This window comes from Prosthecobacter gellanilyticus, assembly GCF_007992435.1.
GTDB classification, from domain to species: domain Bacteria; phylum Verrucomicrobiota; class Verrucomicrobiia; order Verrucomicrobiales; family Verrucomicrobiaceae; genus Prosthecobacter; species Prosthecobacter gellanilyticus.
Window position 1 is genome coordinate 1 of the sequence record NZ_BKAG01000034.1, and the last position, 55,767, is coordinate 55,767.

At 60.7% G+C, this 55,767-nt stretch carries 51 protein-coding genes (1 of these 51 only partly in view); 19 read left to right on the top strand and 32 right to left on the bottom strand.

Annotated features, from left to right (window positions below; translation table 11 throughout):
- Positions 1-95: 95 nt before the first annotated feature.
- Positions 96-1,064 carry a c-type cytochrome domain-containing protein gene (locus tag BGE01nite_RS19710; protein ID WP_146852843.1) on the bottom strand — a complete coding sequence of 323 codons (969 nt, stop codon included), beginning with the start codon at positions 1,062-1,064 and terminating at the stop codon, positions 96-98.
- A 123-nt stretch (positions 1,065-1,187) separates the two neighbouring features.
- On the opposite strand from BGE01nite_RS19710, the gene BGE01nite_RS19715 reads away from it, so the two are divergent.
- A complete protein-coding gene (locus BGE01nite_RS19715) occupies positions 1,188-2,486 on the top strand; it encodes a glucose-1-phosphate adenylyltransferase (protein ID WP_146852845.1) in 1,299 nt (432 codons plus the stop codon).
- Between the two features lie 67 nt (positions 2,487-2,553).
- Here BGE01nite_RS19715 and BGE01nite_RS19720 read toward each other — a convergent pair whose 3' ends face one another.
- The 3 genes from BGE01nite_RS19720 to rpsB form a co-directional block, all read right to left on the bottom strand.
- Complete coding sequence (locus tag BGE01nite_RS19720; protein ID WP_146852847.1) at positions 2,554-2,844, bottom strand: hypothetical protein; 291 nt, start codon at positions 2,842-2,844, stop codon at positions 2,554-2,556.
- A gap of 143 nt (positions 2,845-2,987) precedes the next feature.
- Positions 2,988-3,584: a translation elongation factor Ts gene (gene tsf / locus BGE01nite_RS19725; protein ID WP_146852849.1), complete on the bottom strand. Its 597-nt coding sequence runs from the start codon at positions 3,582-3,584 to the stop codon at positions 2,988-2,990.
- A gap of 26 nt (positions 3,585-3,610) precedes the next feature.
- Complete coding sequence (gene rpsB / locus BGE01nite_RS19730) at positions 3,611-4,297, bottom strand: 30S ribosomal protein S2 (protein WP_146852851.1); 687 nt, start codon at positions 4,295-4,297, stop codon at positions 3,611-3,613.
- Between the two features lie 391 nt (positions 4,298-4,688).
- Here rpsB and BGE01nite_RS19735 point away from each other — a divergent pair, with 391 nt between their 5' ends.
- From BGE01nite_RS19735 to BGE01nite_RS19745, 3 genes are read left to right on the top strand one after another with little or no spacing between them, the layout of a single operon-like run.
- A complete protein-coding gene (locus tag BGE01nite_RS19735) occupies positions 4,689-6,329 on the top strand; it encodes a formylglycine-generating enzyme family protein (RefSeq protein ID WP_170266907.1) in 1,641 nt (546 codons plus the stop codon).
- A gap of 21 nt (positions 6,330-6,350) precedes the next feature.
- Positions 6,351-8,075, top strand: coding sequence for a hypothetical protein (locus tag BGE01nite_RS19740; protein ID WP_146852855.1), 1,725 nt, complete (start codon positions 6,351-6,353; stop codon positions 8,073-8,075).
- 56 nt (positions 8,076-8,131) lie between these two features.
- Positions 8,132-9,613 (top strand): hypothetical protein, encoded by a 1,482-nt coding sequence (locus BGE01nite_RS19745; protein WP_146852857.1) that lies wholly within the window; start codon positions 8,132-8,134, stop codon positions 9,611-9,613.
- 13 nt (positions 9,614-9,626) lie between these two features.
- On the opposite strand, the gene BGE01nite_RS19750 is transcribed toward BGE01nite_RS19745, so the two are convergent.
- Complete coding sequence (locus tag BGE01nite_RS19750) at positions 9,627-12,530, bottom strand: hybrid sensor histidine kinase/response regulator (protein WP_146852859.1); 2,904 nt, start codon at positions 12,528-12,530, stop codon at positions 9,627-9,629.
- 273 nt (positions 12,531-12,803) lie between these two features.
- Here BGE01nite_RS19750 and BGE01nite_RS19755 point away from each other — a divergent pair, with 273 nt between their 5' ends.
- The 3 genes from BGE01nite_RS19755 to BGE01nite_RS19765 are packed head-to-tail and all read left to right on the top strand — an operon-like array spanning position 12,804 to position 17,352.
- A complete protein-coding gene (locus BGE01nite_RS19755; RefSeq protein WP_146852861.1) occupies positions 12,804-13,535 on the top strand; it encodes an RDD family protein in 732 nt (243 codons plus the stop codon).
- Between the two features lie 6 nt (positions 13,536-13,541).
- A complete protein-coding gene (locus BGE01nite_RS19760) occupies positions 13,542-14,516 on the top strand; it encodes a stage II sporulation protein M (protein WP_146852863.1) in 975 nt (324 codons plus the stop codon).
- Positions 14,506-17,352, top strand: coding sequence for a DUF4350 domain-containing protein (locus BGE01nite_RS19765; protein WP_146852865.1), 2,847 nt, complete (start codon positions 14,506-14,508; stop codon positions 17,350-17,352). The genes BGE01nite_RS19760 and BGE01nite_RS19765 overlap by 11 nt, the downstream gene beginning before the upstream one ends.
- Here BGE01nite_RS19765 and BGE01nite_RS19770 read toward each other — a convergent pair whose 3' ends face one another.
- Positions 17,353-18,072, bottom strand: a complete 720-nt coding sequence (locus tag BGE01nite_RS19770) for an ABC transporter ATP-binding protein (protein ID WP_146852867.1) — start codon at positions 18,070-18,072, stop codon at positions 17,353-17,355.
- Positions 18,073-18,165: 93 nt separating this feature from the next.
- Positions 18,166-19,173: a polyamine ABC transporter substrate-binding protein gene (locus tag BGE01nite_RS19775; protein WP_146852869.1), complete on the bottom strand. Its 1,008-nt coding sequence runs from the start codon at positions 19,171-19,173 to the stop codon at positions 18,166-18,168.
- A 297-nt stretch (positions 19,174-19,470) separates the two neighbouring features.
- Between BGE01nite_RS19775 and tnpA the strand changes: the two genes are divergently transcribed.
- On the top strand, positions 19,471-19,917 hold the full coding sequence (gene tnpA / locus BGE01nite_RS19780) for an IS200/IS605 family transposase (RefSeq protein ID WP_146852871.1): 447 nt from the start codon (positions 19,471-19,473) through the stop codon (positions 19,915-19,917).
- A 178-nt stretch (positions 19,918-20,095) separates the two neighbouring features.
- Here tnpA and proB read toward each other — a convergent pair whose 3' ends face one another.
- Both proB and ilvC read right to left on the bottom strand, forming a co-directional pair.
- Positions 20,096-20,878: a glutamate 5-kinase gene (gene proB, locus BGE01nite_RS19785; protein WP_146852873.1), complete on the bottom strand. Its 783-nt coding sequence runs from the start codon at positions 20,876-20,878 to the stop codon at positions 20,096-20,098.
- Positions 20,879-21,052: 174 nt separating this feature from the next.
- Positions 21,053-22,081, bottom strand: coding sequence for a ketol-acid reductoisomerase (ilvC, locus tag BGE01nite_RS19790; protein ID WP_146852875.1), 1,029 nt, complete (start codon positions 22,079-22,081; stop codon positions 21,053-21,055).
- Between the two features lie 121 nt (positions 22,082-22,202).
- Between ilvC and BGE01nite_RS19795 the strand changes: the two genes are divergently transcribed.
- Positions 22,203-24,419 (top strand): trypsin-like peptidase domain-containing protein, encoded by a 2,217-nt coding sequence (locus BGE01nite_RS19795; protein ID WP_170266908.1) that lies wholly within the window; start codon positions 22,203-22,205, stop codon positions 24,417-24,419.
- An 8-nt stretch (positions 24,420-24,427) separates the two neighbouring features.
- On the opposite strand, the gene BGE01nite_RS19800 is transcribed toward BGE01nite_RS19795, so the two are convergent.
- From BGE01nite_RS19800 to BGE01nite_RS19845, 10 genes are all read right to left on the bottom strand, one after another.
- A complete protein-coding gene (locus tag BGE01nite_RS19800) occupies positions 24,428-26,776 on the bottom strand; it encodes a spermine/spermidine synthase domain-containing protein (RefSeq protein ID WP_146852879.1) in 2,349 nt (782 codons plus the stop codon).
- Complete coding sequence (locus BGE01nite_RS19805) at positions 26,773-28,638, bottom strand: tetratricopeptide repeat protein (protein WP_146852881.1); 1,866 nt, start codon at positions 28,636-28,638, stop codon at positions 26,773-26,775. The genes BGE01nite_RS19800 and BGE01nite_RS19805 overlap by 4 nt, the downstream gene beginning before the upstream one ends.
- A 91-nt stretch (positions 28,639-28,729) precedes the next feature.
- Positions 28,730-29,401: a response regulator transcription factor gene (locus BGE01nite_RS19810; RefSeq protein ID WP_146852883.1), complete on the bottom strand. Its 672-nt coding sequence runs from the start codon at positions 29,399-29,401 to the stop codon at positions 28,730-28,732.
- Positions 29,394-30,494 (bottom strand): ATP-binding protein, encoded by a 1,101-nt coding sequence (locus BGE01nite_RS19815; RefSeq protein ID WP_146852885.1) that lies wholly within the window; start codon positions 30,492-30,494, stop codon positions 29,394-29,396. Before BGE01nite_RS19815 ends, BGE01nite_RS19810 begins: the two co-directional genes overlap by 8 nt.
- Entirely contained in the window at positions 30,491-30,961 is a 471-nt protein-coding gene (locus tag BGE01nite_RS19820; protein ID WP_170266909.1) for a sugar 3,4-ketoisomerase, read from the bottom strand. Before BGE01nite_RS19820 ends, BGE01nite_RS19815 begins: the two co-directional genes overlap by 4 nt.
- Positions 30,958-31,962, bottom strand: coding sequence for a glycosyltransferase family 2 protein (locus BGE01nite_RS19825; protein WP_146852889.1), 1,005 nt, complete (start codon positions 31,960-31,962; stop codon positions 30,958-30,960). The genes BGE01nite_RS19820 and BGE01nite_RS19825 overlap by 4 nt, the downstream gene beginning before the upstream one ends.
- A complete protein-coding gene (locus tag BGE01nite_RS19830; protein ID WP_170266910.1) occupies positions 31,959-32,687 on the bottom strand; it encodes a class I SAM-dependent methyltransferase in 729 nt (242 codons plus the stop codon). Before BGE01nite_RS19830 ends, BGE01nite_RS19825 begins: the two co-directional genes overlap by 4 nt.
- The gene (locus tag BGE01nite_RS19835; RefSeq protein WP_146852893.1) at positions 32,668-33,801 is read right to left on the bottom strand and encodes a DegT/DnrJ/EryC1/StrS family aminotransferase; all 1,134 of its coding nucleotides are present in this window, start codon (positions 33,799-33,801) and stop codon (positions 32,668-32,670) included. The genes BGE01nite_RS19830 and BGE01nite_RS19835 overlap by 20 nt, the downstream gene beginning before the upstream one ends.
- Before the next feature lie 609 nt (positions 33,802-34,410).
- Positions 34,411-35,370 carry a UbiA family prenyltransferase gene (locus tag BGE01nite_RS19840; protein ID WP_146852895.1) on the bottom strand — a complete coding sequence of 320 codons (960 nt, stop codon included), beginning with the start codon at positions 35,368-35,370 and terminating at the stop codon, positions 34,411-34,413.
- A 51-nt stretch (positions 35,371-35,421) separates the two neighbouring features.
- Positions 35,422-36,306 (bottom strand): hypothetical protein, encoded by an 885-nt coding sequence (locus tag BGE01nite_RS19845; RefSeq protein ID WP_146852897.1) that lies wholly within the window; start codon positions 36,304-36,306, stop codon positions 35,422-35,424.
- 209 nt (positions 36,307-36,515) lie between these two features.
- Between BGE01nite_RS19845 and BGE01nite_RS19850 the strand changes: the two genes are divergently transcribed.
- Positions 36,516-36,863, top strand: a complete 348-nt coding sequence (locus BGE01nite_RS19850; protein ID WP_146852899.1) for a P-II family nitrogen regulator — start codon at positions 36,516-36,518, stop codon at positions 36,861-36,863.
- An 86-nt stretch (positions 36,864-36,949) separates the two neighbouring features.
- Here BGE01nite_RS19850 and BGE01nite_RS19855 read toward each other — a convergent pair whose 3' ends face one another.
- Both BGE01nite_RS19855 and BGE01nite_RS19860 read right to left on the bottom strand, forming a co-directional pair.
- Positions 36,950-37,417, bottom strand: a complete 468-nt coding sequence (locus BGE01nite_RS19855; RefSeq protein WP_146852901.1) for a hypothetical protein — start codon at positions 37,415-37,417, stop codon at positions 36,950-36,952.
- Between the two features lie 15 nt (positions 37,418-37,432).
- On the bottom strand, positions 37,433-39,505 hold the full coding sequence (locus BGE01nite_RS19860; protein WP_170266912.1) for a prolyl oligopeptidase family serine peptidase: 2,073 nt from the start codon (positions 39,503-39,505) through the stop codon (positions 37,433-37,435).
- A gap of 140 nt (positions 39,506-39,645) precedes the next feature.
- Between BGE01nite_RS19860 and BGE01nite_RS19865 the strand changes: the two genes are divergently transcribed.
- A complete protein-coding gene (locus BGE01nite_RS19865) occupies positions 39,646-41,244 on the top strand; it encodes a hypothetical protein (RefSeq protein WP_146852905.1) in 1,599 nt (532 codons plus the stop codon).
- A 15-nt stretch (positions 41,245-41,259) separates the two neighbouring features.
- Here the strand turns inward: BGE01nite_RS19865 and BGE01nite_RS19870 are convergent, their stop codons facing one another.
- Complete coding sequence (locus BGE01nite_RS19870) at positions 41,260-41,700, bottom strand: GNAT family N-acetyltransferase (RefSeq protein ID WP_146852907.1); 441 nt, start codon at positions 41,698-41,700, stop codon at positions 41,260-41,262.
- Positions 41,701-41,930: 230 nt separating this feature from the next.
- Between BGE01nite_RS19870 and BGE01nite_RS19875 the strand changes: the two genes are divergently transcribed.
- A complete protein-coding gene (locus BGE01nite_RS19875; RefSeq protein ID WP_170266913.1) occupies positions 41,931-42,920 on the top strand; it encodes a DUF6807 domain-containing protein in 990 nt (329 codons plus the stop codon).
- Positions 42,921-43,486: 566 nt separating this feature from the next.
- Here BGE01nite_RS19875 and BGE01nite_RS19880 read toward each other — a convergent pair.
- Together BGE01nite_RS19880 and BGE01nite_RS19885 are read right to left on the bottom strand one after the other, a co-directional pair.
- The gene (locus BGE01nite_RS19880; RefSeq protein ID WP_146852911.1) at positions 43,487-43,690 is read right to left on the bottom strand and encodes a hypothetical protein; all 204 of its coding nucleotides are present in this window, start codon (positions 43,688-43,690) and stop codon (positions 43,487-43,489) included.
- 6 nt (positions 43,691-43,696) lie between these two features.
- A complete protein-coding gene (locus tag BGE01nite_RS19885) occupies positions 43,697-43,942 on the bottom strand; it encodes a hypothetical protein (RefSeq protein WP_146852913.1) in 246 nt (81 codons plus the stop codon).
- Between the two features lie 210 nt (positions 43,943-44,152).
- Between BGE01nite_RS19885 and BGE01nite_RS19890 the strand changes: the two genes are divergently transcribed.
- Positions 44,153-44,833, top strand: coding sequence for a 3-keto-disaccharide hydrolase (locus tag BGE01nite_RS19890; protein ID WP_146852915.1), 681 nt, complete (start codon positions 44,153-44,155; stop codon positions 44,831-44,833).
- Positions 44,834-45,011: 178 nt separating this feature from the next.
- On the opposite strand, the gene BGE01nite_RS19895 is transcribed toward BGE01nite_RS19890, so the two are convergent.
- The 5 genes from BGE01nite_RS19895 to recF are packed head-to-tail and all read right to left on the bottom strand — an operon-like array spanning position 45,012 to position 47,911.
- Complete coding sequence (locus tag BGE01nite_RS19895) at positions 45,012-45,446, bottom strand: hypothetical protein (RefSeq protein WP_146852917.1); 435 nt, start codon at positions 45,444-45,446, stop codon at positions 45,012-45,014.
- Positions 45,447-45,470: 24 nt separating this feature from the next.
- Entirely contained in the window at positions 45,471-46,025 is a 555-nt protein-coding gene (locus BGE01nite_RS19900) for a hypothetical protein (protein ID WP_146852919.1), read from the bottom strand.
- Positions 46,026-46,077: 52 nt separating this feature from the next.
- Positions 46,078-46,305, bottom strand: a complete 228-nt coding sequence (locus BGE01nite_RS19905) for a serine kinase (protein ID WP_218033044.1) — start codon at positions 46,303-46,305, stop codon at positions 46,078-46,080.
- Positions 46,306-46,352: 47 nt separating this feature from the next.
- Positions 46,353-46,835 carry a hypothetical protein gene (locus BGE01nite_RS19910; protein ID WP_146852923.1) on the bottom strand — a complete coding sequence of 161 codons (483 nt, stop codon included), beginning with the start codon at positions 46,833-46,835 and terminating at the stop codon, positions 46,353-46,355.
- Positions 46,832-47,911, bottom strand: a complete 1,080-nt coding sequence (gene recF, locus BGE01nite_RS19915; protein ID WP_170266915.1) for a DNA replication/repair protein RecF — start codon at positions 47,909-47,911, stop codon at positions 46,832-46,834. The genes BGE01nite_RS19910 and recF overlap by 4 nt, the downstream gene beginning before the upstream one ends.
- 107 nt (positions 47,912-48,018) lie before the next feature.
- On the opposite strand from recF, the gene hisS reads away from it, so the two are divergent.
- Positions 48,019-49,308 carry a histidine--tRNA ligase gene (hisS, locus tag BGE01nite_RS19920; protein ID WP_146852927.1) on the top strand — a complete coding sequence of 430 codons (1,290 nt, stop codon included), beginning with the start codon at positions 48,019-48,021 and terminating at the stop codon, positions 49,306-49,308.
- Between the two features lie 94 nt (positions 49,309-49,402).
- On the opposite strand, the gene BGE01nite_RS19925 is transcribed toward hisS, so the two are convergent.
- A complete protein-coding gene (locus BGE01nite_RS19925; protein WP_146852929.1) occupies positions 49,403-50,047 on the bottom strand; it encodes a hypothetical protein in 645 nt (214 codons plus the stop codon).
- A complete protein-coding gene (locus BGE01nite_RS19930) occupies positions 50,044-50,472 on the bottom strand; it encodes a hypothetical protein (RefSeq protein WP_146852931.1) in 429 nt (142 codons plus the stop codon). Before BGE01nite_RS19930 ends, BGE01nite_RS19925 begins: the two co-directional genes overlap by 4 nt.
- A gap of 98 nt (positions 50,473-50,570) precedes the next feature.
- On the opposite strand from BGE01nite_RS19930, the gene BGE01nite_RS19935 reads away from it, so the two are divergent.
- From BGE01nite_RS19935 to BGE01nite_RS19945, 3 genes are read left to right on the top strand one after another with little or no spacing between them, the layout of a single operon-like run.
- Positions 50,571-51,524 (top strand): 2-dehydropantoate 2-reductase, encoded by a 954-nt coding sequence (locus tag BGE01nite_RS19935; RefSeq protein ID WP_146852933.1) that lies wholly within the window; start codon positions 50,571-50,573, stop codon positions 51,522-51,524.
- 14 nt (positions 51,525-51,538) lie between these two features.
- Positions 51,539-53,017: an FAD-binding oxidoreductase gene (locus tag BGE01nite_RS19940; RefSeq protein WP_146852935.1), complete on the top strand. Its 1,479-nt coding sequence runs from the start codon at positions 51,539-51,541 to the stop codon at positions 53,015-53,017.
- Between the two features lie 34 nt (positions 53,018-53,051).
- Positions 53,052-53,810, top strand: a complete 759-nt coding sequence (locus BGE01nite_RS19945; protein WP_146852937.1) for a purine-nucleoside phosphorylase — start codon at positions 53,052-53,054, stop codon at positions 53,808-53,810.
- A 4-nt stretch (positions 53,811-53,814) separates the two neighbouring features.
- Here the strand turns inward: BGE01nite_RS19945 and BGE01nite_RS19950 are convergent, their stop codons facing one another.
- On the bottom strand, positions 53,815-54,813 hold the full coding sequence (locus tag BGE01nite_RS19950; protein WP_170266916.1) for a glycoside hydrolase family 26 protein: 999 nt from the start codon (positions 54,811-54,813) through the stop codon (positions 53,815-53,817).
- Between the two features lie 202 nt (positions 54,814-55,015).
- Between BGE01nite_RS19950 and BGE01nite_RS19955 the strand changes: the two genes are divergently transcribed.
- Entirely contained in the window at positions 55,016-55,405 is a 390-nt protein-coding gene (locus tag BGE01nite_RS19955) for a low affinity iron permease family protein (protein WP_146852941.1), read from the top strand.
- Between the two features lie 53 nt (positions 55,406-55,458).
- On the top strand, positions 55,459-55,767 hold the start of the coding sequence (locus tag BGE01nite_RS19960; protein WP_146852943.1) for an SDR family oxidoreductase. Its footprint extends 570 nt past the window's final position; only the first 309 of its 879 coding nucleotides appear in the window; it begins with the start codon at positions 55,459-55,461; its stop codon lies off the right edge, out of view.

Below are 55,767 nucleotides of genomic sequence, written 5' to 3' on the forward strand. Positions count from 1 at the left end.
AACCTGCTGCGGACTGAAGTCCGCGCCCCACAAACGAAAAGGCCTGCGCCCATGGTTTCATGAGAGCAGGCCGATTTCGGGTGAAGGATGTTTGATTACTTCAAGGTCACGACGGCGCCTGGAAGGGCCTTTTTCAGCTCTTCGACGCCGGCGGGTGTGGCCTTGGTCTGGAAGACGGTGACGCTCTTCAGGCTCTTGATGGAGGCGAGATGCTTCAGGCCTGCATCCGTGATCTCAGTGTTGAAGAGATTGATGCTCTGCAGGTTCTTCAGCGCGGTGAGGGACTCGAGGCCTGCATCGGTGATCTTGGTCTGGCGCAGGTCCAGAGCGGCCAGGCGCGTGAGTCCGGCCACTTTCTTCAAGCCTGCATCCGTGATGATGGTGCGGCCGAGATCGAGCTGGGCGAGGTGATCTTTGATGGGAGTGAGGGCATCGAGCTTCGCATCATCACACTTCGAGACACCGGTGAGGAAGTCAGCACGGAGCAGTGGGCTGTCGAGCTTGAGCTGGAAGACCTGGGCACCACCGGCCTTGGCTTTGGCAATGTCAGCTTCAGCGGCAGGCTTCAGGCCTTCACCGAGCTTGGCATAGAAGAGATCGTGCTCGCGTGGCTTCACTTCCTTGGCAGCCGCGGCGGCCACAGCCTCAGCGGGGGCGCCTTCCATGTTGCCTTTCCAGGTGCCGAAGTCCGCACCGGCTTGGATCCACTCTTTGAGCAGCTTGATCTCCGCCTCGGTCATGGGGTCACCCTTCGGTGGCATGAAGCTGTCATCGTCCTTCGGCAGGGTCACGACTTCAACCATGTAGCTCTTGGCCAGATCCTTGGGCACCACGGAGGGGCCGGTCTCGCCGCCTTTGAGCATGGCCCAGGCGGCATCGAGGCGGAGCTCACCCTTCGGGTCCTTCTTCTTGCCATCGACCACGGTGGGTGCGCTATGACAGTCGAGACACTTCTTCTGAAGCACAGGCAGAAGGTCTTTTTCAAAGTTCACCGCAGCTCCCACCTGGAACACAGGCAGTGAGATGGTGGCGAGAATGAGTGGCAGGGAACGATGGACAGTCATTGGCGTGGAGGGTGGTGATGGTGGATGAAGGGATCGGGGGAACCATGATTCATCTCGCCACCGGTGGAAACGCCTTGCCTCGGGGCGTTTTTTCCAGGAAAACAACTTCTAATCTCCGCAGCCATGCCACCGCCCGTCACCACTGATACCGCCCTGCGTCGTTCAACACTGGCCATCGTCATGGGAGGAGGGGCGGGAACCCGCCTCTTTCCACTGACTAAGGATCGTGCCAAACCTGCGGTGCCTCTTGCAGGCAAATACCGCCTGGTGGACATCCCGATCAGCAACTGCATCAACTCCGGTGTGAGGCAGGTCTTTGTGCTGACTCAGTATAACAGCATGTCGCTGAACCGGCACATCGCCCGCACCTACAAGTTTGACCAGTTCACGCGCGGCTTTGTGGAGGTGCTCGCGGCTCAGCAGACTCCGGATGGTGAGCGCTGGTATCAGGGCACGGCAGATGCGGTGCGCCAGAACCTGCGTTACTTCATCGAGAACGATTACGACTACTATCTCATCCTCAGCGGTGACCAGCTCTACCGCATGGACTTCCGGGATGTGATGCAGCAGCACATCAAGTCAGGCGCTGAGCTCACCATCGCCACGCTGCCGGTGAATGAGCGGGATGCGAAGAGCTTCGGCCTCATGCGCGCGGATGCCGACGGTCAAATCCGCGAGTTCGTGGAGAAGCCGAAGGATCCTGAAGTCTTGAAGGCCTTCCGCATGTCTCCAGAGACGCTCAAGGAACTGGAGCTGGATGTGGATGAGCCGCGCTATCAGGCGAGCATGGGCATCTATGTCTTCAACCGCCAGACGCTGATCGAGTGTCTGGACAACGATCACATGGACTTCGGGAAGCACATCATCCCGACGGCCATCCGTGACCGCAAAGTCTTCACCTACAACTTCCAGGGCTACTGGGAGGACATCGGGACCATCCGCAGCTTCTTTGAGGCGAACCTGGACCTGTGCAAGCTGGTGCCTCAATACGACTTCTTTGATTCCCTGGCTCCGATCTTCACGCATGCGCGCTTCCTGCCGGCCACGAAGATCAATGGCGCCACGATCCGCGAAGCCTTGCTCTCCGATGGCTGCATCATCACGGATGCGCATGTGGAGACCGCTGTGGTGGGCATTCGCTCCATCGTGGAAAGCGGCACGACGCTGCGCGAGGTGATCATCATGGGGGCCGACTACTATGCGGGCGCTGCGGGCACGGACCCTGGCAGGCCTGCACCAGGCATCGGTCATAACTGCCGCATCGAGCGCACGATCATCGACAAGAACGTGCACGTCGGTGACAACACGGTCATCACACCGCACGGCAAGCCGGAGAACATGGATCACGAGCTGTATTGCATCCGTGATGGCATCGTGGTGATTCCAAAGGATACCGTGATCCCTGCGGGGACGTGGATCTGATGAGATGATCCAGAGATGATGCTGTGTGCCGTGGTGATGAGCCACGGCACTTGCGTTTGAGCCTCTCTCAATAATAGCACGCAGGGCCGCGGCCGTAGCCATAACTGGCGGGGTAACCGTAGCCTGAGTAGCCGCCATATCCATACCCGGAATAGCGGGAGCTGTGATGATGGTGGCGGTTGTTATTGCTGCTTCCGAGGCCATAAGCCAGGAGGCCGACTGCGGCGGCACCGAGGACGGCGGTTCCTGGATCAACGACTGGTCGCGGATTGCCGTAAGCGTCATAGGCGGTGGTGCAGCTGGCACCCAGGATCACGGCGAGGCTGGCGAGGACGAGACGATGAAGTTTCTTTTGCATGGCACTTCATCAGACGAGGGGCCTCGCGGGCTATTCGAGAATCCTGCGAAATTTGTTAGACGTGTTTTCCACGCCAAAGAAAAACCGGCAGTGGAACGGGTCCGCTGCCGGTTTCGTTGATGGATTCTCTAGGGAGGATCGAATTACAGAGCCTCACCCACGGCGTAGCGCACGAAGCGGCGCACGACGAGGTTTTCACCCAGCTCGGAGATCTTGCTCTTCACGAAGTCACCGATGGTCTGGTCGGGGTTCTTGATGAAGGCCTGCTCCAGAAGGCACTGCTCAGCGAAGATCTTGTCGATCTTGCCCTGAACGATCTTCTCGACGATGGCCTCGGGCTTGCCCTTGACCTGATCGGCGGCGATTTCGCGCTCCTTGGCGATGAGGTCCGCGGGGACTTCTTCACGGGAGAGGAACTTTGGATTCGCAGCGGCGATGTGGAGGGAGATGTCCTTCACGAAGGCCTGGAAGTTTTCGTTACGGGCCACGAAGTCGGTCTCGCAGTTCACCTCGATGAGCACGCCGATGCGGCCTGCCAGGTGGATGTAGCTGGCGATGATGCCTTCTTTGGTCTGGCGGTCGCCTTTGGTTTCAGCCTTGATGGTGCCCTTCTTGCGGAGGATCGTCTCGGCCTTTTCCAGGTCGCCTTCAGCTTCTTTGAGGGCCTTCTTGCAGTCCATCATGCCCGCGTTGGTCTTTTCGCGGAGAGTCTGGACGAGTTGTGCGGTGATTTCAGCCATGTGTGAAAAAAGAGATGAGGGGTGAATTACTTCTTCTCACCGGCAGCAGCGATGACGGGGTCGATCAGCTTCTGCAGGATGATGCGGATGGAGCGGATGGCGTCGTCGTTGGCGGCGATCGGGTAATCGATGATGTCTGGATCGGCATTCGTGTCGACGAGGGCGACGATCGGGATGCGCAGACGGCGGGACTCGTTCACGGCGATGTGCTCGCGAGCGGAGTCGACGATGATGACGGCATCAGGATACTTCTCCATGCCACGGACGCCGCGGAGGTTGCGCTCCAGCTTGATGCGCTCACGGTTCAGGGAGGCCAGTTCCTTCTTGGACATGGCTTTGAACTCAGGCTTCTTCTCGATCTCCTCAAGGTAGCCGAGGCGGGCCACGCTCTTGCGGATGGTCTCGAGATTCGTGAGGGTGCCACCGAGCCAGCGATGGTTCACGTAGAACTGGCCGCAAGCTTCAGCAGCTTCACGGATGGCCTCCTGGGCCTGGCGCTTGCAGCCCACGAAGAGCATGCGCTTGCCTTTGCGGGCGAGTTCGGCAAGGAAGCCGGCGGCGACTTCGACCTGCTTGACGGTCTCCTCGATGTTGAGGATGTGGATCTGGTTGCGGGAGTCGAGGATGAACTGCTTCATCTTCGGGTTCCAGCGCTTGGTCTGGTGACCGAAATGGACACCAGCTTCGACGAGTTCGGCGAGGATTTGGGACATGTGATGTATCTAAGGTGCTTGTGTTCCGCACACACGCTCAGCGGGGCGTATGCTCAAGGCAGTGAGCCTTGATCCGGAAAACCTGCGGGTTAAGGTTTGCTGAAAGACCCCCATCCGGCAGTGGCCGGGCAGAGGGGCGCGCATGGTAGGGGTGAAGAGGCGGGCGGCAAGCGGTTTTTCCGGCACAAACGGGGTATTCTGGGCCGCAAACCGGGGGGGCGCCGAGGGAAGATGGGTGTTTTGAGTCGGAAGGTGGTTTCGGGTGTCTGGATGACTACTCTGTTAGCAATTTCTCACTTTTTCGGGTGCCAGGATGGTAACTCTGTTAGCATTTGAATACTCTGTGACTGCGTTGACCATTCCAGCCCCCGTTTTCCCCTGGCCCCTTCTCATGCGTTTTTTCCGTCTGCTGCCTGCCGCCCTCCTGCTGCTGCCTGTTTCCTGGTGTGGGGCCCAAAAACCTGAGGAACTCACGGAGCATACCAGCGCGACCATGGCGGAGAGGTTCGTGGCCGTGCCAGGATCGTCCGTGCTCTTTGCCCTGCATGAGACCACGGTGATGCAGTGGGAGGCTTTCCTGGAGAGCTCCAAGTATGCCTGGAACTACAAGCCCTACTTTGAGCAGGGGGCGGATCATCCCGTGGTGGGAGTGACCTTGCAGGACGCCAAGGCCTTCTGCGCCTGGCTGACGGACAAGGAGCGCGCAGACCAGAAGCTGAACATGGCCCAGAGCTACCGCCTGCCCACCCAGGCCGAGTGGGATGCTGCCGTGGCGCTGCTGAGAACCCGAAAGGTGGATCTCACCGTGGATGAGCGCGTGCAGGACGAGCGCATCTTCCCCTGGGGCATGCGGTGGCCGCCACCGCCGAAAGCGGGGAACTTTGCTGAAGGAGAGATCCCGGGATACGAGGACGGTTTTCCCTTCACCTCGCCCGTGGGCAGGTTCGCTCCCTCGAGCGAAGGGCTCTACGACCTGGCGGGAAATGTCTGGGAATGGTGCTGGGATGTGCAGATCCGCGCCGAACAAGAAGGTGTGCTGCGCGGCGGCTCCTGGGCCTATTTCCGCCCGGAGTGCCTGCGCTCGGACTACGTGTACCGCGTGCCGGCCACCATGCAGATGCCGACCATCGGCTTCCGCTGTGTGTTTGAGGACAAGCAGCGCAGCGCCGCTCTGCTGGCGGTGATGGAGCAGAGCCGCCAGAAGATCCGTGATGAGCGCCGTGAGCAGATGATGGGCGGTCCGGTGGACAAGGCGGAGGTCGAGGCCATGCGCAAGAAGATGGCGGGCGAGGAGGTCTCCGTGCTGCCTGATCCGGCGAAGCTGGCCCCCGCCGCCGCCGGGAAACCTTTCATGAACTCCCTCGGCATGGATTTCGTGCCCGTGGGTGGAAAGCTGCTCGCAGGCAGCCAGGAGGTGCGCATGCAGGACTTCGAGGCCTGGCTGAAGGCCGCGGGCAGGACCTGGGAGGGGAAACCATCTTTCTTGTTAGGTGGCACGCATCCCGCCGCAGGGCTGAGCTGGCAGGACGCGCATGATTTTTGTGAATGGCTGACGAAGCGTGACATCGGCTTCAAGCTCATCCCTGAAAAGGCCGCCTACCGCCTGCCCTCGGATGTGGAGTGGAGCCAGATGGCCGGGCTCAAGGACGAGGCAGGCGCTGATCCCGCGGCGCGCGCCGGCGCTGTGAAAGACCACTTCCCCTGGTCTGCGAAGGGGGATTTCCCGCCGCCGCCCATGAGCACGAACCTGGATGCGCTGAAGGTGCCTGAATACTCGGACAGCTACTCCTACACCGCTCCCGTGAGCACGGAAGCGTCTAACGAAATGGGTGTTTCAGGCCTCGGTGGCAATGTGTCGGAGTGGTGTGGAGACTCCTGGCCGGGAGATGACACGGCGCGCGTGGTGCGTGGCGGTTCCTGGCTGTCTTCAGACAAGGACAAGCTGCTCACCTCCGCCCGCCGGCGCACTCCTGCCGCCAGCACCAGCCCGGACATCGGCTTCCGCGTGGTGCTGGAGCTGCCAGCGCCGTGATTTCCTCATCCCGCCTGCACCATGAGCCAGGACAATCTACCTCAGGAACTGCTCGCCAAGCCTAGCAAGCCCTGGCTGACGTGGGTCATGGCCGGTCTGCTGGTGATGGGCGTGGCATCCTGGTGGTTAGGCCCGCCGCTCATGCGCAAGGGCAGTATCTTCATGGCCCGTCACCATGCGGCCAAGGCCGTGGATTTGATGGAGAGGCAGGAGTGGGGGCAGGCTCAGGCTGCGCTGGAGAAGGCCCGCGCGTGGAAGGCGGATGACCCGAAGGTGCTGCGGGCGCTGGCAGACTTCCTCACCGCCACTCAGTCAGATCCCGTGAGCACCCTGCATTATCTCCGTCTGCTGGAGGTGATCGGCCAGATCACGGAGGCGGATTTGCTGCGGATGGGCCAGCTCTATGTGCTCCAGTCGGACGCGGCGAACGCGGAGGCGACCCTGGCCAAGCTGCCAGCCGCCGCACGCGAGCGCAGGCCGGCGCTCGAGGTCCTGGCAAATGTGCAGCGTCTGCAGGGGCGTGCTCAGCTCGCGGCTGACACCCTGCGCCGCGCTTTGCTCCTGGACCGGCATGATCCCATGTGCCGCCTGCGTCTGGCCATGCTTGACCAGAGCGCTGCCTTCCCGGAGATCCGTGACCAGGCCCGTCAAAGCCTCTGGGATCTGACGAAAGGGAAAGACCAGGCCGCGCTGCTGGCCTTGGACAATCTTGCCCATGATCCACGACTGACTCCCACGGAGGCGGATCAGCTGGTCGCGGCCATGGAGGCGCATCCTGACAGGACCGAGGAGGTGCGGCTGGCCGTCCTCTCCGGTCTGCTGCGTGCCCGGCCGGAAAGGAAGAAGGAGATCGTGGATGCCGAGATCACTCACATGCAGACGGTGCTGCCTGAGCAGCTCCTGCCGAACCTGACCTGGCTGCTGCAGGAGAAACAGCCGCAGCGCATCGTGGAGTTTCGTCCGCGTGACTTTTTTACCAAGTCCTCCCTGCTTATCCAGGCCTACCTGCAGGCGCTGGGAGACCTGGGGCGCTGGGAGGAGGTGGACAAGCTGCTCTCACGTCCGGCGGGCATGCCGGTGTCTCCGGCTTTCATCGCCTTCTGGCGGGCCAGGGCCACGCGTCAGATCGACACGGATCCCACCCGCGTGCGCCAGCATCTCTCCGCCGTGTATGAGGCCACCGGACATGGACGTGATGGCGCCACCGCCACTGCCGCTGCAGCCCTGGCTGAGGAGGCCGGTGTGTGGGACGTGGCCGCCCAGCTCTATGAAGGGCTGGCAGAGCACCAGCCCAAGTCCCGCGTCACGATGCTGGAGAAGGTGCATCAGATGGCGCTCCGCACCCGTGACACGGAAGCCGTGCTGAGGTCCAGCGACCGTCTTCTGGCACTGCGCCCGAATAACCAACAGTATGTTCTGAGTGACCTTTATCTGCACCTCGTGTCCGGGGTGGGGCTGGAGATCCGCCGGTTGCAGATTGATCTCGGGAAGATTCCTCCGCCCGCCTCGGATGAGGACCGGCTGTGCCTGGCGCTCGCCGCCTATCGTTTCGGAGACCTCGAGGAACTGCGCAGGCATCTCGGAACGATTGTGGACCCGAAGACGCTTTCTCCGGGGCAGCGGGCGGTGCATGCCGGTTTGCTTTCCATCAGCGGGCAGGTGGGTCCGGCCTACCAGATCGCGGAGCAGGTGCCCACCGGACTGCTGCTGAAGGAAGAGGCGCGGTTCCTGGGGCGCGCGCTGTAGCGGTTCGCCTCCGCATTTCGCTTTTGCTGCCGGGCAGCGGGTGCTAGATGCGCGCCATGACTTTCTCCCGTGGTCTGCTTTCCGTCCTCGCGCTCATGCTGCCAGCCTTCGCCTCGGCCGCGGATCCCTTTGCCATCCATGTGATCGATGAATCGACAGGGCGCGGTGTGCCGCTGGTGACGCTGACGACCACGAACCACATCGCCCACATCACGGACAGCGCCGGCTGGATCGCCTTCAATGAGCCTGGCCTGATGGAGCGTGAGGTGTTCTTCCATGTGGTCTCGCCTGGATACGCGGCGGGCAAAGATGGTTTTGGTTATGCCGGCGTGCGGCTCACGCCGAAAGCAGGCGCCACGGTGGAGGTGAAGGTGATGAGGATGAACATCGCCGAACGTCTCTACCGCATCACAGGGCAGGGGATCTACCGGGATTCCGAGCTGCTCGCCAAGCCCGCGCCGCTGCCACGGCCTAACTTTAACTTCGTCATGGGGCAGGACAGCGTGCAGGCCGTGCCGTTTCATGGGCGTCTCTTCTGGCTCTGGGGGGACACGAACGTGGCGCACTATCCGCTGGGGAGTTTTCACTCCACCTGCGCCTGGTCAGACCTGCCGGAAAAGGGCGGGCTGAATCCGGATGAGGGCGTGCATCTGGAGTATCTGACATCAGAAGACGGGAAGCTCCGCAAGATGATGCCGACGAAGGAACCGGGCGTTGTGTGGATCTTCGGCATGCTCGTGGTGGCAGACAGCGAGGGCAAAGAACATCTCCTGGGACACTACGGACGCTTCAAGGACCTGGGCAAACGCCTGGAGCATGGCTTGTGCGAGTTTGACGAGTCCCAGGGCATCTTTGTCTCCAGCACGCTGCTCGGTGATGAGTTCGAGTGGCAGCACCCGGAGGGAAATGCCTTTCGCGTGAAGAATGATGAGGGAGAGTTCTTCTACTTCTCGCAGGAATTCGCCGTCACGCGTGTCCCCGCGACCTATAACGACGTGCTGAATCCAGGCAGTTATGAGGCGCTGGCGTGGTCGGAGACTGAGCAGGACTATGTCTGGCAGAAGAAACTTCCACCGGTAACTCAAAAGGGCGAGGCCAAGATGCTCGCGGACAAGAAGCTGCCCGCCGACCGCGCGCTGCTGCAGGTGCAGGATGCGCTCACCGGCAAGCCCGTGGCCATGCATCGCTCCAGTGTGAACTGGAACCCGCATCGCAAGGCCTGGATCATGATCGGCAGCCAGCATTTCGCGCCTGAGTCTGTGCTGGGTGAGGTGTGGTATGCGGAGGCCCCCACACCTTCAGGCCCATGGACGAAGGCCGTGAAGGTGGCCAGCCATCCGCGCTACACCTTTTACAATCCACGTCATCACGTGCTCTTTGACCAGCAGGGCGGGCGGATCATCCACTTCGAAGGCACCTACACGGAGACCTTCAGCGGCAATCCCGTGCCCACTCCGCGCTATGACTACAACCAGCTCATGTATCGCCTGGATCTCGATGACCCAAGGCTGGAGGTCTTGAGGAAGGCGGTGAAGTGAGAAACTGCTGCCATTATCGTGATGGCGCGGCAGCAATCATCGCTTCGAGAGCTTGGAAATCCACAGGCTTGGTAAGATGGGTGAAGAAGCCGCTGGCACGACTGCGGGCTAGATCGTCCTCCATGCCGTAACCGCTGAGGGCGATGCCGATCAGCCCCTTGCTCTTGCTGAGGGCTGACATGAGCTGGTGACCATCACCGTCAGGCAGGCCGAGGTCTGAGATGACCAGGTCAAACTTATGGTTCTCGGCAGCTTCAAAAGCAGCGGCGAGGGTTCCCGCCTCGACGATCTGATGACCCCGGCGTTTGAGCAGCCGAGCCAGCGTTGCGCGCGTGGTCTCGTGATCTTCCACCAGCAGGATGCGCCGTGGTTTGGACGGCTTGAGCATGGGGGACTCAAGACGTGGCGCAGGCGGTGTGTCGGACGTAGGAACGGCAAGCGGCAGTTGAATGCGGAAAGTGGCACCCTGGTCACGTCCATCGCTGGTCACGGAGATGTTGCCATGGTGAAGCTCCACCAGCCGTTGTGAAATGGCGAGTCCAAGACCCAGCCCTCCAAAACGAAAGCCATGATCGCCCTGGGCGAAAGCATCGAAGACACGGCCCAGCATGTCTGGCTCAATGCCGATGCCGGTGTCTGTGACCTCCACCTCGATCATGCCGGCAGGTGAGACCGGATTGTGGGTGCGCACCGTGATGGATCCTCCACGCGGGGTGAACTTCACCGCGTTCTTCAGCACATTCCAGAAGACCTGCTGCACCCGCACAGCATCCGCATGAATGGCGTGATGCTCGGCATCAAGGTGCAGGCTCAGTTCCAGCCGGTGCTCATTAGCATCGGCCAGGATGATATCACAGGCGAGACGCATGGCATCGTGCGCATCCATGGGGTGCGGGTCGAGCCGCAGCTTTCCCGTGGTGATGCGGCTGATGTCGAGCATGTCGTCGATGAGGCGCGCCTGCAGGGCAATGCCGCGGGCGATCGTCTCCATGTCGGCTCTTGCGGACGGGGACAGCGTCTCATCTTCCGCGAGTTCGCGGGAGAGCAGGAGTGCCGGGCTGAGCGGCGTGCGCAGCTCATGGGAGAGTTGCGCCAGGAAGTCATCCTTCGCACGGGTGGCGGATTCAGCGCGCTCCTTGGCCGCTTCCGCGCTCACGCGCGCGGCCTGCGCATCTTCTAACAATGAGCGTATCTGCGCATCGACTTCCCGCTGGTCCGTGATGTCCGTGTTCGTGCCAAACCAGCGCACGATCTTGCCTTCGGCATCACGGATGGGCTGGGCACGGGAGAGGAACCAGCGATACCTCGCATCCGCGCCGCGCATGGGAAAGGTGTCCTCCCAGGCTTCACCCGACATGAGATGGCTCTGCCATTTTTTCATGACACGCTCAGCGTGCGCCGGGTGCTGCACACCTTCCCATCCCAGCTCCTTCATCTTCTGTGGCGTGGCACCGGTGAAGTGATACCACCGTTGGTTATACCAGGAAACCTTGCCCTGGGCGTCCGCCATCCAGGCGAGCTGGCTCATCTGGTCCGCCAGTCCGCGAAAGCGCTCCTTGCTTTCCTGGGCAGATTCTTCAGATCTTTTACGGCCAATGGCGATGCCCGTGATGCGGGAGGCTGAGGCCAGGAGGGAGGTTTCATTCTCCGTGGCGGTGCGAGGGGCATGAAAATAAATGGCGATGGTGCCGAAGAGCTGTCCGCCAGGGGAAAGAACGGGGTGTGACCAGCAGGCAGCCAGGCCGTGCTTTGCGGCGAAATCCCGGTATTGCTGCCAGAGCGGATCGTGGGCTATGTCGGACACGTGGACAGGCGTCCTGCGGGACGCTGAGGTTCCGCAGCTTCCGTGGCCTTCTGCGATGAAGAGACCGTCGACAGCCGCATTATACTCCGCTGGCAGGCTCGCTCCAGCGCCACAGAAAAGCTGTGTTTCCTCCGCGTTCGCGAGAAGCACGGAAGCCAGAGCGCCGGGGATCACGCGCTCTAGAGACGAGGTCACCAGTTCAAAAATCTCTTCCAGTGGCCGACCGAGAGCCACGGCATCAAGCACCTCATTTTGAGCTGCGATCTGCACCTCAGCCTGTTTGCGTTCGGTGAAGTCAATGAGGGCGCCGGGAAAGCTGACGGGTCTGCCCTCTTCATCGTAACGAGCGGCACCGCGCGCGGCGACCCATCGCCAAGCTCCTGTGCTGTCACACACTCGATACTCCACCGCGTAGCTGCTGCGGGACTGGATCGCAGCGGTGATCTGCTTTTCCACCGGCTCACGATCATTTGGATGAATAGCGGCGATGTAGGCTTCGATAGGCATGCCGTCCTCCGCCTGCTCCGCCGTGAGACCGAAGAGACGGGCGAAGGTCGGATTGGTGGTCACGATGTTCTGCACCATGTCCCACTGCCAGGTGCCGACAGCACCGGCCTCCATGGCGGCCTTCGTCTGCGCTTCGGTGTCCCGCAGCGCGGCTTCGGTCGTCTTTTGTTGATGCACATCCGTGCAGTTGCCCAAGTATCCTTCAAATGTTCCGTCTTGTGCAAAGCGAGGCACTCCGCGATCAAGGATCCAGCGATGCTCCCCACTGTGATGCCGCAGCCGGTATTCCATCTCAAAAGGCTGACGCGCATCAAAAGACTGGGTATAAACCTCCAGGCAGCGCTCGAAATCATCGGGATGCACTCCCTCAGCCCAGCCATTGCCCACTTCCTGTTCCAAGCTGCGCCCCGTGAAATCCAGCCAGCCTTTGTTGAAAAAGTAACAGAGCTTGTCCGTGCTTGCGAGCCAGATGAGCAGCGGCGCTGCGTTGGCGATGGTCCGAAAGTGTTCGTCACTCTGCCGCATGGCCTGCTCGATCTGTTTCAGGTCCTGCATCGAGCCGGCATCTTCTCCTGATCCAGCGGAGAGTTGGGAGGTGATGGACATTTCCGGACGTAATTTGGAGCAAGGGTCAGGGCACCTCGTTGGTGAGGTGCCCGCAACCTAAGTTCGCGGCTCCTAAACCTGCGGATGTATGCACTCAACCTGCCCAGGGACTGAGCGCTCTGGAACTCAGGAATACACCCCACCTCATCGTGATCGTAGTCCGCTTAATAGGCGGCCTGGAATCACTTTTTTGAGCCTCGGCAGGCTAGCTGCCTCAGTCTGAGATTGTCAAAACCAAAGGCCGCCGCTTCATTCACCTGCTCTTATTCCTGAATGTCTGCTTCCACTCCCGCCACGACGATCGACACCCTGCAACCGGTGGAGCTGGCTGACGGCGTGGAGATCCATCTGCGCGTGGCTGGACCTGCGGTCCGCAGTGTGGCCTGGCTGATCGACCTGCTCATCTTTGTCGGCGTCCTCATGCTCTGGGGCTTGATCGCTGGCTTGATTTCCAACGTCGTGGGGGAGGGCATCGGCAACGGCCTCTTTCTGCTGGGACTCTTCCTGGTGGCCTGGTTTTACAACGTGTTCTTTGAGATGGGCGCCCGGGCAGCGACTCCCGGCCAGCGTGTGGTGAAGATCAAGGTCGTCAGTGTCTCCGGTGCTCCGGTGCGCCTGCCGCAGTCCCTGATCCGCAATCTGCTGCGCGTGATCGACTTCATGCCAGCGGCGTATCTCTTCGGCCTCATCTGCTGCCTCTTCACGCGGCGGTTTCAGCGTCTCGGAGATCTCGTGGCAGACACCGTGGTCGTTTATGATGACGCCAAGCCGGCGGAGCCGGCGGCCATCCAGGTGAACGCGGAGCCGCATCCGCCATCGCAGATGCTGAACCGTGCGGAGCAGGCCGCGATCCTGCAATTTCTGGAGCGCGCGCCGCACTGGTCAGATGCACGGAAGATGGAGCTCTCGGATCTTCTGGAGCCGCTGACGGACCGCAAGGGCCTGGGCGGTCTGACACGTGTGTGCAGCATGGGCCTCTGGCTGCAAAAAGGAGGGAGGAAGTAAGCCGCCATGTCGCCTAACCATTTTGAATCCGAGAACAAGGAGCGCTGGGAACGTCTGCAGCAGATGCTGGACAAGGTGGAGAAGAAGGGGGCCAAGGAAAATGCTGGCGTGGAGGAGCTGCCCACGCTTTTCCGCCAGGTCTGCCATGACCTCAGCCTCGCGCAGCATCGCATGTATGGCACACGGTTGACGGACAAGCTGAATGCCCTGGCCATCACGGGATATCGCGTGCTGGAGCGGCGGATCAGCGGTGGCTGGGAACGCTTCGCAGACATGGCGCTGCGGGAGTTTCCGCGCGCGGTGCAGCAGGAGCGCGGGCTGTTTTGGTTCTGCATGGCCATGTTCTGGGGACCTTTTCTCTTCCTGGCCATCTGGACCCCGCATGATCCGGAGTGGGCCATGGCCATCCTCGGGCCGGAAGGCATGATCAGCATGGAGATGATGTATGGGAACGGCACCTCGCCCATGGACTACATGCGCGAGGAGTTCGGCTCGAACTTCGCCATGTTCGGCTTCTACATCTGGAACAATGTCAGCATCGACCTGCGCACCTTTGCCGGTGGTCTGCTGGGTGGCGTGGGCTCCATCGTCATCATGCTTTTCAATGGCGCGCACATCGGCGCGGCCACGGGGTATGTGCATCATGCCTGCAATCCGGAGACCTTTTACAGCTTCACCGCCGGTCACAGCGCGCCGGAGCTCATGGGGGTGGTGATTTCCGGCATGGCTGGGATGAGGCTGGGACTCTCCATCGTGAAGCCGGGCCCCTATGACCGCAAAACCGCGCTTGTGCTCGGTGGTCGCAAGGCCTTCGTGCTCATCCTCGGCGCGGTGATGATGACTTCCTTCGCGGCAGTGATCGAAGGTTTCTGGTCCGCGAATCCCATGGCACCGGCCATCAAATACTCGTTTGGCGCGGTGATGTGGGCCGGCACCCTGGCGTATCTTTTCCTGTGCGGGAGGCAGCGGGATGAGGCTTGAGGATCTGACCATCGTCCTGCGTCCACGCCTGCCCTGGGAGGCGGTGGATCTCGGCTGCGCGCTCACGCGGCGGGACTATGGCCGCGTGATGCTGCTCTGGCTCATCACCGTGGTGCCGGTGTGGCTCATTCTCGCGGCATTGTTTTGGGACAACCCGATGGCGTTCGGTCTCATCGCCTGGTGGCTGAAGCCGCTCTATGACCGCGTGCCGCTGTTTCATCTCAGCCGCGCGGCCTTCGGCTCACGCCCGACGGTGAGGGAGACCTTGCGTGAGTGGCCGCGGCTTTGGTCACGCTTTTTGCTGCCCGCCCTGCTCTGGCGCCGGTTCAGTCTCATGCGCAGCTTTGCCCTGCCGGTGCTCATGCTGGAAGGGCAGAAAGGCAAGGCATCCCACCAGCGCATCTCCACGCTGGCTTCAGATGGGGGTAGCAGCGGCACCGGCGTGACCTGGGTCTTCATCAAGCTCGAAATCGCCCTTTGGTTAGGCCTCACCGCTCTCGCCAGCAATCTGGGCCCTGCGGATGGTCTGCCAGACTTCAGCGCGCTCATGCAGGATCCGGAGAACTACTTCCAGGTCACGAATGCGCAGCAGTGGTTCAGCAATGTGCTTTACCTCATCGCCATGTCCGTGATCGAGCCCTTCTATGTGGGCGCAGGTTTCGGCCTGTATCTGAACTCGCGCACGAAGCTGGAGGGCTGGGACATCGAGCTGACCTTCCGGCGTCTCGCGGCGCGGCTGAAGCCTGTGGTCACGGCCCTGCTCATGATGGCTCTCTTTCTGCCTGGCATGACAGATGCGGCGGAGAAGCGCATGCTGCTGCCGGCCGAAAAAGTCACCACGGAGGAGGTCTCGGAGGCCAGGCAAACCGTTCAGGAGATCCTCAAGAAGGAAGAGTTCAAGGAGCATAGCAGGACCACCTCGGTCTGGGTGGATGATGGAGAGGCGAGCATGAATCCTGAGATCACAGGACTGGCGGCCTTGCTCATGCAGTTGGTGGGTTATGCACTGCTGGCTCTCTTGATCGGTCTGCTCATCTGGTGGATCGTGAAGAATCGCCATCTCTACTGGGGTGGCGCGGGGCTCGCCCGTGCCAGGGTGGAACCTGCGGGGCCGCGAGTGGTCATGGGGCTGGACATTGCCCGTGAGAGCCTGCCGGATGACATCGTCACCGCCGCGCGCGCAGCCTGGAGTGCCGGGCACTATCGCGAGGCGCTCAGCCTGCTTTATCGCGGCTCGCTCTCACGTCTGGTGGAGCATCTGCATCTGCCCATCCGTGACAGTGACACGGAGGATGATTGCCTGGAGAAAACGGCCGCGGTGGCAGATGCCTCCGTCACCTCCTTCTTCCGCCAGCTCACGCTGCTCTGGGTGCGTGCGGCCTATGCCGGCAAAGAAGCGCTGCCAGACGAGTTTGAATCGCTCTGCCGTGGCTGGCCTTTCTCCAGCGCGCCTGCGGCCTCGCGCGGGCAGCGGGTGATCGCCCACGCCTCCCTCTTGCTGTGTTCTCTGCTGTTTCTCAGCGCCTGTGACGGCCATTTTGAGGACCGCACCTTTCCCCAGGGTTACAAAGGCAAGGCGCGGCTGGATCCCTTCCTGGCCGCGCAGTATCTGCTGGATGACATGGGCTATGACGCTGAGAGGCTGCCGCAGCTCAAGGAACTGCCGGAGCCTGACGGCGGCGTGATCGTCATCTCTGCCGAGGCTGGCATGCCCGAGGTGCGCGCGAAGCAGCTGCTGAACTGGGTGCAGAGCGGCGGCCATCTGGTCTATGCCATGGCCGGATGCGCGCCCTACAGCGACTGGGGCCTTTTCAGCAGTGGAAGCACTTTTGGTTACGCGGGTAATGAGGACCGCGTGGATCCCGTGCTGGACAAGATGAAGGTGGAGATGCTGGGCCTGAAGGACTGGAAGGAAACCGCGCTGCCTGAGCTCTTGCTGAAGCGCCGGAAGAAGGACAAAGATCAAGACAAGAACAAGCAGGAGGATCCGGACTCCCCAAAGAAGGAAGCTCCCAAGGCGGAGGAGAAGAAGCCGGAGCCTGCACCCGTGAAGGCCAGCGAGGAAAAGCCAGGTGCCGAGTCCAGGCCAGAAAAGAAGAAGCCACGCATCGTGGAGCCGGAGGATGTGCCCACGGAAGTGCAGGCCGTCAAAATCGGGAACACAGATTACAAGGTGTCTTTCCCTTCCATCATTCATCTCAAGCTCGGCAGGAAGTTGCGCACGGGCGAATGGGCTGCGGGCGGGAAGCGTGACAAGACCACCGCGCTGCATCTCCATCATGGTCTGGGCAGCGTGACTCTGCTGAATCACGCCCGGCCTCTGCGCAACCGCTACATCGACGAGCATGATCACGCACAGTGGTTCATGGACTTGATCGGCGAGGACGCCTATCACGTGCAGTTCATTGTCTCGCTGGAAGGCAGCTTCTGGGAACTGCTTTGGAAGCGCGCCTGGATGCCGCTCATCGGCCTGGCTCTGCTCGTCGCGATCTGGCTTTGGATGCATCTGCCGCGCTTCGGTCCACAGCGGCAGGTGGTGCTGCATGACACGAAGCACTTCTTTGAGCACATCAGCGCTCTCGGCGGCTTCTTCCACCGCATGCGGCGTGATGATGTGCTGCTCGCCGCGGCTGCGGATGCCGTGCGTGCCCGTGCCACACGCCTCTACCCGCATCTTGTGAATCACAGCGACAGCGCCATCATCGAGATCCTCACGCAGCGCAGCAATCTGCCGCCGGAGCGCATCCGCGCCGCGTTCGAGGCCAGCGAGAAGCCCTCCACCCGTGACTTCGTGCGCCACATCCAGGATCTGCAGACGATGAAGCTGGCGCTCTGATCAGCTCACCATTTCCAGGAAGATCTCTTCAAGGTTCAGCCCTTGCTTCTCCTGCGCGGCGCGGAGCTCCGCCAGAGTGCCCGTGAAGAGCAGCTTCCCGCGATGAATGATCCCAATCCGGTCCGCGACCTCTTCAGCGATATTCAAAAGATGCGTGCTCATCAGCACCGTGGCACCGGCGCGGCTCTGGCGCTTCAACTCTTCCTTCACGATGCGCGCATGAATGGGATCCAGGCCGACCATGGGTTCATCGATGATAAAGACCTTCGGGTCATGCAGCAGCGCGCTGGCAATGCCAAGGCGCTGGCGGGTGCCGTGGCTGAGGTTCTCGATGCGCTGAGCGCTGTGCTCATGCAGCGCAAACTGGGTGAAGAGCTCATCCGTGCGTGTCGCGGCACGGGCGTGGTCCATGCCGAAGAGCTCGGCAATGAAGTGCATGAACTCCGGCGCGGTCAGCTTCTCATAAAACACTGCCACGTCCGGCACATAACCGAGCAGTGACTTCGCGCGCAGCGGCTCCTTCTGCATGTCGATGCCGCAGAGCTTCACGCTGCCGGCCATGGGCTTCATGAGGCCGGTGAGCAGCTTGATCGCCGTTGTCTTGCCTGCTCCGTTCGGCCCCAGGAAGGCAAAGAGTTCCCCCGGTTTGATCTGCAGGGACAAGCCGTCGAGCGCCTTCAGCGCCCCGTAGTGCATGGTCAGGTTTTCGATCTCGATCATCCGCACGCATTGTGCCGCGCTGCGCCCAGGAAGTAAATGAGAGACGTCGACGTTTCCAAAATCCTCCGTTCAAAATGAGTTCGTCTTTATCTCTTATCTCTTCACCGCATCCCACACCTTCGTGTACTTGGCCAGGTCAGCACCGAGGTCCTGAATGACCTCGCTCTTCGCGCGGATGGCCTCTGGCATGGTCACCGCGGGATTGCTGAGGAACTCGGGATCCACCTTCTTCAGCGCGGCGGTGTTGGGGCAGAGGTAGCCGGTCCACTGCATGTTCTCGGCCGCGACCTCGGCATCCAGTAGATGATTGATGAAGGCATGAGCCAGCGCAGCCTGCGGCGCGGACTTCGGAATGACCATCTCATCACAGCCCATGATGGTCCCTTCCTGCGGAACGATGAGGGTGATCTTCTTGTTCTCCTGCGCCACCTGCCAGAGGTCGCCGCTGTAGCCATGGACGAGCGTGAACTCACCTGAGTCGAGACCGGCCTTGTAGCCTTCGTTGTCAAACTTCGCAGCCTGGGCCTTCCAGCGCAGCAGCACTTCCTGAGCAGCAGCGAGCTGCGCTTCATCACGCGTGTTGATGCTGTGACCGAGTGACTTCAATGCCGCGCCGATGCTTTCGCGCATGTCATCCAGAAGCGTCATGCGTTGTTTCACGTCAGGCCGCTCGAAGATCGACCAGGAAGACTCAGGATTGGAGACTTTGTCTGAGCGGCAGGCGAGGACGGTGTAGGCCAGCGTGTAAGGCACGCTGTGGCGCATGGATTTGTCCGAGACCTTGTCCAGAACCGCAGGATCGATGTTCGAAAGGTGGGTCAGCTTGCTGTGATCGAGCTCGGTGATCAGGCCCTCAGTCACCATGAGCTGGATCATGTAACTGGTGGGGAAGATGAGATCGTAGCCCTTGGCTCCCGCCTTGAGCTTGGCATACATGGACTCGTTCGAGTCAAAGGTGTCGATGACCACCTTGCACTTGTTAGCCTTCTCAAACTTCTCCACCGTCTCCGGGCTGATGTAGTCTGCCCACGTGAAGATATGCAGCGTGTCCGCCGCGAACGCAGGAAGAGCCAGGGCCAGAAGGAAGAGGAGGGATCTCATGCTGAAACCAAGACGCGGATGCTGGCTGAGTAAAATGCTGAAAATCAAAATGCAGGAGCCTGGCTAGGTGATTGTGGCAGCATGGCATCTGTCTTTCGAGCCGGAGGAATTCAGCAGCACCATGCAGGTCTCCGCCAAGCAGCCATTAAGTGGGCCTGGACCCTCTGAGTGCGAGCCGGAGGCTCGATGGCCGGTAGCCGGTGGTGAAATGAGCGAAGCGAATGAGAACCACCGGAAAAGGACAGGTCCACCCCATTTCATTCTCGCGTCCCGGCAGGGACGCTGGAAGTTATCCCCATGCCCTCGACCCATACCTCGTTGCACTACCATTTCGTCTGGAGCACCAAGAATCGGGAGGATTGGTTTCCGGTGGAAGTGCGTGCCCGAGTACATGAGTTTTTGGGTGGATGCCTTCGAACGGAAGGTGGTTTTTGTCATGCTGTCGGCGGCATTGGAGATCATGTTCATGTTCTTGTGGGGTTGAAGCCGACACATACTCTGGCGGACGTGCTGCAACGTTTGAAGAGTGTGTCGTCTCGTTGGGTTCATGAAGAACTGCACATGCCTGAGTTTTCCTGGCAGGAAGGTTACGGCGCATTCACCGTTGGCGCTCGCGACCTTGAGCGTGCCAGATCCTATGTTCTCAACCAAGAGGAACGGCATCGTTCACAAACGTATCAGGACGAGTATGTGGAGATGCTCAAAATGGGCCTCGTCGAATACGATGAGCGGTATTTGTGGTGATGTCATTCCTTCCAGCGTCCCTCTGGGACGCGGAGCATGATGTCATGTCATGGGCGCGCGCATCCGGTGGTTCTCATTCGCTTACGCTCATTTCACCACCGGCTACCGGCCATCGAGCCTCCGGCTCGAAAGCAGGCGTTGGCACCACGAGGTTTTGGCTAACCAATGATTGGTCTATTTAAGCCTTCTTCCTCGCACTAAACCGCGTGCACACGCCACCACCTTCCACCACGGACGGGAGCTGCTCGGCCTGGCGGCCGCTGGCGATGATGCACTGCACGCCGCTGTTCACGGCGTCCTGCACAGCGCGGAGCTTGGAGATCATGCCGCCGGTGCCGAGGGCAGTCTTTTCTTCCTGCGCATGATGGATGACCGCATCCACATCAGTGACGAGCGGGATGGGGCCTTCCTCGGGGTGCTTCATGTCACGCAGCAGTCCGGGGGCGCTGGTGAGCAGGATGAGGATGTCCGCACCCCAGAGGCTGGCGATGCGGGAGGAAAGCTTGTCGTTGTCACCAAAGCGCAGTTCCTCGATGGCGACACTGTCGTTCTCATTGATGACGGGCACGATTTGCGGGAACTCGAGCAGGCGTTCGAGCGTGGCCTTCACACGGTTCGCGCGCTCTTCCTGGGCGAGGTCCTCATGGGTGACCAGAAGCTGCGCCACATGCAGGCCGTGATCACGCAGCAGGTTCTCATACGCATGCATGAGGTGGGTTTGACCCACCGCCGCCAGGGCCTGCAGCGTGGTCATGTCCGTGGGGCGCTTCTGCATGTCCAGCGGCTTCAGGCCGGAGGCCACAGCACCGCTGCTGACCACCACCACGCTGTGCCCCGCCTGCTTCATGAGCGCGACGGCTTCCACCAGCTTGCGGAGCTGCACCGGATCAGGCTCGGGCGTCGTGAGCTTGGTCAGGATGCCGGAACCGAATTTAAGGACGATGCGCTGAGGTGTGGACATGAGGGGCTGTGGAGATAGGGCGGGGGAGGGGAGAGTCAAGAGACTGTGAGCCGTGGACGGTAGGCGGTCGGCAGTGGAGTGAGCAGTTTCATTCCAACAAAAAGTGCGGACCGTTGCCGGTCCGCACTCTTGATTTTTTGACCTGTCCGGGCGGTTAGGCCGCCTGGAGCCGGATCAAGCGTAGCTGGCCTGCTGGCCCTTGATGTCGCGCTTCTTGATCCAAGGCATCAGGCTGCGGAGCTTGGCACCGGTCTTCTCGATCGGGTGCTTCTCGCCTTCCTTGAGGAGCTTGTTGAAGTTCTTGTAACCGCTCTCGGTTTCCTTGATCCATTCCTTGGCGAACTTGCCGGTCTGGATGTCCTTGAGGGCTTTCTTCATGCGGGTCTTCACCGACTTGTCGATGATGGCCGGACCCACCTTCACGTCACCCCACTTGGCGGTTTCGGAGATGGAGAAGCGCATGCCGGCGATGCCGGACTCGTTCATGAGGTCGACGATGAGCTTCAGCTCATGGAGGCACTCGAAGTAGGCCATCTCAGGAGCGTAGCCAGCTTCCACCAGCACTTCGAAACCAGCCTGCACGAGGGCGCTGGTGCCGCCGCAAAGAACGGTCTGCTCACCGAAGAGATCGGTTTCGGTCTCTTCCTTGAAGGTGGTCTCAAGCACACCGCCGCGGGTGCCGCCGATGCCGTGGGCCCAGGCGAGAGCGATCTTCTTGGCGTTCTTGTCAGCGTTCTGGTAGATGGCGATCAGGGAAGGAACGCCTTTGCCTTCGGTGTACTGACGGCGGACGATGTGGCCAGGGCCTTTCGGGGCCACCATGATCACGTTCACGTTCTTCGGCGGAACGACGGTCTTGTAATGGATGGCGAAGCCGTGGGAGAAGAGGAGAGTCTTGCCCTTGGTCAGGTGAGGGGCGATGTCAGCCTTGTACACGCCACCGATCTTGGTGTCTGGCACGGCGACGAAGATGACGTCAGCGGCCTTCACGGCTTCAGCGGTGTCGAGCACTTTCAGACCTTTTTCTTCAGCCACAGCGCGGCTCTTGGAGCCAGGATAGAGACCGATGATGACTTTCACGCCGCTTTCCTTGAGGTTAAGAGCGTGGGCATGGCCCTGGGAGCCGAAGCCGATGACGGCACAGGTTTTGCCTTTCAGCGGAGCCAGGCTGGCGTCCTTTTCAGTGTAGATTTTCGCGGGCATGTGATTTGGTTAGTCTAATTTGGGGCGCGGAGAGTGGTTCATCCCCCCCCTGAGGTCAAGGAGGAGTTGACAGGGGCAAAGTTCCCGCGTCGAGGCGCGTTTCCTGCGTATCATGATCCGCATGCGTGCTTTTCTCCTCCCCGTCCTCGTTCTGGCCGTGGCTCCGCTGTCCCCGGGCAAGCCGCCTGTGGCTGCCTCGAAAGCCAGCACGAAGACCGTGGAAACCATCGCCAAGGAGGTGAAACCCTCTGTCGTGAAGGTGCTGCAGGACGGCCGCGAGGGGCTGGACGGACTGGGCACCGGCTTTGTGGTCAGCCCGGACGGATTGATCGCCACGAACCTGCATGTCATCGGTGAGGCGCGCCGCCTGGAGGTGGAGCTCAGTGATGGCACGAAGCATGACGTCACAGAGATCACCGCCACGGATTCGCATTGGGATCTGGCACTGCTGCGCATCACGGCCAAGGATCTGAAACCCCTGCCGCTGGGCGATAGTGACAGCATCAAGCAAGGTCAGCCGGTGGTGGCGATGGGCAACCCAGAGGGCCTCGCCTTCAGCATCGTGGATGGGGTTGTGTCCGAGTATCCAGACGTGGTGCGTGACGTGCCCATGATCCGCCTCGCCATGCCCATCGAGCGTGGCAACAGCGGTGGTCCGCTGCTGGACCGTCAGGGAAATGTGCTGGGCCTCATCACCATGAAGCACAGCATCACCGACAATCTTGGTTATGCCATGCCGGTGAATGAGCTGAAGCATCTCATCGCCAAGCCGAACCCAGTGCCCATCGATCGCTGGATCACCATCGGCGTGTTGAATTCGAAGGTGTGGCAGCCCGCCCTCGGTTCACGCTGGACCCAGCGCTCTGGCACCATCAAATCCGCCGGCATGGGCCATGGCTTTGGGGGCCGCACCCTGTGCCTCTCGAATGCCGAGGTGCCGCAAGAGACCTTCGAGGTTTCGGTGAATGTGAAGCTGGATGACGAGAGCGGCGCCGCGGGCCTGCTCTTCTGCGCCGAGGACGAGGACCACTACTACGGCTTCTATCCCTCCGCCGGGAAGATGCGCTTCACACGCTTTGAAGGGCCAGATGTCTACTCCTGGGTCGTGCTGAAGGAATTCGATACCGAGGCTTATCGTCCCGGCGCCTGGAATCATCTGCGCATCCGTGTGGAGCCTGATCAAATCATTGGTTGGGTGAATGGCCAGCGTGTCCTGGTGCATGAGGACAAAGGCCTGCGTGGAGGCCAGGTGGGCCTCTGCCGCTTCCGCAGCCCGGCCGCCGAGTATCGCGGCTTCCGTGTTGGCGCAGACCTCGGCGAGAAAGCCATCCCCGAGACCGTCGCCTCTGCCATCGACACCGCGCTGGACCAGTTTAGCTCGAGCGAGACCACGCGTGACAAGACGCTGGACGAGCTGCTGCAGGATCCGGCTTCAGCCCGCAGGCTGCTGGTGGAGCGCCGGCGTGAACTGGAGAAGCAGACCGCCGCTTTGAGGGATCTCGAAAAGGACCTGCATCGCCGCGCTGTCACGCGTGACATCATGACCGAGCTCGCGAAGCCAGAGGAGAAGATTGATCTCATGCGCCTCACGCTGCTTCTGGCGCGGCATGACAACACGGAGATCGACGTGGCGCAGTATCTCCAGCAGTTCACGCGCATGGTGGATGAGCTGAAGACGGATCCCGAGATCAAGAAAGGCACCGCCTCCGCCGTGCCACGTCTCAGCCGCTTTCTCTTTGAAGAGTGCGGCTTTCATGGCAGCCGGCATGACTATGACAGCAAGGCCAACAGCTCCATGAGTGAGCTGCTGGATGATCGCGAAGGCCTGCCCATCACACTCTCCGTTCTCTTCATCGAGCTCGCTCGTCGTCTGGAAGTGCCAGATGTGTTTGGCGTGCCGCTTCCAGGCCGCTTCATGGTCGGGTGGAAAGATGGCCCGGAAGGCGAGGTGCAGCTTGTGGATGCCTTCAATCGCGGCAAGGCCATGACCGTGACGGAGGCCGCGCTGGAGCTCTCCAGCACCGGTCAGTTTGAAGAGCCTGAGCTCCAGCCTGCCAGCAAGCGTGACACCATTCTGCGCATCCTGCGCAATCTCCTCGGCGCGGCCTTGGACTCTGAAGACACCCTGAAGGACTCGCTGCCCTATCTCGATCTTACCGTGGCGATTGATCCTGAGGCAAGCATGGAGCGCATCACCCGTGCGCAGATGCGTCAGCGGTTAGGCCAGAAGGCCGCCGCGCGTGAGGACGTGCAGTGGCTGATCGAGCACTTCCCCGAATCTGCGCCCGAGGAACTGCGCGCCAAGCTGGACGAGTGGATGCAGAACCTCCGGGACTGACTAACAAGTCATTCCGCATTGATCACTTCCTGCTCGGGCTCCGGCTCCCAGAGTCTGGAGAGGTGAAACTCGTCACGCGGATGCAGGTCCGTGTTGATGTCCGTGAACTGGCTGCGGCTGGTTTCCGGTCCGATGATGTGCGTGCGGAAGTTGGCATTCAGGTAAGGTGCCAGCAGTTCCTGGATGGGCACATCCGCCAGACGGAAGTGCTGGCGCACCTCCAGATGACCCAGGCGGCGGCGCAGGTCACTCGCGCTCACATCGATCCGGTCCGGACTGCCGATGATGATGTGACCGAGGTCCAGCACATGCGGAAACACCCGCAGGAAGGTGTTGCGCACCCGCGAGGTGGGAACCCATGTCACAGCATAACCACCGGGCTTGAGCCGCTTCAGCATGAGCTGGAAGTACTCTTGCGAATACAGGATGCCCGAGCCTGCACCATTCGGGCGCAGCGCATCCGCCTCGATGATGTCGAAACGCTCGTCGCTCATCATCAGAAAGCGGCGGCCATCGCCACGCACATGGCGGATGCGCTTCTCCCCGAGCAGAGCCTTGATCGAAGGACTGGGATGCCGCGCGTGATGCTCCCGCAAAGCCTCGATCTGTCCGCCGATGATCTCCACGCAGATGACCTCCTCGGTTTGATAACGCGGCGCCACGCTGTAGGCTGTGTCACCTGAACCGAGGCCAATGACCGCGATGCGCTGCGGATTCGGATGCAGCAGCGCAGGCAGGGCGCCGAGCACGCTGTGAACATGCCCGTAAGGCAGCCAGCTCTGGCCCGTGCCGTTCACAAACACCATCGTGTCTCCAGGCAGCCCGGGAGCTGGGGCAGTCTTCTTCAAGGCCGCGACACCGGTGCTGTCCTCCACATGGACCATCTTGTCAGCCGTGGTGCCATGAATGCTTGCCCAGAAATCGTCGGCGGATGGGATCAGAGCCAGGGTCACGAGCGCCAGCGCCAGCCAGGAGGCTGCCTTGAGTCTGAGCCGCTGCGTTCCCGCCAGCGCCAGCAATCCCAGCACCACGCCGATGCTGACCAGCAGCTCCAGGGTCCGCGCACTGCCTAACCAAGAGATGAACAAAGTGCCGACCAGCAGCGCTCCTGCCACGCTGCCTGCGATGTTGGCCGCCTGCAGCCAGCCGGTGCGTGTGCCGATGTGGGCCAGATCCGTCTGCGCCGCCTTTTGCAGACAGGGAAAACTCAGCCCCATGAGGAAGGTGGCCGGCAGGATCAGCAGCAGCGGAATCAGCCCATGCAGGATCGGCAGCAGCATGGGATCTGGCAGCCCGGCATGAGCAGCCTGATGATGCTGCAGAAGCTGGATGGACATGTTGATGTCAATCGGCTCATAGCTGTCCAGATAGGCCAGCAGCTCCGCGCACCAGGGCGCGTGATGAATGGCCTGGAGCAGGAGCATCAATGACAGCCCGGCATACACGGCCAGAGATGCCTGCAGCCAGAGGAAGGTGCGCAGCGGATTCGTGCTGCGTCCGGCCTTCCAGATCCCGGCCAGCGCGCCCAGGCCAAGACCCGCCAAGTAGATGCCGAGCAGCGTGCCGAAGGTAAAGGCCGTGGACTTCAGCATCACTCCCAGCACGCGGAACCACACGATCTCCAGCCCCAGCGCCAGGAAGCCCGTGACGGCATGCAGCAGCAGAAACCCCTTCATCCGTCCACTGAGCCCTGGAGTTGTTGGCGCGGCCTCCGGAACTGCCGGCATGATCTCCGTCTGCTCTCCAAATGAGAGGGGTATGAAAGGCAGGATGCAGGCCGCACAGGCGATGTTCATCATGACTGCTGTGTCGATGCTTCCTGAGATCCCATGCTGCGGCAGCAGATACCATGTGGTCAGCAGCGCGCCTGCGGCGGCGCCCAGCGTGTTCATGCCATAGAGACAGCCGATGTGGGCCGCCGCCTGATCCACCTTTCGTGTCAGCGCGCGGGCCAGCAGGGGCAGGGACATGCCCATGAGCACCGTGGGCGGCAGCAGCAGGATGATGAGCACGATGCCACCCGTGATGCGCGCACCGGTGAGCGCGGAAAGCTGCTGGCAGAGGATGTCATGGTAGAGCCACTGGCTGCAGCCGCCCCAGATGGCAATGCCCGCCTCCACCAGAGCGAAGGCCAGCAGGTTCCTCGCCGCGCTCTGCTGGTCAGCCAGCCAGCCGCCGAGGAGATAGCCGCCTCCAAGACCGAGCATGAAAGCCGTGACGATGAGCGTCACCGCCTGGATGTCTCCTCCCGCAAAGATGACGAAGAGCCGCTGCCAGGCTGTCTGGTAGATCAGCGCGGCCGAACCAGAAATGAAAAAAAGGCTGGCGGCGCTGATGATCGTGAGCTTGGACCTCATGGCAAGGATGCGACCTGGGTTTGCAACTGGTTCTTCAGTTCCGCGTAGTGGCGGTCCAGCGGCATGATCCGCTCCGCCGCGTTCAGATGTCTCATCGCCTCCTGGCCCTTGCCAGTCTGGGCGGCGATCTCTGCCAGGCTCAGATGAGAGTCACGATGGTCCGGCAAAGTCTTGAGGATGTTCTCCCACACACCCTTGGCCTCCTGCCAGCGGCCGAGCTGGACCAGGGAGTGCGCCATCAGATGCAGCAGCGTGGCTTTGTTGCCCACGTGCTTGACCGCCATGTTGCCGGCGGCCAGCGCGTCCTCGCTCCTCTTTTGCTGCACATACATGGCGCAGAGATTGATCCAGGACTCGATGTCCTCAGGATGGTTTTCGGTGGAGCGCTTGAAGCAGTTGATGGCTTCGTCATGGCGCCCGGCGTTGTTCGCGGAGATGCCCAGGCCTTTCCAGACACGGGCCTTGTCAGAGCCTTTGGAGAGAGCATCACGCCAGATGGTTTCGCGGGAGCGATAGGTCTCGTTGCGCAGCAGCGTGGCAAAGGACAGCGCCAGCACGCAGCTGGAGCCCGCGGCAATGAGCGTGAGGCGCGAGAACGCCGGCAGCCGCAGGGAAAGCATCTCCTTCAGCAGAGCGGCCAGCGCGATGAAGACGCCGATCGAGGGAAGGTAGCAGCGGTGCTCGGAGAACAGGTCCGGCAGCGGCACGATGCTGGAGGAGGGCGCCAGCGTGACGAAATACCAGAGCAGGCCCCACAGCACCATCGCGCTGGTGGCGCCACGATGACGGCGGAAGTATAACCAGGAGCATAGAAAGAGCGCGAGCACGAAGCTGCCGCTTGAGATCACGCGCCAGTCGCTCATGGAGGTGATGAGCGGGTAGTTGTGGTCAAAGTTCTGGCCCACGGGCAGGATCAGCAGGCGCAGGTAGGAAACCCAGGCGCAGATCTGCGTTGTGAAGTACTGCATCACGTTATACTCCTGCGGCCCGCCATTGGTGATGTTGACAGAATCCACCACGCTGAACCTCCCGCTCTGCGCCCACTCCGCCGCGAAGATGAGCAGCGGGATCACCGGCATTAGCAGCAGATGCCAGCGGGCGGAGACCAGGGATCGCCACAGCGTCTGCCTCCGCCAGGTCATCTCCAGAAGCACCAGCATCACCGGCAGCGTGAAGGCGGTCTCTTTGGAGAACATGGCCAGCAAGGTGCAGATCAGGCTGCCCGCCTTCCACGCACGGCCCAGCTGCAGGTTGGAGACCTTTCTTGATTGAATGTAGGTTAGGACCGCCAGCAGGCAGAGGAGAGTCGAGAGTGACTCGAAACGCTGCACGATGTAAGTGACGGATTCCGTGGCCAGCGGATGCACGGCAAAGAGCAACGCCACGGAAAGCGAGGCGATGAACGAGCGCCCGTCCTTTCGGCCGGCCAGGCTTTGGGCCAGCAGAAACAGCAGCATGCCATTGAGCATGTGCAGGGAGATGTTCACCAGCCGGAAGCCCGCTGTCTCAGGGCCGCCGAAGTTCAGGTTCAGATAGAAGGTCAGGTAGGCAAACGGCCGCAGGATGAAGTTCAGCGGCACATCCGGACTGATGCCCCACTTGTCCGCGCTCAGCGCGAAGGTCTTGAAGTACAGCGGGTAGAGAAAGCTCTCTGAGTCCTTCAGCAGTGGGTTGTGGAAGATGTACGGATCATCATCCAGCAGAGGCTCGAAGTGCAGCGTGTGGCTGTAGAGAAACCAGGGCAGCACAGCCAGCAGCAGCGCCGTGATCAGGCGTCTCGCGCTCCACACATGTCCGCCGGCCTTGCCGCATGAAAGGGATGTTTCTCCGGGGGATGTGTGAACGCATTTTTGGATAGGCATGGCGGCAGTGTGTTGAAGACTGCCGCATCTCACCAAATTTGCGGTTAGACCGCAAAGGACATCACGTGTGGCGGATCACCCGACCAAACTGTCATGCCCCATGCTCCCGCACCCACTCTCCCGCACGCAAATACAGTTCGGCGGCGCTGCGCAGATTCAGCTTTTCCTTAATACGCGCACGATAGGTTTCCACCGTGGACTCGCCCAGATGCAGGGCGTCGGCGATCTCTCGCGTGCTGCGGCCCTTGCCCAGCAGGTGGAAGACCTCCAGCTCGCGGTCCGCCAGCAGCTCCATGCCAGCCAGTTGGTTAGGGCTGCGCTTCTGGGTCATGCGCGCCAGCAGCTTCGCGTTCATGGTCCGGCTGACATACACGTCACCCTTCATCACGCTTTGAATGGCGGAGATCACCTCCTTCGAGGCCTCGTTCTTGCTGATGTAGCCGCGGGCACCGGCACGCAGCGCGCGCTCGGCATACAGGTCCTCGTCATGCATGGAGAGCACCAGCACGTTCAGGTTGATCCCGCGGGCCTTGATGTCTTTCAGCAGCTCCAGCCCGCTGGATCCCCGCAGGGTGATGTCCAGGATCGCCACGTCAGGTTTCTTCTCCTCGATCAATTTCATCGCGTCCTGGATGTTGTCCGCCTCGCCGCACACTGACATGCCGAATTCACGGCTGATCAGCGCGCTCAGATGTTCGCGGAACATGGGGTGGTCCTCGACGAGAAGAACCTTGCAGGTGGTTGGGGGGGAGATGTCAGCCATGGGAAGAGGGTTCTGTATCGATACGAAGGCAGCAGTATACACGGTTGCCTCCCTTAGGGCGAGGCTCTATTTCGAGGGAGGCGCCGATGGACTGCGCCCTGTAGCGCATCGTCCGCAGCCCCATCCCGTCAGATTTGTTCAGCAGCCGGACATCGATGCCCCGGCCATCGTCCTCCACGGTCAGGTGCAGCTTGCCGCCCTTGCGCTCGATCTTGATCCAGATGTGATGCGGAGACGCATGTCTCACCGCGTTCGCCACCGCTTCCTGGGCGATGCGGTACAGGTGCATGGAAATCTCGGGAGAGCTCAGCTGCACCTCCTCATTGTCAATGAGCTGGATGTCGATGTTGGTCAGCCGCGCCGTCGTCTGTGCCAGGTCTCTCAGGGCCGTGGACAGGCCGCTGCGGTCCACGTGCACCGGGAAAATCCCGCGCGCCATGTCCCGTGCCTCCACCACGGCCTGCCTCAGGGAGTCCTCGATCGCGCTGGCATCGTTGGCGTGCTCCAGCCCCTTGCCCTGCAGGTCCTCCGTCAGGGCACGCGCCGCGCAGCCGATGGCCGCCAGCTGCTGGCAGAGACCATCATGCAGGTCACGGCCGATGCGCTGCTGCTCGTATTCACTGACAGCCACGATGTCTTTTTCAAGTTGCTGACGCTCTTCCAACACACGGATGTATTCGGCGTCCGCATCCTGCTTCTTGCGCACGATGCTCACGGCAAACACCACCACGAGGAAGTAGAACTCGCGGTTGATCATCGCCCACACATAACCAAACAGGGTCTCATACGGATGCACGTCCAGGTTCGCATACCACCAGACCAGGCCTGAGAGGATCGTGATGATGACCCCGGCATTCACCCCGCCCCACCACACCGCCTGGATGATCGGGATGGCGTAAAAGATGAACAGGCTCACTTCCCAGCCCGTGATGTCATCCAGCCAGCCCATGACGATGGTCAAAAGCACCGGGAAGAAAATGGAGACCCACATGGGCTGGGTCCGCATGAAGGCGGTCAGTTCAGACCAGGGTGTGGAGGGGACCTTTCTGTCAGCCACCACAGGGATGGGAGATGTGCTGATGTCAGCATTCATGGGCGCGTCGTGGTCCTCCTGATCATGGTCAAAAATTCGTCATAGTCCCGGATGTAGTCATCGGGCTCATAAGGTTGTGAGGCCAGCACCAGCAGGGCGGAGTCAGGGGAGTGCCTGTCTTCCTCCGCCCACACGAGCGGTGGCACCAGCACGCCCAGCGTGGGCCTGTCCAGATGGATGTCTTCCTGCGCAGTGCCATCATCCACGCGGACATGGCACTGGCCGTGGGCGCAGACTAAAAACTGCGTGCAGCATTTGTGGGCATGCTGTCCGCGGGTCTGCCCCTCGGGGATGCCATAGGTGATGAAATACCGCTGCGGCACAAACGGCAGCCCGTCCGGTGTCTGGCCTACCGTCAGGTTGCCACGCACCTCGTCCATCACGCAGGGCATCTCATAGAGCTGCACTCCGCGCACCCGGCAGGGATGGATCTGGGGGTTGGTCATCATCAGGAAAGGAAATCTCATGCGCATTGTTGAAGCCGGGGGAGGCTGGCTCCGCGGCGCGCCGCCGGACTTGCGCTCGTCTGCCGGCGGATCTGCGTCCGCACGATCGACTGCGGCTTGCCTGACACCGTCAGGAAAGCGCGGCCCACATACTCGCCGATGAGGCCCAGCATCAGCAGCTGCGCCCCGGAAAAGACCGCCAGCGCGGCCATTAGGGAGCCCCAGCCCGGCTGCCGCGCACCTTGCAGCATCATTTCCACCAGCACTGCGGCCAGGGCGGCTCCGCCTAACAAACAAAGCACAATGCCCAGCACGCTCGCCAGCCGCAGCGGCATGATGCTGAAGTCAAACAGCAGGCTCATGCTCAGGCGCAGCAGGCCGCGCATCGTGTAGCCGCTGCGTCCGTGCACACGCGGATCATGCCGCACCTCCAGGGTCTCAATCCGGCGCGTGGCGCCGAGGATGAGTCCGTCGACGTAAGGGTAGGGACCGTGATACGCGATGATGCGCTCCACCAGCGTGCTGCTCATCGCCCGGAAGCTGGAAAGATACAGGTCACGCGGCTTGCCCAGGAGAAAGGTGGCAAAGGCATTCACCAGCCAGCTTCCCGCATTGCGTAACCAGGAGTGCTGCTTGGTTTTGTAGCGTGAGTACACCACCTCCGCACCGCTGTCCCGCAGATGCCTGAGCAGTCTCACCGCCTCGTCCACAGGGTTCTGCAGGTCATCATCCATGGTCACGATGAACTCTCCGCGCGCACGCCGGCAGCCTTCCAGCACCGCGGCATGCTCGCCATAGTTGCGGGCCAGCTCCACCAGCGTCACAGGGGCCGGAAAGCTGCGCATTAAAGTCTGCGCCTGGTCGAACGTGCCGTCCGTGCTTCCATCATCCACCAGCACCAGCTCCCAGGTTTCAGGGAGGCTGAGATCACGAAACGCATCGATCAACGCCGCCAGCCCCTCACCCGTGTGGAAGAGAGGGATGACAAAGCTGAACTCAGGCGTGTCTGGGCTCGTTTTCATACGGTTTCAGGGCGATGCGCCACAGCGAAGATGGAACTTCCGAACGGTGGCCGCACATGCCGGCAGAGCCTGGCATCCAGATGCCCCGCTCTCATGAGGATCCGGTTCATCATCTCCGGCATGGAACGCAGGTCGGAGCGGCATTCACGGGAACGACGAGACCACCAACGCCATGCCAGCAATGGTAGGAAGAGCCAGGCATTCCAGTAGTGGATCATTCGCACTTCAAACCTACGTTTTCGCAGAAGGTCGCGCATATGACATGCGGTGTAGCGTCGTGAACCACAGACCGCCTTGTCATGCGCTCCGCGCAGGCAGTTCATCGCAGGAAGATTCAGGATCATCAGACCTCCAGGTCTTAAGACACGTGCCATCTCATCCAGCGCGGATGTCTCATGCACCTCCTGGTGATACAGCACATCCAGGCTCAAGACTGAGTCAAAACTGGCATCAGGGAAGGGGAGCTCGCACACGCTCGCCTGACGCGCCTCATGCAGCCCGCGCTCATGGCAGTGGGAGACCGCCGCGGCGGAGATGTCCACACCCTGGATGTCCCACTTGGCCAGTCGCGCCATCATGCCGCCTGTGCCGCAGCCAGCATCCAGCACCGCCGCGCCCGGCTTCACATGCGCATGCATCTCTGCGAGCACAAGCTGGTGCAGCACGGCATACCACCAGTGCTGTTCTTCAGATTCTCGCAGAATCTTATGTTCGGCGGGGCTCATCGGTGAATCGTTGCAGGACCTGCACCACATGATCGAGCGCATCCCTTTTCAAATAAGGGTTCAGAGGGAGAGAGAGCACTTCCGCAGCCGCACGTTCGGCCACGGGAAAACGGCGCGCGCTGTGCCACGCCGGCTGCTGATGCAGGGCGGCTGGGTAAAGCACCGCCGCTGGAATGCCATGCTGCTCCAGATGCTCATGCAGCCTCTGGCGCCGGGCACTGCGGATGACATATTGATGGTAGGCATGATAGCACCCTTCGCGGACCATCGGTGTCAGGAGGCCGGAGATGTGCCTCAGTCCATGGTGATAGTGCGCGGCCCAGGTGTTCCGCCGCGCCACCTGGGCTTCCAGGTTGTGCAGCTTCACGCGCAGCACGGCCGCCTGCACCTCATCCATGCGGCTGTTGATGCCGGAGCATTCGCTGATGTGCCGCCGCACCCAGCCATACTGGCGCAGCTGCTGGATGCGCGCCGCCAGCTCTGCATCCGTGGTCACCACAGCCCCCGCATCTCCCATCGCTCCTAAATTTTTGGTTGGGTAAAAGCTGAAGGCCGCCATGCGCCCCAGCGTGCCGATGTTTTGATGGTGCCAGCGCGCTCCATGCGCCTGCGCGCCATCCTCTAGAATCTCCACCCCGTGCTTCACCGCCACTCTTTGCAGTTCCTCCCAGTCCACAGGATGTCCGTAGAGATGCACCGCCAGCACCGCGCGCACACCCTGGCCTTCCTCAGAGTCCAGCAGACCATCCACCGCGCGCGGGCAGAGCGTCAGCGTCTGCTCATCCACGTCCGCCAGCAGCACTGTGGCACCGGCACGCTCCACACCCGCGGCCACGGCGGAAGGCACCAGCGAAGGCACGATCACCTTGTCTCCCGGCCCGATGTCCAGCGCGCGCAGCATGAGCTCGATCGCATCCGTGCCATTGCCCACACCCACCGCATGAGCCGCGCCCAGGTACGAGGCAAACTCCTCCTCAAAAGCCCGTACCTCATGTCCCAGAATGAAGTTGCCGCTCTTCATCACCTGATGAAGGGCACGCTGAATCTCCTCCTGATACTCAAGGCAGTCGGAGGCCGGAAAAGCCGGAAACATGGATGCGCGTCGTGAGCTCATGTGCCGCTATCATGTGCGAAAAAGGGGGTGTCTGACCAAAGACATGTCATGTAGTGAATGGCGTGACAAATTTGTCGTGCCCAACGGGCTGCCTCCCAAGAAATGACGAGAGCCACCTCCAGCACCTCCCACTGGCAGACACAGCTTTGATTAGGCCGGATCCACCTGGATTGACCTGGGGCGCCTCCCCCGCGCCGTGAGATGCGCCGCACGATCCCGCCCTCTCCACCCACCACCGCGAACAGGTCGGATCCAGTCGGATCGCCTCTGCTTTGAAGCCACCGTAAACAACCGCAAACGGCTCCTCCCGCCGCCCACGACGAGCCCCGCCCGGATCAGGTCGGATTCAGTCGGATCAGCCTCTCTTCCAAACCACCGTAAACAACAGTCAAACACTGTAAACAACCGTCAACGGCTCCCGTCCGTCCCGTGCGTTCCGCAGGACACCTCTCCCATTCTCCAAAACTCCAAATCTCCTGTGAAAAATCTCCACTCATAGCCCCTCACTCTCCACCTCTCTCGCACGAACCAAAAGCGTCCCAAGCGGACCCTTTGGACAGCGCCAAAGCATCCGGAATCATGAATCAGGACTCCTGAATCATGAATCCATCAAGTCGCCGCAATCCAGCGCTGCCACAGCCTTAACACCGGCGCCAGCGCCACAAACCCTAGCGCCAGCGGCAGCGAGACCACGCTCACTGCCAGCGCATCCACGATCGGAATCCCCGCCAGCAGCAGCCCCACGGCGCGACCGATCGCCGGTCCGCCCTGCCGCATCACCCGCATGGCAAACATCACCCACAGCACGAACACCCCTGGGATGATGAACAGCAGCAAAGGCGTGAAATCCGCCAGGATGGAGAGCGGCTTAAAGTTCCCCAAGCGCATCAGGATCACCGCAAAGGAGATGACGGGCATTCCCAGCAAAGCGTAAGCGAACAACCTTTGCCCTGGGGAGGCGGAGCCCTTCTTGGATTCCAACCTCGCAACCATGGTTAGGCCGACGATGTAGCCGCCCAGCCCCAGAGCCATGATCTGAACCGGAGACAGGCTCCAATGGCCCGTGTCATAAACACATCCCAGGTTGAAAAGCTGGGCGGCCTCACTCAGACCCAAACGCACGCTAATGCCAGGCCCCATGGCCATCAGCATCAACAGCACCCGGCACATCCCCATCACCCACACCGCCCCGCTCCAGGGTTTGTGATACAGATCATAAAACAAAATGCAGCCCACCAGCGCCGTCGTGATGCTCACACTCGCCCCCGCCACCAGCACCGCCACACACCATCCCCCGACCAGCATCCCCAATCCCACGCTCCAGGCCATGACCGCGCTCACCTTGCCGCTCGGGATCGGTCTCTCCTTCCGGTGCTCACGATCAAACTTCACATCCGCCGCATCATTGAGGATCATCCCGCCCGTGTAGAGCAGCGAACCCGCGAGCAGCATCCACAGCAGCACAGGATTTCCCAGCCCTCCGTCCGCCAGCAGCCAGCCAGCCGTCACATTCGTCCACACCGTCGGCAGGTTGGAGATGCGCGCGAGCTCGAGCCAGGGGCGGATCATGATCAAAAGGAAAGGCTGGCGGGTGCAGTCAGCTCACGCGGGTGAAAAAAATCAAGCCTTCGTGAAACCCACCAGCTTCGTGGTCACCTGCTGGCGCACCGGGATCTTTTTCCCGCTGATCTCCAGCTGGATGTCCGCCAGGAAGGCCCCGAAAGTCACCGTGCCGCGCTCCACATCAAACAGCACCTGCCCGAAGACACGCGAGCCATCGCCGATGGTCACAGCGCGCGAACCGGCCGTCTCCTCCGTCCGCTTCATCTCCCCCTCAAAGGTCACCTTCGCATGCTGGCGGCCCTCATAGCTCACCACAGATTCCAGCTTCGCCCGCAGCTCGATGTTCATCGTCCCCGCGCTCGGGAAGTTCACCGTCTCCTGGGCCGTCCAGCGGTCACCCGGCTTCACAGCGCCCTTCGGCAGCCCCATCTCCAGGGACCGGCGATATAGGTCCGCCACCTGCTTGGCTTCAGCGATCCTCACCAGATTCGGCCCGTCATCAGGGGTCTCGGCCATGGAGCTGGAGTTCCTCACCTCCAGGAACTGGTCATCAGCCCCGTAGGCCAGTACAAAGGTCTTCCCCACGCTCTTGCCCACGGAGGACTGGATCATCGGGTTCGCGTCCTTCAGGTTCGCCGAATCAAACGTTTCCTTTTTGCCGTTCAGCATCACCTCGCCGCTCAGGTTCACGAAGGTCACCCGGGCCAGTTTTTCTCCCGTGCCAGCCCCGGTCACCTTGATCTCCGTGGTCTGCTTCACCTTCATCTTCTGCTCCTCCCCCTTGCCGGTGATCTTGATGCCGGAGGTGGTTTCCGTGGTCGTTTCCTGGGTGTAGGTGTGCTCCGGCAGCCAGCGCAGCCGCAGGGAAAGCGGCTCATCCTGGGCCTGGAGAACAGTCGCGAGACAGAGGAGGCTGGAAAAGAGGAAGGGCAGGCGGCGCATGGCGTTGCCGTGGTAGGTCAGATGGGGCTGAAATGCAACTCCGCCCGTGCTCTGGAACCCCTTTGAAAACAGGCGAAAGATTTTTCCTTGTCAAACTTGGCACGCTTCCCGCTTTTAGGTAAACCCGAAGCAAACAACCAGTGGAAAATCACCCCTGATCTTCTCCGGTGTTGCAAACCTGCCAAACCACACAACTAATTGCGTCAGCCATGAAAAAAGTCGAAGCGATCATCAAACCCTTCAAACTCGAAGACGTCAAAGAAGCCCTCTCTGAAGTGGGAGTGGAAGGCATGACTGTCGTTGAGGTCAAAGGTTTCGGCCGCCAGAAGGGCCACACTGAAATCTACCGCGGCTCCGAATACACCGTGGACTTCCTGCCCAAGGTGAAGATCGAGGTGGTGGTCGAAGACTCCCGCAGCGAGACCGTCGTGGACGCCATCGTCAAGGCCGCCAACACCGGCAAGATCGGTGACGGCAAGGTCTTCGTCAGCGATGTCCTCGAAGCCGTCCGCATCCGCACTGGCGAGCGCGGCTCCGACGCTGTCTCCGGCTCCTAATTTTCCCCCATAACCTGAACCCCTTCAAAAGCCCGCTTGGATCAAACCAAGCGGGTTTTTTTCATGCCCATGGAGCGCGTGTGTCCTCACTCAGCGCTTTCCATTTCTGCGATCAGTCTTGTAAGACGCTCCGACTCCTCCTCCCAGCGGCTCACAAGTTCGAGGAGCGACTCGGGGTCTGTAGCAATCTCCTGGATATACTTGCTTTCATGAGCGGCACAGATCTGGAGGTGATTCATCATAGCGTCTTGATCCAGACCCGCTAAAAGTTCTGCTATTCTCCCATACTCCCAATCGTCATTGGTTGCGAGATGCGGCGCTACAACCTGACCCCAGCGGCTAAGGAGCCACTCTTTCGGCACCATCTTGAGAGACATACGACCGAGGGAGATATTCATCATGTTCTGGCATGCGAACGCAAGCTCAGCGAGATAGTCCAATACCTGGGTTTGCTGGATCTCTGAGGCACGATCCAGTCTTCGCAGATCTTCCACTGAAGGAAGCCCCAGCTCTTTGAGGCGGGATTTAAAGCTCACCAAGTATGCGCCAGACATAGCTGAATGGGGGGATCACTTCACCTGCCACTTCTCATCAAAGAACCCCGCCTCCACCACCTTGCCGGCGCTCTCCGCGCTGGGTGCCTGCGTGATGTCCAGAATGGCCCAGTCCGGCAGCTTCGGATTCTGCAGTGAGTTCGTCCGGTCATGCGCCTCGCGGAAGGTTAGGCCCGAATTGATCACCACCTCAAAACCTGCCGACTTCAGCGCCGGGTAGGTCAGCAGCGGCACATGCGTGCTCGCATCCAGCGCTGGATGATTCCCCACCGGATTCAGCGGGCTCAGATCCTTCGCATCCCACTTGAATGGCAGGCTTTTCGCCAGCGCCTTGATGCAGGAGTTCGACTCCGGCGTGCCCCACAGGATCAGGCTCTGCGTCTTGCCTGCCTCATACACGTCTTTGATCTCCGAAGCCTTCACCACGCGCGCATCACCGCGCATCAGACTGCGCCAGCGGGTGATGAAGTGGCTGGACTCCGCCTCCACCCAGGCATCCACCGCCGCGGAGGATGACTTCCCATCCGGCAGCACCACCAGGAAGCGCTTCATGAACGAGGTGTCCATCAGCCCTGGATGCGCGGACGGCTTGCCACCCTCCGGCCCTTCATGCTGAAAAGGCTGCGCATTGCCAAAATCACGCCACTTCCCGTTCTCCTTGATCAGACGGCAGAAACCACCCGCCACCTTCGGCCCGGTCGACATGAAGGTCTCAAACTTCGGCATCTCTGGCCCGATGGTTAGGCTCAGCTCGCTGCCATCAATTTTCACCGTCACCTTGTCGCCACCCTTGCGCACCTGCGGTGGAGGATAAAACACGATGCGGCTCACATTCTTCGTCTGGATCTCGATGCCCTGCGCTCCTGCCACCTTCGCATCCAGGCGCGCATCCTTCCAGCTCTCCTCCAGCCCGTGCAGGTTCATCCACTTCATGCGGCCATACAGCGCCGTCTTCGTCTGGATATGGATTTCGTTAGGGAAAAGTTCACGCCCTTTCTCCACCGCCTTCTCCACCAGCGCCTGCACCTCTTTGATCGTCTCCGGATGATACTTGTGCCCCATGCCCGCGCCGATGAGGTGCGGCGGCTTCAGACCTTCCTTGCCCAGCACCTCCATCATGTACTCCGCGCTGTCACGCTGCGCATCCTGCTCACCGCTGTAGCTGATCAGCGGCACATTCAGAAAATTGCGCGCATAGTCCGGCACATCATAGAGACCCCACAGCGTCTGCTCATACGCCACCGGCATCTTCTCCGGCGTCAGCTTCTGGTAGCGCTTCACATCCACAAAGCCCGCCCCCGTGTGCACCACCGCCCACTGGTCCGCGTAGTGCGCGCCCATGTGCCAGGCACCTGCGCCACCCATGCTGAAACCGGCGAGCGCAATGCGGTTCACATCCACCTTGAAGTGCGCGATCGCATCATCACGACACTCCAGCACGTCGATCTCCCCCGCCGACTTCCAACCATTGCAGTAACGGCCGAACGGATGAATCACAATCGTGCCCTGCGGCCGGAATTGCCCGGGCTTCGTCGCCTTCAGCTTGCTGTACACAAAGGCCAGATCCGTCGCCGTGTCACCGCGACCATGCAGCCAGATCCACATCGGGATCTCCTTCGCACCGATCTCCAGCCCTTCCGGAATCTCCACGCCATACGGCTGCGCCGAGTCATCGATCTTCGAGTAAAATCCCAGCACCTTGTTGCCCGCGCCTTTCAGCCAGGGCGTCTCGTTTCGTTTGAGGTCAAAGATGCGCTTCTTCGCTTCATTGATGAGCTCGAGCACCTTCTTCTCGCTGTCCTCAGGCTTCTTGTCATACCACTCATCAAAGTCGATTGCATAGCGCAGCGCTTTCAGGAAGATGGCCGCATCCGCCGAGCGCGGATGCTTCCTCACCTCTTCAAACTCCGCCTGCAGGCGGTCCACCAATCTGGAATACCCCGCCTCCTTTTCCGGATCCAGGGCCGATGTCGGCTTCGGCGGCAGGCTGCCCTTGAAGGAAGCCGTGGCCCCATTGGCACCCAGTTGAGCCCGGGAGGCGGCAGGCAGGATCGAGAGGAGAACAAGAGCAGAGAGAAGAGGACGCATAAAAGACGGATCCAGACAACGGCCCTCACGGCCATTTCTTTTGCATGGAACGTCACTCTTAAAGCTGCGAGGGAGTTCCCGGGATTGGCCAATCATCCAGCTTGTCAGGCCCCCGATGCTCGCTAGTTGCCCGCCCGCCCATGTCCTCCCGGTTCTCTCTAAGTCATCTCATCCTCAGCATTAGCCTCACTGCGGCATTCGCCCATGCCCAGCTCGGCGTCTCTCCTTCTCAGAACGCCGCCTTCCTCTCCGAACTGCGTGGTCGTGATAAAGACCACTCCAAAGACAGTCAGGATGTGCTGGGCGACCATCGCCAGCTCCTGGAGCGCGGACGTGAACTCTCCCGTCCGGAACTCTTCAAGTATGGTGGGGTGGACGCTTCGCGGCTTGAGGCCGACATCAGCGGCTTCAACAGCCAGTATCAGCTAGGGCGCAAATACCTTTCCCCCTTCTACAATGGCTGGACAGCCCCTAAGCCCTCCACGCAGAACCCCGAAGGTCTGACACTCGGCACCGCGCTCCAACTGGATGTCCAGAACTACAATTTATGGCTCGACCGGACGCCTAACCTTGTTTTCTCTCCCACCTTCCTCTGGGATGGCGTCTATAAGATAGACGCCAATCAAACCTTCACCTTCACCGGCGGCCTGCAGTTCAATATCGAGGGGGATAACGAAAAGTATGACTCCGAATACTGGAGTGACGATTTTGGCTTCGCCCTGCTCCCTGGCACCAGCATCGCCTATGATCTGGATCTCGATTCGCTGCATGTGACCGCCTATGACCGCGTCAGCGCCCGTCCCTATCTCGGCATGCTGCAAAATGACCTCGGTCTTGCTGCCACCCTGGATCTTAGCTCCCGTCTCTCCTGGACGGTGAACTATACCTTCTCCAAGACCTTCGATGTGGATGGTGCCTACGGCTCATACATCCCCGGCATCAACTTTGACCAGCACGCCATCTCCACCGAGCTTGTCTTTGAGCACAGCTCCAGCCTGGATCTCGGTCTGGAAGGCGCGGTCACCTGGTACAACCCAGATAATGAGGAGACCGGCGGCACGGCACCCGCCTTTGATGACTGGAGTGACAGGGCTCTTAATGCACAGTTCTACAATGTCGGCCTCTTTGGCGCCTGGCGTCTCACGGACAACACCAAGATCCGCCTCGCTGGCGGTGTCCAGACATCCCGCACCTACGGGCGTGTTGTCAGCAATGACCTTGATCAGCCACAGTCGGACATCAGCAGCCCCTACTACTCCCTCGCCATCAGCCAGCGTCTGAGTGACGAATGGAGCCATGAGCTTGCCGCAGGTTATGAGAACGTCCTCAGCCTTGGCGGCTTCTACTCCCGCGCACACTACGTGAACTACGGCGTGACCGGCAAGGTGCGTGAAGGCGGCCAGCTCACCGGCAGCCTCTTCTATGAGCGCTTTCACTCACCAGCGTCTCGCGGATATAGAATAGGAAACCCAGTATCTACCACGGGTGTCGACCTCCACTACTCTCAAGAAATCACCGCTCGCCTGACCATGGATTTCAGCGGTTCGGTGGTCTGGGGCAATGAGGAAGGCACGGGACAATTGGATGAGACCTTTCAGTACATGGCAGGTATCGGCGCCCGTTATGCCCTCACAGACCGCACCCAGTTGAGTCTGAAGCTCCAAGGCTTCATGTTACAATACGACAGGCAATGCTTTGACTCGAGCCGCCTCGTCTTTGGCGTCCGCACCGAGTTCTGACCTGATGCACGGGCCTCACGCCTCCGCATCCAGCAGCGGCATCTCCATCAGCAGAAACGGCACTTCCTCGTGGAAGCCCCGTTCCAGCACCACACCGCCGCGTTGCTTGTAAAAAGCCAGCGCCCGCTCATTCGCCTCCACGCACTTCAGGTGCAACGGCCAGGCATACCGCCGCTGCGCAAACTCCAGCAGCCGGCTCCCCGTGCCCTGGCCCTGATGCTCCGGCGCCACAAACAAGTGATGCACAAACGAGTCCGGCACCCAGATCGCGATGAGCCCCAGCACCTCCCCATCTCGATCCTCCACAAAGACCTCCTCATCCTCCGAGTCCCGTTTGAAATCCCCCTCCCGGATCGTCGCCACATCCATCCAGTGAAACTGCGCCCGCCGCGCCTCATTATAAATGCGGCTCAGCGCTGCTTCATCATCGGGGTCAGCTGGACGGATCTGGATCATCGAAGCAAAAGATCAAAAGGTCTTAATCCTGTCATCCTGAAATCATGTCAATCCTGTCCAAGTGGCCAGTGCCATCCATGGACACACCTCATCTCGACCGACCTCGCCCACCCCGGCTTGAGACATCTGAGCCCTCTGCGTTATCTGCGGTTAAAAAAAATCCAGTGCCGCTGCCCACCGGAAGAAATGCTCGCCAATCATCGTTCTCTGGCCTCTCATCCAGCCTCGCCATGAAGATACCCTCCTTCCTTGTCCTTTCCGTCCTCGCCGCCTTTTCACAGGCAGGCGCCGCCACTTTCACGGTCGATAAGACGCCCGCCGGTGGTGCCATTGTGAAGCTGGATGGCGAGTTCCTCACCGAGCTCGTCGTGGACCAGGCGAACAAGACCTACCTCTGGCCCATCATCGGCACCAGCGGCGTCACCATGACCCGCGCCTACCCCATGAAGAAAGTGGACGGCGAGCAGCACGACCACCCGCATCATCGCGGCCTCTGCTTTGGTCATGAAAGCATCGCTGGTTATGACACCTGGGCTGAAGCCGCCACCTTCCCGAAAGGCGCCAAAAACTCCGAGCGCCTCGACCACCTCGGCGCCATCAAGCTGCGTGAGATCACCGAGATGAAAGGCGGCGAAACCGCCACCATCACCACCATCTCGGATTACCTCGATGCCGCCGGCAAAAAGACCTCTGAGGAAGTCCGCAAATACACCTTCGCCGTCAAAGGCGCCAACCGCGTCATCGATGTCGACATCGACCTCATCGCCACGGAAGCCGACATCGTCGTCGACGACAAGAAAGACGCCGGTCTTAGCATCCGCGTCCCCACCGAAATGGCCGTCGATCGCGGCAAAGAAGCCGGCGGCAAAGGCACCGGCAAAATCATCAATAGCGAAGGCGTGACCGATGAAGCCGCCTGGGGCAAGCGCGCCACCTGGGTCGACTACCACGGCACCGTCGGTGGCAAGGCCGTCGGCGTCGCCATGCTGAACCATCCTGCCAGCTTCCGTCACCCCACCCCTTGGCACGTCCGCACCTACGGCCTCTTCACCGCCAACCCCTTCGGCCTCTCCCAGCTCAAAGTGCAGCCTGAGACCGGCGCCATGACCCTGAAGAAAGGTGAGAAGATCACCCTCCGCCACCGCTTCGTCTTCCACGACGGCGACGAGAAAGCCGGCAAAATCGCCGAAGCCTACGCCGACTACGCCCAGGAGAAGTAATCCTCCGCGCATAGGAGCAAATCACATTCCAAGAAGGGGGACCTCACCAGTCCCCCTTCTTCTTTTTTAAAAGCAAGATCGCCTAACAAGGAATGCGTAACCACTGCGCCCTCAGTGCCGAAGTCGCGAAGCGTCCCGGAGTGCGGTGGCAGAGATGCACGGGCCACCGTGCATCGTCGACACCGCTCTGCGCGCACCCACGACCTCCGTCATAGAGCCTCATCCCGAACGCTCACCCGTACCACCCCATTCCAATGGGGTGGAGCCCCGAAGCTCTCTCGAGCCTGCCACCATCTCAAACAGCGCAGTCGAAAGAGTGACCCCTTCCGGAGCCCCAAAGGGGCAAGACAACAAAGCGAAGGGCAAGTTGGCGCAGCCAACGCAGCCCTGGAGAAAAGCCCGCATCATCTATCTCAGGCTTCAGAGCCCTGTAATGGCGAGACAGACAGCTCGCATCCACCCACAACCTCTCCATCGCTCTCTAAAAATTCGCCTGCCCCCATTCGTCTGCCGGAAAATCCCCCTCGATCCGAGGCTCAGGATAAGAGCAGCGTCTTTCCGCCGCCTCAAGCCGCCATCTTCTGCATCCCCAGATCCTTCAGCAGCTCCGCCAGATCCGGCGTGTACCGCACGATCTCATGCGCCAGCATCTCCAGGCGCGTTTCTGAGCGCCAGGATCCCCGCAGGCTGCGGTCAGCATCGTCCAGGTCATGGGTCATCGTGATATTGAAGACCATGGTATCACTCTGAAGTTCGAGTTGCGTGGGCATGAGGATCTAGGAGGTTAGGGCGGGTGCCGCCGTGGGCGTCACGTCACCATTTTGAACAATGAACTTCCTCCGGGTCAGCGCCCCATCCTTGATCTTCTGCTCGATCGCCTGGCCGAGCAGCAGACGTGCTGCTTCGGACGGGCTGCAGCCATACATCCCATCGGCTGTCAGGTCCTCCAGATACATTTTGATCTGCGGAGTGACAGCGATGGTCATGGTGACCGATTCAAAGCTGTTGGTAGGGCGTGCCATTCGAAGGTGGTTAAAACCCGGAATTAACCCAATAATAACCGGCTCAAACGGGAGTCGCAAGATTGAACTGGGTTTTTCTCGGGTTAAAACCGGCCAAAAATCACCTATTTAATTAATACATGTTAAACAACTGGGCGCTTTTGAGCCCATTTCGGTCATTTTTGAGAGTCCCGATGGATCAGTGAGTCTTCGCCCGTTCACTGCCTCCCCATGAAAACCCGGTTTTTATTCCCCGCACTCCTCACCCTCGCCACCCCCATGCTCCTCACCGCCGAAGACGGCTGGCAGGAATGGTTCAAGGACGGCCTGGGAGATGCCAAGGTCGTCAGCGGCACCGCCTCTTATAAGGTGGAGGACGGCGTCCTCATCGGCACCACCGTCGATGGCAGCCCGAACACCTTCCTCATGAAAGGCCCCTTCAAGGACTTCGAGCTCCAGTTCGAGGTGAAGGTCGATAACGAGCTCAACTCCGGCGTCCAGGTCCGCAGCACCCTCGCCAAAGAGGGCGATAAAGCCCCCGAAGGCAGCAAGGGCGACAAACCCCTCCCTCCCGGCCGCCTCTATGGCCCGCAGTGCGAGATCGCCACGAACGGCACCGCCGGTGACTTCTATGACGAAGCCCGCCGCGGCACCTGGTGGAGCATCCTCACCAAGACCGAAGCTGTCCGCACGGAAGAGTCCAAGGCCGCCTTCAAGAAAGACAACTGGAACCACTACCGCATCGTCGTGAAGGGAGACCACTACCAGAGCTTCGTGAACGGCGTCAAAACCGCCGACTTCACCCAGCCCGGCGACCCCGAAGGCAACATCGGCTTCCAGGTCCACGGCATCAAAAAAGGCACCGGCCCCTACACCGTCCGCTGGCGCGCTGTGAAGTTCAAGACCCTCTGATCCAGCCAACCTAGGTCACCCTCCAGCCCTCAACCGTCTCCAAACGGTTGAGGGCTTTTTGTTAGGCGCAGTCGCGAAGCGTCCTGGAGTGCGGTGGCAGAGATGCACGGGCCACCGTGCATCGTCGACACCGCTATGTGCGTGCTCATGACCTCCCTACCACCACAGCCTTGGAGCGCTACATGCCAGTGTTCGCCTCCTCGTTTTTATCGCCCTCATCATATTCATACCGCGGCGGCGCATACTCACTCTTGATCCGCGCGATGATCTTATCCTCACGACTCCTGGCCCACTCAGGAAACTGAATGGACGAAAGATCAATGATGCGGTGAACTTTTCCGACGAGCATCTCTGCGTAGATCGTGATCCTCTTCCACTCACCCTCCACCTTCTCCTCGTAGAAGATCTCATCTCTTCCAGATGATCCCACGCGCCATCCCCGGCGTTCATTCCTTCTCCTGGTGATGAGTCCTTGAATCAGTCCCCAGATGATCACAGAGAGCACCAACACACCAAAGGGAAGAGGATAGGTTTGGGCGGTCCAAATAACGCCCATACCCGCGATGACGAAGACAGTCAGCGGAATAACAAGGTGTCGTAGGAGAGCTTTCATCGATGAAGATGAACGAGTTGAGATCTAATCCCAAAGCACCTGAAAAACACTCCCCTCCACCGCCAAACCAATTTTGCGTGCAGACACCTTCCCCACCCCGTCCGCCCCGAACCCGCTCAAAGCCTCCCGCTCACTTGCAGACAACTCCTTCGCCACCAGATACACCTCCGAGGTCGCCACATCATCATCATACGGCAGCACCCACACACTGTCCGGACCATGCGCCTTCGCATAAGCCCGCAGCCACTTCGCCAGCTCCTGGGAAACCTCCTCATCCTGGTTCGGCGCCACTACCGCATCCGGAATCGCCAGAAACTCCTCCAGTCGCATCAGCGCCAGCGTCCCACTGCTGACACCCGCACCCGGCGACGAACCCCGACTCATATCCCAGGCAAAGTGAGCCCCCCACCCCAGCACCGCCCCGATCACCGGCCCCAGCACCATCGCCTCCCGCCCCGTCAGCACCGCCAGATAAGTCCTGCAAAGATAGACCACCGCAGCACCCACCAGCGCCCCCGCCAGCAGCGAGCCCCACTCCTGCAAACGCATCTTCCAAAGCTGCTGTTGGCCTTCAGTCATAGTGGGAAAGGTAAGTGTTGAGTCAAACAACGTGCTGATGAGCATCGTGAGGCTACACGGCTACATATCCTTCTGTCCAATGATCCTTCCCGAGCTCGTATTCGTTGATGTGGAAGCCCTGCATGTCCGTGGCGGAGCCTGATTGAGGATCCACAATCTTGGGATGATCACAAAAGCCAGGCTGGCCCCTCAAACGGTCAACGGCTTGAACTGCATCCACTCGGGTAAGGTAGGCTCCGATCATTTTCACATCATCGACGTCACCCGGAAGTGTGTGCATGTGTTGAAGAATGAAGACGCTTTTCATGTGGGTGGAGCTCTGAAGGATCACGGAGCTGAGAAAGGGCGGTTTTCTCGAAGTGCCGTGCGCCACGCATGGTAGTCACCATTCGGACCACGTTCCAGCTCAGAGGCAAGTTGCTGCCATCGGGCAAACTCCATGAGATCAGCCATTTCAGAGAGTGCCGTCTCTGACAATTCATCCTCCCATAAATCAATCATCAGGTCCGCTATCACTCCGTCAAAGCTCACTCCACTGAACCAATATTCACGAGGCGCTTCGAGAGACAGCTTGCAGAAAGATCGGTCCAGCGAGTCAAAAGCAGTCACTATTGTCCCGCATTCCCAAAGCGGAATGAGTGGGCGAGGCAATGCTGAACCTCGAGTTAATGACTTGTGCGGGCTTTCGCAACGATAGGCGAGCTCAGATCGTGAAGCAGTGCCATCAAAGAGTAGCAATACGATGGCGGGTAAACTCAATTGAATGAGCTCGGCCCGAATGGAATCACGATCGCGCACAGAAGCAGTCACAAGATTTCACCGGCCTCGATTTGTTTCACCACCCCCACCTCCACCCCATACACCATCCCGCCCACCACCTCATCCCGCGCCCAGTCCAGCGTCGTCGTCGTGATGATCTTCTGCGTGCCGGGAGGCAGCAGGCCTAACAAAGCACGTCGGCGTTGCGCATCCAGCTCGCCAAACACGTCATCGAGCAGCAGCAGCGGCGGTTTGCCAGCGGCTTCCTCCAGCACACGTGCCTGCGCCACCTTCAGCGCCAATGCAGCGCTGCGTTGCTGACCTTCGGAGGCATAGGTGGAGGCATCCAGACCATTGAGAGTCAGCGTCAGATCATCCCGATGCGGCCCCGCTGCGGTCTGCCGGTTGCGACCTTCCTCGTCACGACGTGCGGCCAGTTCCTCGGCGAGACTGGCTCCCGAAAACCCCGGCACATAACTCACCTCCACGGCTTCCGCGCCGGTGCTCAGATCATGATGCACCTTCGCCACATGCGGCCTCACCGAATCCATCAAACTCTGCCGGCGATCCCGCAGCACCTGCGCAAACTCATCCATGACCCCGGCAAAAGCATCCGCCTGCCGCCACTGGATCACCGCGTCACGCTTCAGCACATAGTTGCGACCCCGCACCGCGCGCTCATAGCCACGAAGCGCCTTCAGATAATCCGGAAACATCTGGCTCGCGGCAAAGTCCAGATACCGCCGCCGATGCTCCGCACCACCGCGCAGCAGGTTCATGTCCCGATGATCCATCCACACCACCAGACCGCTCTGCGCCAGGTAGTCTCCCGACCTTCCACACACCGCTCCGTCGATGGCCAGCCGCCGCGCCGTGGCGGACTGCGCACAGCGCACTTTTTTACCATCCAGCGTGCCCTCCACCAGCATCGTCGTCGCCCCCAGGCGGATCAGCTCGCCCTTCTGGCTGGTGCGCGGGGACTGCAGCCGCAGCAGCACACAGGCCGCCTCCATAAGCGATGTCTTCCCCTGCGCGTTCCGCCCGATGAACAGCGTCGTCTCTGGATGCAGCGGCACACGGCACTCCGTGAAGCAGCGGAAATCTCGGAGCAGTAGGTCGGACAGCATGCGGGAGCAGAAGGCGGGGGAAAAGGGCAGGGGACGCGTAGATACGCGGGTGGCAGGGTTTTCGGTTGAATTGGCGGGCCTGGCGGGCATGGGTCGTGGTCCAGATCATGGCCACTTTCCGCACCGTTAAAGGCTTCCGCGACTTCTTCCCCGAAGACTGCGCTCTCCGCAATTACATCTTCGACACCTGGCGTCAGGTGGCGCGCCGCTATGGCTTCGTGGAATACGAGGCCCCGCTGGTGGAGACCACGGACCTTTATCGCAAAAAAAGCGGGGACGAGATCACCAGCCAGCTCTTCTGCTTTGAGGACAAGGCCGGCCGCGAAATCTCCCTCCGCCCTGAGGTCACCCCCTCCCTGGCCCGCATGGCCACCACCCGCCAGCGTGACTACAAGAAGCCCATGAAGTGGTTTCAGATCGGTTCCTGCTTCCGCTATGAGGAGCCCCAGGAAGGCCGCTCACGAGAGTTCATCCAGTTCAATGCCGACATCCTCGGCGATGCCAGCTCCGGCACAGATGCCGAGCTCGTCGCGCTCGCGGTGGACGTCATGCTCGCCTTCGGCATCAAGGCCGAGGACTTTGTCATCCGCCTGAGCAACCGCCAGATCTGGACCCAGTATCTCACGGAGAAAGCCGTGCCTGAGGAGCACGCCACCACCTTCCTTTCCATCATCGATAAGATCGAGCGCGCGAAGCCCGAGGACACCGCCGAGAAGCTCTCCAACATCGGCCTCAGCCTCGAAGACGTCCGCGCCTTCATGACCGCAGCGGATGAGAATCACCCCATCTTCGCCACCCTGCGCGCTGATCTCGAGGCCCGCGGCCTGTGGCAATACGTCCGCATCGATGCCAGCATCGTCCGCGGCCTCGCCTACTACACCGGCACCGTTTTCGAAGTCTTCGATCTCAAGCACGGCCTGCGCGCCGTCGCCGGCGGCGGCCGCTATGACAAGCTCTGCGCCCTGATGAGCGATGGCAGCGTGGACATGCCCTCCGCAGGTTTTGCCATGGGAGATGTCGTGCTCGGCATCCTCCTTTCCAAAACCCCCGGCGCCCAGTTCGGCATCACCGACTACCTCAATTCCCAAATGGGCGTGGATGCCTACGTCGTCGTGGCTGATGAAGCCCAGCGCGCTCCCGCTCTTGCTGCCGTGCAGGCCCTGCGCGCTGCTGGTGTGCGTGTCGACTTCGCCATGACCGCCCAAAAGGTCGGCAAGCAGTTCCAGGCCGCTGAGAACGTCAAAGCCCGCTTCGCCCTCGTCTTCGGTGCCGAGTATCCCCAGGTGCAGATGAAGAACCTCGTCAGCCGCGAGCAGACCATGGTCGCCGCCGAGGACCTCGCCTCCACCGTCGTCCAGGCCGTGAAGCAACCGTTGGTAGGCAAGCTGATCGCTTGATCTGTTGGTGAGGTCGAAAGGCCTGTCTGGTCGTACCACCCCATTCCGATGGGGTGGAGGGAGTCCGGTGTAGTCGCGAATCGATCGAAAATTCTCACCCTCCCCGATACACACTCACCCAGTCCTTGAAGAAGATCATCTGGCTCTTCAGCCGGCGCTTGCGGAAGATCCCCTGACCTTCGCGATCCGCCTCCGTTCCTTGCTTGGAGTTAGGCCCCGTGTTGCCTTCGATCGTCAGGATCGCATTCCCCAGATCACGCTCCACGATGCCCGTGTGCCCGATGCGCCAGCGCCGCTCCTGCTCGATGTAGTGCAGCACGCCAAAGGTGTCCGCAGGCCGCGCCATGTAGCCGCTGTTGGAGGCCCAGTAGTTCCCATACACCATGTCCGAGGCACGCGCCGTGCGCGGATACAGACTCGGAAAGCCGGACTGAATGCCCACGAAATGCACAAAGGCGGCGCAGTAAGGTAGCTGCCTCCCCTGCAGGCCCACGGTCGATAAAATAGCGTCGATGTTCTGCCCGTCATTCTTCCCTGTGGCCTCTTTCCAGCCCACGTAGCGGCTCGCCTCCCACACCACACGACCGCGCACCTGATCCATCGTGCTCACCGGATTTTGCATCGTGGCATAAGCCGGCACCTGGTGATCATACGCCGGCTGCATCGGCATGTTCGGCGCGGGTGTCATCGCCATCACGGCCAGCGCCAGCACACAGATCACCGCATACGGCCAGTTCATGCGTCACCTCCGGCGCCCAGCGCGGTGATTTTCACAAAGGTCCAGATCAGCACCGTCATCACCGCCACCAGCATCCACAGGCGATGCGGCGCCGGCACGCCATGGAAGTCCTGGCGGAATTTTTCACCATCCAGATACTCGGACAAAGTGGGGAAGCTGAAGTGAAAGATCAGCCACACCGTCATCACCGCAAACGACGTGCCCAGGGTGCCAAACACCAGCACATGCACCATGCCGAAGTCACTCACCGCCGAGGTCGGGTCCACCTTCTGGATGAAGTAAGGCACGATGCGGAAGGCCGCCAGCAGCAGACACCAGATGAGGATGTCACGCACGTTGTTCAGCAGGAAGCGGAGGGAGAAGGGCCGCTTTCTGGGAGCGGGTTCGGGCGGTGTCGGAGAGGCGGGAGCTTCGGGTTCACTCATGACACCTCATCCCTAGCGGAGGCACTCGCGGCGGGTCAATGCCCAAGTCAGGATTCTTGACACCTCGCGCATCCGCCTGACCATGCATTGCCCCCTGCATGAGCCTCGCTGATCCACTGCCAGACCGCCCACGAATCGCCATTGTCGGTGCCGGAGCCGTCGGCTGCTACTACGGGGGCAGGCTGGCCGAGCACGGCCACGATGTGCACTTTCTCATGCGCTCCGACTATGACGCGGTGATGCGTGACGGCCTGCACATCTCCAGCCCTCTTGGCGATGCCCATCTCCAGGTGCAGGCGCATCGCAGCGCGCAGGACATCGGCCCCTGTGACCTCGTCATCATCGCGCTGAAGGCCACTTCGAATCCCGTGCTGCTGGAGGTCCTGCCTCCGCTCATGCATGACAAGACCTTGTTGTTGACCTTCCAGAACGGTCTCGGCAATGAAGAGTTCCTCGCAGAACATTTTGGAGTAGATCGCGTGCTCGGCGGACTCTGCTTCGTCTGCATCAATCGCACCGCTCCAGGCCGGATCCTCCACATCGCCCAAGGCAGGATCAATCTCGGTGAACACACACGCTCTCCGCTGCCTCGCACCCATGGCATTGCCGAAGCATTTCAAGCCTCGAAAATCGACTGTGTCATCGAGCCCAGCCTCGCCGCAGCACGCTGGAAGAAGCTGGTTTGGAACATCCCCTTCAACGGTCTCTCCATCGCTGCGGGTGGCATCGATACCGCCGCGATCCTCGCTGATCCTGCCCTCGAACAGCGTGTGCGTGATCTCATGCACGAGATCATCACCACCGCGCGCGCCCTCGGGCATGAGGTCTCTTTCGATCTCATCCATGACATGATCGAGCGCACCCGCACCATGAGCGGTTATCGCCCTTCCTCCTTGATCGACTTCGATGAAGGCCGCGAGGTCGAGCTCGAGCCCATCTGGGGCGCTCCCGTGCGCCAGGCTGAACTCGCTGGTCTCACCATGCCTCGCGTGAGCCAGCTTTTGTCGGAACTCCGTTCGCGAATCCAGTCCAGAGCCTCCTGTTCGGACTAATCCGCATCCACTCTATGATTCGCTTGTTGCGTCGTTTGTTATGGCTGGTCTTCAGTCTCGTGGTTCTATCGGTCCTCATCGTGGGTGGGCATCTCTTGCTCGTCTGGTGGAAGGACGGCGCCGGACCACCCCCATGGCCTGAGGCGGGCAGGGGAGACATTGGCCGCTTCGTCGTCGGCAATCCTGCGGAGGTCATCCAGGTGGCTGGAGACCTCGCGGAGGCCGAGGCCCAGCTCAGCGTCCTTGTTTTAAAGGCCGGAAGCACCGGCGGCCATATTGCCATTGCAGGCCGCAGGCACTGCATGGGCGGTCATACCATGGCAGATGGAGCCACTGTGCTGGACATGACCCCGCTGAAGCATGTGCAGGTGGATGCCGCGAACAAGACCATCACCGTCGGTGCGGGAGCTGTGTGGGAAAACATCCTGCTGGAATTGCAGAAGCATCAGCTCGCCGTGAAGGTGATGCAGTCTAACAATGATTTCAGCATCGGCGGATCCCTTTCCGTGAACTGTCATGGCTGGCAGCAGGGTCTGCCGCCGGTCTCCAGCACCGTGCGCTCCTTCCGTCTTGTGATGGCAGATGGCAAGGTGGTCGAGTGCAGGCGCGATAACGAGAACGCCGTGCTCTTCCGCCACGTTCTCGGCGGTTACGGCCTCTTCGGCATCATCACGGAAGCCACGCTCGATGTCGTGGACGATGCCTACTACACGATCAAAAGCGTTCCCGTCACGCCTGCCACCTATCACCAGGAGTTCATGCGCATGACCGCGGATGGCGAGGTCGGCATGGCCTATGGCCGCATTAACATCGCACCCTTCGGCTTCCTGGAATCCGGCACTGTCAACGTCCTGCGCAAAACCAGCGGCAGCGGGATCCCGAAGCTCACCCCCACCGGTCCGGTTGAAAGCCTGAAGCGCCTCGTCTTCCGCGGCTCCGTGGGCAGTGCCTTTGGCAAGCAGATCCGCGAGTGGGGCGAGGGCATCGGCGGTGAGACCACCGGCGGCTGGCGCAGCATCATCCAGTCCGAGCCTGCGGCCAAGTTCGGCAGTTACGATACCGGCAGCTCGGAGATCCTGCATGAGTACTTTGTTCCCGTGGCTCAACTGGATGCCTTCGTGAAAGCCATCCGCCCAATCTTGAAGGACAAGAAACATCCCGTGGATCTGCTAAACATCACCGTGCGCGATGTGAAGCCCGACACTGACACCGCGCTGCCCTATGCCCGCGAGCACGTCTTCGGCCTCGTGATGTTGTTTCATCTGGAGTTAGGCCAGGAGTCCGATCTCAACATGCAGGCCTTCACCCAGAAGATGATCGATGCCGCTCTAAAAGTCGGCGGCACCTACTATCTGCCCTACCGCCTCCACGCCACGCCGGAGCAGTTTAAGGCTGCCTACCCTCAAGCTGAAGCCTTCTTCACCGAGAAGCACCGCTTCGACCCCAAGGGCATCTTCACGAACACCTTCCATCAGACCTACGATCCGAAGTAATTTGAAGCCAAGTCCACAAACAGCATCATCGATCATGAGCCTTTCCCACCTGCAATCCGCATGTCCCGAAACCGCCATCGTGCTCGGCTCGGGACTCGGCAGCGTTGTGGATGACCTCGGCATCGAGGCCGAAGTCCCCTTCGCCGATGTCCCCGGCCTCAGCGCCTCCACCGTTCCCGGACATGCGGGCCGCTTGGTCCTGAGCCGCATCTCCGGCAAGGCTGTGCTCATCGCCCAAGGTCGCCGTCATCTCTATGAAGGTCTCAGCGCCTATGAAGTCACCGCCAGCATCCGCTTCATGCATGAGCTCGGTGTGAAGCGTGTGGTGCTCACGAATGCCGCCGGTGCCATCAAGGAGAGCATGGCCGTCGGTGAGCTCATGCTCATCACCGATCATCTGAATCTTCAGGGCACCACGCCTCTCCTCGGCGGCCCGCACTTCCATGACATGAGCGAAGTCTACTCAGCCACTTGGCGAGACCGCTTCCTCGCCGCCGCTGCCAAACTTCAGATGCCGCTGCATGAAGGTGTGTACGCTGCCTTGTTAGGCCCGCAGTATGAGACCCCTGCCGAGATCCGCATGCTGCGCACCCTCGGTGCGGATGCCGTCGGCATGTCCACCGTGCCTGAAGCCATCCAGGCCCGTGCCCTCGGCATGGAAGTCGCAGGCATCTCCATGCTCACGAACTGGGCCGCCGGCCTCAAGCCGCAAACACTCGATCACAGCGAGGTCGTCGCTGTTGGCAAGCAAGCCTCCGTCCAGCTCGCGAAGCTGCTCGCCGCTGTGCTTTGATCCATCAAGGCTTCGCCACTGCACCAAACGCCGCTTTGAAAGCCTTCGTCGGCGCAGGCCATTCCTTCTCGCGCTGAGTCAACTCGCCAGGATATCCGGAATTGCTGTTCCAGTAGGTGTGAGAGCGCACGTTGTTGGCTTTGAGGAACTCGGCCATGCCCTGGACAAAGACCGCAGAATCTGGACCCCAGGTGCCCCACTCATCGATCTGGAATGGTTTGCCTTTTTGTTGGGCAAACTTGAGCATGCCGCCCACGCCCCACTCGTTGTAGCCATCGTTGACCCGCTTGTCCCAGGCCAGCTTCGCATCGCCTTCCTCCCAGCCTTCGCCGCCCATGGCCTTGGGCTTCCAGTAGACATCATGTCCCACGATGTCCACATACTCATCTCCAGGCCACATCGGGCGCGGATCGCTCGCGCCTTCGGAAGTTGAGAAGCTGAAGCGAAATCTCTCTCCGCCCTTCACACCGCGAAACACCCCGTGGAAGCGCTGCCATGAGGCGATGAAGTCCGGGATCATCGCCTGCTTCGATCCGCCGACACCCCACGCAAACCATTCGCCGTTCATCTCATGGCTTGGGCGGATCACGATCTCATACTCACCGGCGTTATTGCTGAGGATGGACTCCGCCAGACACTTCCAGTGCTCATCATAGCTGCCCGTCTTCGCCTCCGCATAGCTTGTGTCCTGGATGATGATCGGCACATCATACACCAGCCGGCGGTCGCCACGCGCGCCATACACCGTCTGGCTCAGCCAGTCCGCGTAGCGGTAGTTCTCCCACTTGTGGAAATCCACCGTGCATAGGATCACATCCACCTTCCGCCCCAGCCACTTCTCAAAATCCAGCACATGCTGCATGGAGTTCTCGCCATAAACGCCAATCAGGGGCTCTGCTGAGTTTGCGGCTGGGACAGTGCTGATGAGCATCGCCAAGGCAGCGATGATTCGGAGGGCAGAGCTGGCAAGACCTTTGGGTGCAGGGGATGGGATGGCAAACATGGAAGTGTCATCCCTTAAACATCCAAACTCATCCGTCTTCAAGGTCATCCATGATCCCCAGGTCGCCCCTGGCATGAGTGATGGCATCCAACTCTCGCATGTGGTGCGATCTCATGCGTGAGAGGAATTGGACACAGCCTGCCCAACCGACGCAGCCCCTTGCCACAGCGCCCAGATCTTGAACGCCACCTAACCAACGATCATGAGCATCAAAGAAACCTTTCATCACGCGGCCAACCAGGCAGCGCGGGCGCTTGGCAGCCCCTATGCCTTTTTGATCGCTGCCACCGGCGTGCTCATTTGGGCTTTGCTCGGACCCTCCGCAGGTTACTCGGAGACCTGGCAGCTCATCATCAACACCGCCACCACCATCATCACCTTCCTCAGCGTGTTCCTGATTCAAAACACCCAGAACCGCGACAGCAAGGCCATGCAGTTGAAGCTGGACGAAATCCTCCATTCCATCAAAGAGGCGCGGAACGAACTCATCGATCTTGAGGACATGCCCGAGGAGGAGGTGAAGCGCATTGCCGAGCAGCTTCACAATTTGAAAAACAAGCCCTCGGAGTCCGAGGACAAGCCTGGCACCTGACCGACACGTCAGGGCACAACCGGAGAAGGATTGCCTCGCGATGATCAGTTATCATGAGTTTGCTTGTCGATCCACGTTCGCTCTATCGGAAGCCACCCTACGCGGCTCCTGTTCAAGAACCTCCAGGCACCGAGGAGGAGATGGACCCTGCGGCTGATCACGGAGAGGACAGCTATGTGGGAAACAAGCTTCTCGAAGGTCGGCGTGCTCTCATCACTGGCGGAGACAGCGGCATCGGTCGTGCCATCGCCATCGCCTTTGCCCGTGAAGGCGCCGACGTGGCCATCTCTTACCTCAGTGAACATGATGATGCCGAGGTCACTGAGCAATGGGTGATGGAGGCTGGCCGGAAGGCTCTGCTT

Excerpts from the sequence above, each read along its gene's own strand:
- BGE01nite_RS19855 (WP_146852901.1), bottom strand. The coding sequence starts at position 37,417 with ATGTCTGGCGCATACTTGGTGAGCTTTAAATCCCGCCTCAAAGAGCTG.
- BGE01nite_RS19755 (WP_146852861.1), top strand. The coding sequence starts at position 12,804 with ATGTCTGCTTCCACTCCCGCCACGACGATCGACACCCTGCAACCGGTG.
- BGE01nite_RS19840 (WP_146852895.1), bottom strand. The coding sequence starts at position 35,370 with ATGATCCGCCCCTGGCTCGAGCTCGCGCGCATCTCCAACCTGCCGACG.
- BGE01nite_RS19870 (WP_146852907.1), bottom strand. The coding sequence starts at position 41,700 with ATGATCCAGATCCGTCCAGCTGACCCCGATGATGAAGCAGCGCTGAGC.
- tsf (WP_146852849.1), bottom strand. The coding sequence starts at position 3,584 with ATGGCTGAAATCACCGCACAACTCGTCCAGACTCTCCGCGAAAAGACC.
- ilvC (WP_146852875.1), bottom strand. The coding sequence starts at position 22,081 with ATGCCCGCGAAAATCTACACTGAAAAGGACGCCAGCCTGGCTCCGCTG.
- BGE01nite_RS19740 (WP_146852855.1), top strand. The coding sequence starts at position 6,351 with ATGAGCCAGGACAATCTACCTCAGGAACTGCTCGCCAAGCCTAGCAAG.
- BGE01nite_RS19775 (WP_146852869.1), bottom strand. The coding sequence starts at position 19,173 with ATGAGATCCCTCCTCTTCCTTCTGGCCCTGGCTCTTCCTGCGTTCGCG.
- BGE01nite_RS19760 (WP_146852863.1), top strand. The coding sequence starts at position 13,542 with ATGTCGCCTAACCATTTTGAATCCGAGAACAAGGAGCGCTGGGAACGT.
- BGE01nite_RS19745 (WP_146852857.1), top strand. The coding sequence starts at position 8,132 with ATGACTTTCTCCCGTGGTCTGCTTTCCGTCCTCGCGCTCATGCTGCCA.
- BGE01nite_RS19930 (WP_146852931.1), bottom strand. The coding sequence starts at position 50,472 with ATGAGTGAACCCGAAGCTCCCGCCTCTCCGACACCGCCCGAACCCGCT.
- recF (WP_170266915.1), bottom strand. The coding sequence starts at position 47,911 with ATGCTGTCCGACCTACTGCTCCGAGATTTCCGCTGCTTCACGGAGTGC.
- BGE01nite_RS19880 (WP_146852911.1), bottom strand. The coding sequence starts at position 43,690 with ATGCCCACGCAACTCGAACTTCAGAGTGATACCATGGTCTTCAATATC.
- BGE01nite_RS19900 (WP_146852919.1), bottom strand. The coding sequence starts at position 46,025 with ATGACTGAAGGCCAACAGCAGCTTTGGAAGATGCGTTTGCAGGAGTGG.
- BGE01nite_RS19750 (WP_146852859.1), bottom strand. The coding sequence starts at position 12,530 with ATGTCCATCACCTCCCAACTCTCCGCTGGATCAGGAGAAGATGCCGGC.
- BGE01nite_RS19875 (WP_170266913.1), top strand. The coding sequence starts at position 41,931 with ATGAAGATACCCTCCTTCCTTGTCCTTTCCGTCCTCGCCGCCTTTTCA.
- BGE01nite_RS19905 (WP_218033044.1), bottom strand. The coding sequence starts at position 46,305 with ATGCACACACTTCCGGGTGACGTCGATGATGTGAAAATGATCGGAGCC.
- BGE01nite_RS19710 (WP_146852843.1), bottom strand. The coding sequence starts at position 1,064 with ATGACTGTCCATCGTTCCCTGCCACTCATTCTCGCCACCATCTCACTG.
- BGE01nite_RS19810 (WP_146852883.1), bottom strand. The coding sequence starts at position 29,401 with ATGGCTGACATCTCCCCCCCAACCACCTGCAAGGTTCTTCTCGTCGAG.
- BGE01nite_RS19720 (WP_146852847.1), bottom strand. The coding sequence starts at position 2,844 with ATGCAAAAGAAACTTCATCGTCTCGTCCTCGCCAGCCTCGCCGTGATC.
- BGE01nite_RS19820 (WP_170266909.1), bottom strand. The coding sequence starts at position 30,961 with ATGAGATTTCCTTTCCTGATGATGACCAACCCCCAGATCCATCCCTGC.
- tnpA (WP_146852871.1), top strand. The coding sequence starts at position 19,471 with ATGCCCTCGACCCATACCTCGTTGCACTACCATTTCGTCTGGAGCACC.
- BGE01nite_RS19850 (WP_146852899.1), top strand. The coding sequence starts at position 36,516 with ATGAAAAAAGTCGAAGCGATCATCAAACCCTTCAAACTCGAAGACGTC.
- BGE01nite_RS19925 (WP_146852929.1), bottom strand. The coding sequence starts at position 50,047 with ATGAACTGGCCGTATGCGGTGATCTGTGTGCTGGCGCTGGCCGTGATG.
- BGE01nite_RS19955 (WP_146852941.1), top strand. The coding sequence starts at position 55,016 with ATGAGCATCAAAGAAACCTTTCATCACGCGGCCAACCAGGCAGCGCGG.
- BGE01nite_RS19865 (WP_146852905.1), top strand. The coding sequence starts at position 39,646 with ATGTCCTCCCGGTTCTCTCTAAGTCATCTCATCCTCAGCATTAGCCTC.
- BGE01nite_RS19735 (WP_170266907.1), top strand. The coding sequence starts at position 4,689 with ATGCGTTTTTTCCGTCTGCTGCCTGCCGCCCTCCTGCTGCTGCCTGTT.
- hisS (WP_146852927.1), top strand. The coding sequence starts at position 48,019 with ATGGCCACTTTCCGCACCGTTAAAGGCTTCCGCGACTTCTTCCCCGAA.
- BGE01nite_RS19715 (WP_146852845.1), top strand. The coding sequence starts at position 1,188 with ATGCCACCGCCCGTCACCACTGATACCGCCCTGCGTCGTTCAACACTG.
- BGE01nite_RS19830 (WP_170266910.1), bottom strand. The coding sequence starts at position 32,687 with ATGAGCCCCGCCGAACATAAGATTCTGCGAGAATCTGAAGAACAGCAC.
- BGE01nite_RS19890 (WP_146852915.1), top strand. The coding sequence starts at position 44,153 with ATGAAAACCCGGTTTTTATTCCCCGCACTCCTCACCCTCGCCACCCCC.
- BGE01nite_RS19835 (WP_146852893.1), bottom strand. The coding sequence starts at position 33,801 with ATGAGCTCACGACGCGCATCCATGTTTCCGGCTTTTCCGGCCTCCGAC.
- BGE01nite_RS19940 (WP_146852935.1), top strand. The coding sequence starts at position 51,539 with ATGATTCGCTTGTTGCGTCGTTTGTTATGGCTGGTCTTCAGTCTCGTG.
- BGE01nite_RS19845 (WP_146852897.1), bottom strand. The coding sequence starts at position 36,306 with ATGCGCCGCCTGCCCTTCCTCTTTTCCAGCCTCCTCTGTCTCGCGACT.
- BGE01nite_RS19950 (WP_170266916.1), bottom strand. The coding sequence starts at position 54,813 with ATGTTTGCCATCCCATCCCCTGCACCCAAAGGTCTTGCCAGCTCTGCC.
- BGE01nite_RS19935 (WP_146852933.1), top strand. The coding sequence starts at position 50,571 with ATGAGCCTCGCTGATCCACTGCCAGACCGCCCACGAATCGCCATTGTC.
- BGE01nite_RS19885 (WP_146852913.1), bottom strand. The coding sequence starts at position 43,942 with ATGGCACGCCCTACCAACAGCTTTGAATCGGTCACCATGACCATCGCT.
- proB (WP_146852873.1), bottom strand. The coding sequence starts at position 20,878 with ATGTCCACACCTCAGCGCATCGTCCTTAAATTCGGTTCCGGCATCCTG.
- BGE01nite_RS19795 (WP_170266908.1), top strand. The coding sequence starts at position 22,203 with ATGCGTGCTTTTCTCCTCCCCGTCCTCGTTCTGGCCGTGGCTCCGCTG.
- BGE01nite_RS19765 (WP_146852865.1), top strand. The coding sequence starts at position 14,506 with ATGAGGCTTGAGGATCTGACCATCGTCCTGCGTCCACGCCTGCCCTGG.
- BGE01nite_RS19815 (WP_146852885.1), bottom strand. The coding sequence starts at position 30,494 with ATGAATGCTGACATCAGCACATCTCCCATCCCTGTGGTGGCTGACAGA.
- BGE01nite_RS19805 (WP_146852881.1), bottom strand. The coding sequence starts at position 28,638 with ATGCCTATCCAAAAATGCGTTCACACATCCCCCGGAGAAACATCCCTT.
- BGE01nite_RS19860 (WP_170266912.1), bottom strand. The coding sequence starts at position 39,505 with ATGCGTCCTCTTCTCTCTGCTCTTGTTCTCCTCTCGATCCTGCCTGCC.
- BGE01nite_RS19895 (WP_146852917.1), bottom strand. The coding sequence starts at position 45,446 with ATGAAAGCTCTCCTACGACACCTTGTTATTCCGCTGACTGTCTTCGTC.
- BGE01nite_RS19945 (WP_146852937.1), top strand. The coding sequence starts at position 53,052 with ATGAGCCTTTCCCACCTGCAATCCGCATGTCCCGAAACCGCCATCGTG.
- BGE01nite_RS19770 (WP_146852867.1), bottom strand. The coding sequence starts at position 18,072 with ATGATCGAGATCGAAAACCTGACCATGCACTACGGGGCGCTGAAGGCG.
- BGE01nite_RS19825 (WP_146852889.1), bottom strand. The coding sequence starts at position 31,962 with ATGAAAACGAGCCCAGACACGCCTGAGTTCAGCTTTGTCATCCCTCTC.
- rpsB (WP_146852851.1), bottom strand. The coding sequence starts at position 4,297 with ATGTCCCAAATCCTCGCCGAACTCGTCGAAGCTGGTGTCCATTTCGGT.
- BGE01nite_RS19800 (WP_146852879.1), bottom strand. The coding sequence starts at position 26,776 with ATGAGGTCCAAGCTCACGATCATCAGCGCCGCCAGCCTTTTTTTCATT.